At 43.5% G+C, this 57,671-nt stretch carries 44 protein-coding genes and 2 pseudogenes (1 of these 46 running past the window's edge); 8 read left to right on the top strand and 38 right to left on the bottom strand.

Annotated features, from left to right (window positions below):
• Positions 1-99 precede the first annotated feature (99 nt).
• The 4 genes and pseudogenes from MHN32_RS12365 to MHN32_RS12380 form a co-directional block, all read right to left on the bottom strand.
• Positions 100-1,269 (bottom strand): annotated as a pseudogene (locus tag MHN32_RS12365) (IS66 family transposase); the annotation flags it as partial.
• A 119-nt stretch (positions 1,270-1,388) separates the two neighbouring features.
• Positions 1,389-1,733 (bottom strand): IS66 family insertion sequence element accessory protein TnpB, encoded by a 345-nt coding sequence (gene tnpB / locus MHN32_RS12370; RefSeq protein ID WP_239421840.1) that lies wholly within the window; start codon positions 1,731-1,733, stop codon positions 1,389-1,391.
• Entirely contained in the window at positions 1,714-2,289 is a 576-nt protein-coding gene (locus MHN32_RS12375; protein ID WP_239421841.1) for a hypothetical protein, read from the bottom strand. Before MHN32_RS12375 ends, tnpB begins: the two co-directional genes overlap by 20 nt.
• A gap of 124 nt (positions 2,290-2,413) precedes the next feature.
• On the bottom strand, positions 2,414-3,022 hold the full coding sequence (locus MHN32_RS12380; RefSeq protein WP_239421842.1) for a hypothetical protein: 609 nt from the start codon (positions 3,020-3,022) through the stop codon (positions 2,414-2,416).
• A 317-nt stretch (positions 3,023-3,339) separates the two neighbouring features.
• Between MHN32_RS12380 and MHN32_RS12385 the strand changes: the two are divergent.
• Positions 3,340-3,579, top strand: a pseudogene (locus tag MHN32_RS12385) (site-specific integrase); the annotation flags it as partial.
• Between the two features lie 250 nt (positions 3,580-3,829).
• On the opposite strand, the gene MHN32_RS12390 reads toward MHN32_RS12385, so the two are convergent.
• From MHN32_RS12390 to MHN32_RS12430, 9 genes are all read right to left on the bottom strand, one after another.
• Positions 3,830-4,117, bottom strand: a complete 288-nt coding sequence (locus tag MHN32_RS12390) for a hypothetical protein (RefSeq protein ID WP_095727881.1) — start codon at positions 4,115-4,117, stop codon at positions 3,830-3,832.
• A gap of 215 nt (positions 4,118-4,332) precedes the next feature.
• Positions 4,333-5,511: a cystathionine beta-lyase gene (locus tag MHN32_RS12395; protein ID WP_239421843.1), complete on the bottom strand. Its 1,179-nt coding sequence runs from the start codon at positions 5,509-5,511 to the stop codon at positions 4,333-4,335.
• A 2-nt stretch (positions 5,512-5,513) separates the two neighbouring features.
• Complete coding sequence (gene nudC, locus MHN32_RS12400) at positions 5,514-6,416, bottom strand: NAD(+) diphosphatase (protein WP_239421864.1); 903 nt, start codon at positions 6,414-6,416, stop codon at positions 5,514-5,516.
• A 147-nt stretch (positions 6,417-6,563) separates the two neighbouring features.
• Positions 6,564-7,358 (bottom strand): glucosamine-6-phosphate deaminase, encoded by a 795-nt coding sequence (gene nagB / locus MHN32_RS12405; protein WP_010604062.1) that lies wholly within the window; start codon positions 7,356-7,358, stop codon positions 6,564-6,566.
• 262 nt (positions 7,359-7,620) lie between these two features.
• Positions 7,621-8,754, bottom strand: coding sequence for a DUF5009 domain-containing protein (locus MHN32_RS12410; protein WP_239421844.1), 1,134 nt, complete (start codon positions 8,752-8,754; stop codon positions 7,621-7,623).
• A 237-nt stretch (positions 8,755-8,991) separates the two neighbouring features.
• Positions 8,992-10,116, bottom strand: a complete 1,125-nt coding sequence (gene nagA, locus MHN32_RS12415; protein ID WP_239421845.1) for an N-acetylglucosamine-6-phosphate deacetylase — start codon at positions 10,114-10,116, stop codon at positions 8,992-8,994.
• Complete coding sequence (locus tag MHN32_RS12420; protein ID WP_010604059.1) at positions 10,116-11,027, bottom strand: BadF/BadG/BcrA/BcrD ATPase family protein; 912 nt, start codon at positions 11,025-11,027, stop codon at positions 10,116-10,118. The genes nagA and MHN32_RS12420 overlap by 1 nt, the downstream gene beginning before the upstream one ends.
• A gap of 310 nt (positions 11,028-11,337) precedes the next feature.
• Positions 11,338-12,180, bottom strand: a complete 843-nt coding sequence (locus MHN32_RS12425; protein ID WP_017219251.1) for a 2OG-Fe(II) oxygenase family protein — start codon at positions 12,178-12,180, stop codon at positions 11,338-11,340.
• Positions 12,181-12,566: 386 nt separating this feature from the next.
• The gene (locus MHN32_RS12430; protein ID WP_102056608.1) at positions 12,567-13,688 is read right to left on the bottom strand and encodes a hybrid sensor histidine kinase/response regulator; all 1,122 of its coding nucleotides are present in this window, start codon (positions 13,686-13,688) and stop codon (positions 12,567-12,569) included.
• 105 nt (positions 13,689-13,793) lie between these two features.
• Here MHN32_RS12430 and MHN32_RS12435 point away from each other — a divergent pair, with 105 nt between their 5' ends.
• Complete coding sequence (locus tag MHN32_RS12435) at positions 13,794-17,525, top strand: response regulator (RefSeq protein WP_239421846.1); 3,732 nt, start codon at positions 13,794-13,796, stop codon at positions 17,523-17,525.
• Positions 17,526-17,624: 99 nt separating this feature from the next.
• On the opposite strand, the gene MHN32_RS12440 is transcribed toward MHN32_RS12435, so the two are convergent.
• Entirely contained in the window at positions 17,625-18,299 is a 675-nt protein-coding gene (locus tag MHN32_RS12440) for a DUF3334 family protein (RefSeq protein ID WP_010378035.1), read from the bottom strand.
• 115 nt (positions 18,300-18,414) lie between these two features.
• Between MHN32_RS12440 and cmoA the strand changes: the two genes are divergently transcribed.
• From cmoA to MHN32_RS12455, 3 genes are all read left to right on the top strand, one after another.
• Positions 18,415-19,140, top strand: coding sequence for a carboxy-S-adenosyl-L-methionine synthase CmoA (gene cmoA, locus MHN32_RS12445; protein WP_102056606.1), 726 nt, complete (start codon positions 18,415-18,417; stop codon positions 19,138-19,140).
• Positions 19,141-19,148: 8 nt separating this feature from the next.
• Entirely contained in the window at positions 19,149-20,117 is a 969-nt protein-coding gene (gene cmoB, locus MHN32_RS12450; protein WP_102056605.1) for a tRNA 5-methoxyuridine(34)/uridine 5-oxyacetic acid(34) synthase CmoB, read from the top strand.
• Positions 20,118-20,300: 183 nt separating this feature from the next.
• The gene (locus MHN32_RS12455) at positions 20,301-20,774 is read left to right on the top strand and encodes a hypothetical protein (protein WP_174169049.1); all 474 of its coding nucleotides are present in this window, start codon (positions 20,301-20,303) and stop codon (positions 20,772-20,774) included.
• A gap of 76 nt (positions 20,775-20,850) precedes the next feature.
• Here the strand turns inward: MHN32_RS12455 and adk are convergent, their stop codons facing one another.
• The 6 genes from adk to glk form a co-directional block, all read right to left on the bottom strand.
• The gene (gene adk, locus MHN32_RS12460) at positions 20,851-21,495 is read right to left on the bottom strand and encodes an adenylate kinase (protein WP_010378026.1); all 645 of its coding nucleotides are present in this window, start codon (positions 21,493-21,495) and stop codon (positions 20,851-20,853) included.
• Between the two features lie 168 nt (positions 21,496-21,663).
• A complete protein-coding gene (gene gap / locus MHN32_RS12465; RefSeq protein WP_102056603.1) occupies positions 21,664-22,668 on the bottom strand; it encodes a type I glyceraldehyde-3-phosphate dehydrogenase in 1,005 nt (334 codons plus the stop codon).
• Between the two features lie 17 nt (positions 22,669-22,685).
• Positions 22,686-23,306: a bifunctional 4-hydroxy-2-oxoglutarate aldolase/2-dehydro-3-deoxy-phosphogluconate aldolase gene (locus tag MHN32_RS12470; protein WP_010378022.1), complete on the bottom strand. Its 621-nt coding sequence runs from the start codon at positions 23,304-23,306 to the stop codon at positions 22,686-22,688.
• Positions 23,307-23,329: 23 nt separating this feature from the next.
• A complete protein-coding gene (edd, locus tag MHN32_RS12475) occupies positions 23,330-25,183 on the bottom strand; it encodes a phosphogluconate dehydratase (protein WP_010604050.1) in 1,854 nt (617 codons plus the stop codon).
• Between the two features lie 553 nt (positions 25,184-25,736).
• Positions 25,737-26,756, bottom strand: coding sequence for a LacI family DNA-binding transcriptional regulator (locus tag MHN32_RS12480; RefSeq protein WP_010378018.1), 1,020 nt, complete (start codon positions 26,754-26,756; stop codon positions 25,737-25,739).
• Positions 26,757-26,766: 10 nt separating this feature from the next.
• Entirely contained in the window at positions 26,767-27,768 is a 1,002-nt protein-coding gene (gene glk / locus MHN32_RS12485; protein ID WP_239421848.1) for a glucokinase, read from the bottom strand.
• A gap of 318 nt (positions 27,769-28,086) precedes the next feature.
• Here glk and MHN32_RS12490 point away from each other — a divergent pair, with 318 nt between their 5' ends.
• Positions 28,087-29,106, top strand: a complete 1,020-nt coding sequence (locus MHN32_RS12490; protein ID WP_239421866.1) for a LacI family DNA-binding transcriptional regulator — start codon at positions 28,087-28,089, stop codon at positions 29,104-29,106.
• A gap of 135 nt (positions 29,107-29,241) precedes the next feature.
• Here the strand turns inward: MHN32_RS12490 and MHN32_RS12495 are convergent, their stop codons facing one another.
• The 5 genes from MHN32_RS12495 to MHN32_RS12515 form a co-directional block, all read right to left on the bottom strand.
• The gene (locus MHN32_RS12495; protein ID WP_239421849.1) at positions 29,242-31,638 is read right to left on the bottom strand and encodes a glycoside hydrolase family 15 protein; all 2,397 of its coding nucleotides are present in this window, start codon (positions 31,636-31,638) and stop codon (positions 29,242-29,244) included.
• A gap of 10 nt (positions 31,639-31,648) precedes the next feature.
• The gene (locus tag MHN32_RS12500; protein ID WP_239421850.1) at positions 31,649-33,148 is read right to left on the bottom strand and encodes an MFS transporter; all 1,500 of its coding nucleotides are present in this window, start codon (positions 33,146-33,148) and stop codon (positions 31,649-31,651) included.
• A 3-nt stretch (positions 33,149-33,151) separates the two neighbouring features.
• On the bottom strand, positions 33,152-35,026 hold the full coding sequence (locus tag MHN32_RS12505; protein WP_239421851.1) for an alpha-amylase family glycosyl hydrolase: 1,875 nt from the start codon (positions 35,024-35,026) through the stop codon (positions 33,152-33,154).
• A gap of 119 nt (positions 35,027-35,145) precedes the next feature.
• Positions 35,146-36,660: a tryptophan halogenase family protein gene (locus tag MHN32_RS12510; protein WP_239421852.1), complete on the bottom strand. Its 1,515-nt coding sequence runs from the start codon at positions 36,658-36,660 to the stop codon at positions 35,146-35,148.
• 158 nt (positions 36,661-36,818) lie between these two features.
• Positions 36,819-39,677, bottom strand: a complete 2,859-nt coding sequence (locus MHN32_RS12515) for a TonB-dependent receptor (RefSeq protein ID WP_206472703.1) — start codon at positions 39,675-39,677, stop codon at positions 36,819-36,821.
• 635 nt (positions 39,678-40,312) lie between these two features.
• On the opposite strand from MHN32_RS12515, the gene MHN32_RS12520 reads away from it, so the two are divergent.
• Positions 40,313-41,932 (top strand): alpha-glucosidase family protein, encoded by a 1,620-nt coding sequence (locus tag MHN32_RS12520; RefSeq protein ID WP_239421853.1) that lies wholly within the window; start codon positions 40,313-40,315, stop codon positions 41,930-41,932.
• Positions 41,933-41,972: 40 nt separating this feature from the next.
• Here MHN32_RS12520 and MHN32_RS12525 read toward each other — a convergent pair whose 3' ends face one another.
• The 7 genes from MHN32_RS12525 to MHN32_RS12555 all read right to left on the bottom strand — a co-directional run bounded on the left by MHN32_RS12525 (position 41,973) and on the right by MHN32_RS12555 (position 50,521).
• Entirely contained in the window at positions 41,973-43,583 is a 1,611-nt protein-coding gene (locus tag MHN32_RS12525; RefSeq protein ID WP_239421854.1) for an EAL domain-containing protein, read from the bottom strand.
• A 110-nt stretch (positions 43,584-43,693) separates the two neighbouring features.
• Complete coding sequence (ihfA, locus tag MHN32_RS12530) at positions 43,694-43,993, bottom strand: integration host factor subunit alpha (protein ID WP_010377997.1); 300 nt, start codon at positions 43,991-43,993, stop codon at positions 43,694-43,696.
• A 2-nt stretch (positions 43,994-43,995) separates the two neighbouring features.
• Positions 43,996-46,383 (bottom strand): phenylalanine--tRNA ligase subunit beta, encoded by a 2,388-nt coding sequence (pheT, locus tag MHN32_RS12535; protein ID WP_239421855.1) that lies wholly within the window; start codon positions 46,381-46,383, stop codon positions 43,996-43,998.
• A 13-nt stretch (positions 46,384-46,396) separates the two neighbouring features.
• The gene (gene pheS / locus MHN32_RS12540; RefSeq protein ID WP_010604038.1) at positions 46,397-47,377 is read right to left on the bottom strand and encodes a phenylalanine--tRNA ligase subunit alpha; all 981 of its coding nucleotides are present in this window, start codon (positions 47,375-47,377) and stop codon (positions 46,397-46,399) included.
• An 83-nt stretch (positions 47,378-47,460) separates the two neighbouring features.
• On the bottom strand, positions 47,461-48,165 hold the full coding sequence (gene hda, locus MHN32_RS12545) for a DnaA inactivator Hda (RefSeq protein ID WP_010604037.1): 705 nt from the start codon (positions 48,163-48,165) through the stop codon (positions 47,461-47,463).
• A gap of 1 nt (position 48,166) precedes the next feature.
• Positions 48,167-49,228 carry a DUF2066 domain-containing protein gene (locus MHN32_RS12550; protein ID WP_010604036.1) on the bottom strand — a complete coding sequence of 354 codons (1,062 nt, stop codon included), beginning with the start codon at positions 49,226-49,228 and terminating at the stop codon, positions 48,167-48,169.
• A 123-nt stretch (positions 49,229-49,351) separates the two neighbouring features.
• Positions 49,352-50,521, bottom strand: coding sequence for a sensor domain-containing diguanylate cyclase (locus MHN32_RS12555; protein ID WP_239421856.1), 1,170 nt, complete (start codon positions 50,519-50,521; stop codon positions 49,352-49,354).
• A gap of 182 nt (positions 50,522-50,703) precedes the next feature.
• Between MHN32_RS12555 and MHN32_RS12560 the strand changes: the two genes are divergently transcribed.
• Positions 50,704-51,144, top strand: a complete 441-nt coding sequence (locus MHN32_RS12560; RefSeq protein ID WP_010604034.1) for a VOC family protein — start codon at positions 50,704-50,706, stop codon at positions 51,142-51,144.
• A gap of 80 nt (positions 51,145-51,224) precedes the next feature.
• Here the strand turns inward: MHN32_RS12560 and MHN32_RS12565 are convergent, their stop codons facing one another.
• The 6 genes from MHN32_RS12565 to carB all read right to left on the bottom strand — a co-directional run.
• Positions 51,225-51,977 (bottom strand): transporter substrate-binding domain-containing protein, encoded by a 753-nt coding sequence (locus MHN32_RS12565; protein WP_235367566.1) that lies wholly within the window; start codon positions 51,975-51,977, stop codon positions 51,225-51,227.
• 226 nt (positions 51,978-52,203) lie between these two features.
• Entirely contained in the window at positions 52,204-55,002 is a 2,799-nt protein-coding gene (locus MHN32_RS12570; protein WP_239421857.1) for a collagenase, read from the bottom strand.
• Positions 55,003-55,253: 251 nt separating this feature from the next.
• Positions 55,254-55,529 (bottom strand): hypothetical protein, encoded by a 276-nt coding sequence (locus MHN32_RS12575; protein ID WP_010604031.1) that lies wholly within the window; start codon positions 55,527-55,529, stop codon positions 55,254-55,256.
• Between the two features lie 357 nt (positions 55,530-55,886).
• A complete protein-coding gene (locus tag MHN32_RS12580) occupies positions 55,887-56,483 on the bottom strand; it encodes a hypothetical protein (RefSeq protein ID WP_102056591.1) in 597 nt (198 codons plus the stop codon).
• Positions 56,484-56,639: 156 nt separating this feature from the next.
• Positions 56,640-57,116 carry a transcription elongation factor GreA gene (gene greA, locus MHN32_RS12585; RefSeq protein ID WP_010377973.1) on the bottom strand — a complete coding sequence of 159 codons (477 nt, stop codon included), beginning with the start codon at positions 57,114-57,116 and terminating at the stop codon, positions 56,640-56,642.
• A 46-nt stretch (positions 57,117-57,162) separates the two neighbouring features.
• Positions 57,163-57,671, bottom strand: partial view of a carbamoyl-phosphate synthase large subunit gene (carB, locus tag MHN32_RS12590; RefSeq protein ID WP_039495519.1) — the 3' end only. It continues 2,710 nt past the right edge of the window; 509 of the gene's 3,219 nt are visible here — the last part of the coding sequence; the start codon falls outside the window, past its right edge — the gene reads right to left on this strand; its stop codon occupies positions 57,163-57,165.

A 57,671-nucleotide genomic window follows, 5' to 3' on the forward strand; every position in this document is an offset into this window, starting at 1 on the left:
GAACACATGAGAGCCTTGGTAACTTGCCTCCGGCGATTTACCGCACTAAGTTGGAAAACTCCAGTTTAGAGGTGTGCCATTAAAGGGGAAGTGGACAGTAGCGCGCTCTGCCCGGTTGTTGTCTATCTTTAGATGTCCGTCATCGAGGTAGTGAATGAGTTTCGGCCACTGCCTTAGCGTATAGTGGACGGCCTCGCCCAGCTTCGATTTTGGTACCACCGTTTGTGCTGATTTATCTAACCAGGTTTTAAACTGGGCCAGCAGCGGTGCGCTTTGTTGTACCCGTGCAGCCTGCCGCTCCTCTGCGCTTGCTGTTTTGTTTGCAGTCTCAACTCGATATAACTTTTGAATATGGTTGAGCGCCCAGTTCGCTTTACCAGTTTTACCCTTGGCCTGCGCATCTGCGGCTTCTTTGAACTTGCGTCTTGCGTGCGCCCAGCAACCAACCAGTGTCGCCTGCGTTTGCTCATAGCCTGCATAACCGTCAACTTGCAGATAGCCGTTGTAGCCCTGTAAAAATGCCACAGGCGAGTCCGTGCCGCTGCAATACAGCCACATGTAACTGGTCTGTTTGTCTTCTTTCACCACCTTAACCGTAGTTTCATCGCCGTGCACCACCGGTTGCTGTAGCAACACTTCGTGCAGTCTGTCGTAGAGCGGTTTAAATAAACTGGCACAGCGGATCACCCAGTCCGCCATAGTCTGCCTGCTCAGCGCGATACCATATTGTTTGAACAGGCTTTCCTGTCGATACAGCGGTAAGCCATACTGATATTTACTGGTGATGATCTGGCTGAGCAAACTGGCCGTTGCTATGCCTTTAGGGACCGGGCTCGGTGGGACTGGGGCTTGTTTTATCTCAACCCGGGTTTGTGTTTTTTCACAGTGCCGGCAGCTGTATTTTGGTCTGACGAGTTCGATGACTTTGACCTGGGCCGGGATAAATTCCAGCTTTTCGCTCACATCCTCGCCCATTTTGTGCAGCTCACCGCCACAGCAGTCACACTGTTTATTGTCGATGTCATGCACAACACGTTCGCGGGGCAGATCTTTTGGCAGTGGCTGACGTGTCGGCTTTTTGCGCTGATATTCAATGGTTTCCACGTCTTGCTCAGGTGCTTCTTCAACCAGCGTTTCGGCTTCATTGAACAAGTCAGCTTGTGCAGGGTGCGACTCACTGCTGACCCCGAAGCGTTTTTGCTGGGCCAGTCTGAATTGTTCTTCGAGATAGTTATTACGCGCCTGAAGCTGAGCAATGATCTGCTTCAACTACTGAGGATCATCAGGCAGTTTATTCATTTCTTTCATGCAGTCTACTGTATCAACAGAGTAACTGTTTTTAAATTAATAGCTTAGATTAATTCGTGATCTAAAAACCCCTGTTATGATCATACGTTATAACCATAGCTGAGCGGCTTGTGGGCAATGACCGATAAGCCAGACAATAACCACTGCCATTGTTCGGCGCTGAGTGTAATGACGTCATCGTCTTCTTTGTCGGGCCATTTAAACTTGTCTTTTTCAAGGCGCTTGTACCACAAGGCAAAGCCGGTTTTATTCCAATATAACACCTTCAGCTTGTCCTTGTTTTTATTGCAAAACGCAAACACCTGACCGCTCATCGCGTGTGCTGCCATTTCTTGCTCAACAATCGCCGAGAGGCCATTGATGGATTTACGAAAGTCTACTGGCTGGCGGTGCAAGTAAACAGACTCATTGTGCCAGCAGATCAAGACAGCGCCCTGAGCAGTGCAGCCAACCACAGGGCGTCTGTGTTTGATGGCAACAACACCGTACTCTGACCATGCTTGAGCTGCAACAACTCAGGCAGAGATCTTCGCCAAAGATAGCTTCAGTCTCTTTCATCGCCATTTCTACAGTTAATTCGCCACGTTGAACTTTGACAAATAGACTTTCTATACGAGCAAGAGACTCACCTCTTTTTCGTAATTTGGGCTTAACTCTTGTGAGATCGAATGGAAAACTGGCTCTTTCTCCCAAGTAATCACCAACGGCTTTAACTTGGTTATGTATTGTCTGTAAACCTGAAATGAACGAACCATATTGGGCAATACCAAAATACAAAACACTTGCTGTTGCGAGTATTTTACCTTTAGCTTGGATCGACCCCTCTTCAACCTCTAGAACGAGGGAGTAGTCTTTTAAATCAAGGTTTTTTTCAACATAAGCTTCCCATTCATCGAATAGCTGTGTTGAATAATTTTCAAAGTCCTCACGAGGTAAACTTGGTACACCAATATAAAAATCAACCGTTCCTATATTTGCCATTCTTACTCCTTTCGCAAAACTCTAATTGCCCTAACGCCGCTTTTAAGTGGCGAGAAACAGTTTGCTAAAATGTGAAACGAAGTGGAACCGAGCAAACTGTTACGAGTCCGACTTTAAAACCTTGTTATGTATCGCTTCGCTCTGAGTTACGATAAATTTCCTGAGCAAGAGAGTCCATGTAAGATGATATTTTAGGAGATAGCCTTTCATAAACTTCGTCCAAGTTAGCAAACTCATCGCCTTGTACCCAACCTAGCCCCTGATGATTATTAGCCAATTTTTCAGAAACATGACCAACATGCTTGATTGCATTATTTAACTCTCTTAGTTCATCAAATGCTTCGAAATTATTAACTGACTCTAACTTGAATGGAAGCGCTGATTTTAATGAATTTATATTGAACAATTTTTTCGAGTCGATGGATGGAAGATGCCATTCGACAACTCTTTTTGTATGAATTTCTACGAGCTTAAACAACGCTGTGACAGCCAATTCATTCGCAAGATTCTTTACCTGTGCAGCTAGGTAATATTGATCATCGAGAACATTTCTGTACTCTTCAACATCTCTGGCATCTACAAAATTATCTGGTGACAATTCAGTCCATTCACGATCAACTTTACCCTCCCAGTCAGAAATTGATTTTCTTACCAACTCTCTGAATTCACCTATCGCCTCATCGTTAATTCTTCGGTGATGATTTTCTAACATTTTGCTGAAACTAATGCCCATAGCCTTCCTTAGATACATAACATTTTATTCATGCGCATGCGCGTTTACCTCGTTAGACCAGTGAAAACGCGCGCAGTTAACTATCAGTATGCAAAGAACTTATCAGCATTCTGCTAAATATACCATCTGGAAAAATGCGCATGCGCGTTTCCCAAACCTATTATTTCAAATCAAAAACAAATAACCTATTGATAAAAATAACATTTTTAATTTATTCATACGTAAACGCGCAAAATTTTTTTCATTATTTTCCTTGATATCCGAGAACTTCAGATAACACTGTATATGTACACAGCCACATAAGGTAAGCAGTTATCATGAGTCTAAAAAGCCCATTTCTGAAAGGTCTTCAGGAAGAAATGCGTATGCGTGGTTACAGCATTAGTACAGAAAAAACCTACCTATATTGGATTAAGGCATTCATTAACTTTCACCACAAGCGTCACCCTGAGACAATGGGAACGGAAGAGGTTACACAATTTTTAGTCTTCCTTGCCGACCAACGAAATGTGGCTATCAACACACAAAAAATTGCACTTAACGCGTTAGCCTATTTGAGAGGAAAATAAGTGACATATATGGACGTTCGCTCTGAAGGGAAAAAGGAAACGCAAACAACTTAAAAGCATTAAAATATCTATATTTTTTCAATGTATTAGAAAACAGTTGTAAAAAAGGAGATATCTGAAGGCTAGATACTTAATAAAAACGCAGCAACCCAAGGTGCTCGCACAAGTGGTTTTGAGGCGTTGCGCTATGTTCAAATACAAAACACGACGCAACAATTAAATAAGTTTGTAGTTAGTTTTAAGATTTGTTTTCGCATTTTATCGTCTCTTCCCCAAGACGATAGGCATTATTTGCCAGCACATAAGTTCCCGAAATAATAGCAGTAGTAGGAACGAGTATCGGCGTTAATATAATTCCACTCACGGAATAATACGTATTGGTTTCATCTGCAACATCGACTATCTTTAGGGTTTTTCTATCCGATGAAATCTCGCACTTGTTGGTGTGAGCAGTATCTTGCACAGGCATTACTACACAAGCGCTGAGTGAGATTATCGGTAACATAATCAGTCTGTTTAACTTCATCACCTTTCCTTGAATTCAGTTTGCAATACTTTCATGACGTAGCTCTTGGACATTACCTCCCTCTAAAGGTTCCCTGTGCTTTACGCTTAAACTGCGCCAAACTGGTATTGCTTTCTACAGTTTTCAGTCTTGATCCAACAGCGATTATGGCTCAATAAATCCGAGGTGCCTCGTTAAAAGTGAAGCACCCAATACTGATAAGTTGAGCCGAAGTTTTAAGATTTCGCGAGGTTTTGTTCGTAGACCTTAAGTGCGTGTTCTAAATCTTCTATCAAATCTTCTACATCTTCAAGACCGATGTGAAGGCGGATCACGGGGCCAAGTGTCCAACCTGTAGTTGATCGCAAATGCTCCATGGTTTTATTGGCTGTAACTAAACTTTCATAGCCGCCCCATGAGAAACCCATTTTAAAATGGGATAAGGCATCTAAGAAACGGTTAATCGCCTTTTGGCTACCTTCTTTCATTACGATTGAAAATAAGCCATTACTGCCATCAAAGTCTCGCTTGAAGAATTCATGGCCAGGGCAAGTCTCAAAAGCGGGATGTCTAACGTGATCCACGAGCGGATGCGCTTCGAGCCATTTCGCCACTGTCATTGCCGACTGCTCATGTTGTTTTAACCTCGCAGGCATAGTACGTAACCCACGTAGTGCTAAATAAGCATCATCTGCAGAGGTACATTGACCAAGTAAATACGAGTGCTCTCTAAGCTCAGGCCAATAGCGCTCATTTGCAACGGCAACCCCCATCATGACATCCGAATGCCCAACAATATACTTGGTTGCGGCTTGAATGCTGATATCAACACCATGATCGAGCGGACGAAACTGCCAGCCATTACCCCACGTATTATCAAGCATAGTGATAACGCCACGGCGCTTTGCAACTTCAACCATCGCTGGCACATCTTGAACTTCCATGGTGATTGAACCTGGAGACTCTAAGAACAACACTTTGGTATTGTCTTGAATTAACGCGTCAATACCAGCGCCAACCATAGGGTCATAATAAGTGGTTTCGATACCATAGCCTTTTAACAGCTTATCGCACAAATCTCTGGTTGGTTCATAGACAGTATCCACCATCAGCAAGTGATCGCCAGCTTTTAAAAATGACAGTAGTGACTGTGCGATAGCAGCAGCACCAGACGGATATAAGGCGCAACCCGCACCATTTTCAAGCTCTGTAATGGCATCTTGCAAGGCGAAATGGGTATTGGTGCCACGGCGGCCGTAAAACAAAGTGCGATGTCCACGTCCTTTTATCGCTTCTTGCATTTCGGCAACGCTCTCAAAAACTACGGTAGAGGCGCGCTGAACAACTGGGTTTACTACCCCTTTGGTATATTCTGCTTTTCTTCCAGCAGCAACGATTTTAGTATGCTTTTTCATAATTACTCTTCTGATTGTGCACGCCAGTATTCAACTAAATATCTGGAGATCGAGTCTTCTCTGGTGAGTTTATAGCCGGGCTTTGTATCGCCCCACTCTGAAAATGTATTAAGCTCCGCCCGTGAAAACCATTTAGCTTGCTCAAGCTCATCTTGCTCGACAAAAATCTCTGTGGTTTTCGCCTTCGCGATAAACCCAAGCATAAGTGAAGACGGAAACGGCCAAGGCTGTGAGGCAATATAAGTGGCGTCGTATGCTTCAACACCCGCCTCTTCCATCACTTCCCTTATCACGGCTTGCTCTAACGACTCGCCGGGGTCAACAAACCCAGCCAGCGTCGAAAATACGCCTTCTGGCCAAATTGCCTGACGGCCCAACAAGCAGCGTTCAACGCCATCAGGGAAAACATGAGTGACTAGCATGATAACGGCAGGATCTGTACGTGGAAACGTCATATGGCGGCATTCTGGGTTAACACAGCGTCTTGCGTGACCTGCTTCAACCATTTTATTGGGTTGCCCACAACGCCCGCAAAAACAATGGGTTTTATGCCAGTAACATAAGCCTCGTGCAAGCACGCCAATTGATCCTTGCTGCTTTGGTAAGTTACGACCCACTTGGCGCATATCGATGAATTCTGACTCGGAGTCAATAAAAGAAAGCTTGTCTCGTTGTTTAGAGACGTCAAGCGCAAAATAGCTGTGCGCTTCGTCACGACCTAAGAATATCGCGTCTTGAAGTGCTAAATCAGCGACTTCTGTGCGAGAAAGATAGTGTAATTCATTATCTCGGGCATGCACTAAATTAGCGTCGTCTTGAATTAATAACCAGCGACTATTGTCACCCATTTGAGATAATAACCAGTTTTGATCTTTTCTTTCGTTAGACGCTCTGTCTAACGTCATTTGAGTGTAATACAGCAAGCCCCTATTCCTTCGTGTTCTGGAACATTTTATCCACCTCGGCGAGACCTTAAAGCTACCATAGCACAAAGGTGCAGGCAAAAAAAAAGCCCATAAATGGGCTTTTGAAAACTACAGTGTGATTTCACACTACAGAGAGGCAAGATAGTCCAACAGCTTTTGATTTTCGTTTTCAATATGCTTATAGAATTCAATATCTTTTAGCTTAGATGCCGCAGCTTCATCGATGACGATTACAGCATCACGATGCATTTGTAGTGCCGAAGCCGGACACGCCGCAGTTAACGGGCCTTCCACCATAGCAACAACGGCATCAGCTTTGTTTTCACCAGTCGCTAATAACACGACTTTTTTAGCATCTAAAATCGTGCCAATACCCATTGTGATTGACAAATGAGGTTGGTACTCATCAGCTTTAAAAAAACGAGCATTATCATCAATCGTCGCTTTCGTTAGGGTTTTAACCCGAGTGCGTGACGTCAATCCAGAAGATGGCTCGTTAAAGCCAATATGGCCATTTCTGCCAATACCTAACAGTTGCACATCAATACCACCAGCAGATTTAATACGCGCTTCATATTCGCCGCACGCCGTAATTGGATTTTTTGCATCACCCGGCGGTACGTGCGTGTTACTTCTATCAATGTTGATATGGTCAAATAGCTGCTGCTGCATAAAGTAACGATAACTTTGTGGGTGCGAGCCATCTAAGCCTAAATATTCATCTAGATTAAAGCTGGTAACTTCCGCAAAACTGATTTCGTTTGCTTGGTTACGCTTAATTAATTCTTGATACAAAGCAACCGGTGTTGAACCCGTCGCTAATCCCAACACAGAGTTAGCTTTACGCTTTAATTGCGTTGTAAAAATGTCTGCACCATATGCTGCCACTTCGGCAGCGTCTTTTAAAATGACTACTTGCATACGATTAACCAAATGTTGAGATGATTAGAATAAAATGGGATCTGAGCCTTGCCTCGCGTGCAATCAAAGCAAGGTCAGATCGAACCTAATTGGGATATACAACATTAGGTTATTACCATTATGACAACGCTGTCATTATTATCAGAAATAATTCGCTTGTAAAGCAAAAGTGAAAAAAAATATGGATATTTTTTACTCTATGCAATCTAAAGGTGTTAAAAAGCCCACAACGGTGGGCTTTTTGAAAGGAGGCTTGTGAATATTATACACTTACAAAAATACGGCGTTTATACATCCAGTGCAGCACTAAAAGCTGTACCGCCAGTAGCGCAAAAACAGCAATTAATGGTTGCCACGCAGTTGGCACGGCGGCAATCACGCCACCAAATACGCTTTTACTAATAAAGGTCCAATTCACTAAGCTTGACGCTAAATAAATAATAATGGAGTTAGCCCCAATAATAACAAATGGATACACCCAACGTTGAAAGCTGAGTACATCTACTATCGCGTAAAATACCGCAAGTAGAATTGCACTCCAGCCAACGGTTACTAGCACAAATGAGCTTGTCCACAGTTCTTTATTAACTGGAAATTGCATGTCCCAAAGCCAACCTAGTGCTAAAACAAGTACACCAGAGCCTGCCAAAATACCAACGGTTTTCCACTCTCCCTGCGTTTGTGCATTGGCAATCGCACGACCAGCAAATACACCTGCGATAGCATTTACAATGGCAGGTAAGCTTGACAGCACACCTTCTGGGTCAACCGGACGATTTTGATAACTGATCCCTGGCAGTAAATACGTGTCAATGAACGCATTCCAACTACCAACACCATTTGCACTTAAGTCCCCCGCTTGCCCACCAGGAACCGGGATAAAGCAAAGCAATAACCAATAAAATATCAATATGCCTACACCCACATAGGCCAAGGTTCGCAAACTCGTATGCCAAACCAGCAAAGCACAAAAGAACCAAGCAAACGCAATGCGACCTAATACACTGGCGTAGCGAACACCGTCAGGATCCATTGGGATCCCAGTTCCCCAACCATGGTTGTATAACACGCCAAAAGCACACAGTAACAAAAGGCGCTTCAGTGCTTTGAGATAAAACGGTTTACGTTCATTAAAGGTCAGATGGTCGATACGTTTAGGCGACAAGCCCATCGCCACACCCGATAAAAAGATAAACAGTGGAAAGATAAGATCATAAAAAGTGAAGCCATGCCAAGGGCTGTGTAGCGTGTGCGCTTCAAACGCCTTCCACCCTTGCCATCCGGTCAATACAAACAGTGCCGCAAAAATAGACTGGCCACCTAAGATCCAGAACATATCCATGCCGCGTAAGGCATCTAAAGACGCAAGTCGCTTTGGCTTATTATTCGTTGTCATTGTTATTTATCCGCGTGAAAACATTAACTATGGATCGCTCAATCAAGCAAATCCATTTGCCTCAAGGTTTGGTTTGAGCATTACGCACATTACTGTAACTTTCTGAGTTGTCGATCCACCCATGCTTAGCCAAAAATATCGGCTAAGCTAAAAAAGCAAAGCCCCGCGGTACTGCTGCGAGGTTTAATCAGGGAAACTTAAGCGGCCGTTTCCGTCCACTCTTCAATTACAAATCAGTTATAACAACTGACCACCAATATAGGTTTGTTTCACAATCAAATCGCTGTCGAGCACCACGAAATCAGCATCAGCGCCCGATCTTAGATGCCCCTTTTGAGACAGGCCAAGATATTGTGCAGGGTACAGAGAAGCCATGCGTAAACTCTCCGCTAGGCTCACGTTAAGCGTATTGACGGTATTTCGCACCGCACTTGCCATATCCAATACACTACCAGCAAGCTCACCGGTTGTTGAATTTAACCGATCACCAGTACGAATAACTTTTCTGCCATCAAAAAAGTCAAACTCCGTATCACCTGTCCCAACCGGAGGCATCGCATCCGTCACTAGCATCACTTTGCCGCGCTGCTTAGTACGAATCGCAAGCTGCGCCGACAATGGATGAACGTGATGGCCATCAACAATCAAACCACACCAGCTATTGTCATTCCAAAGCGCGGCACCGACAACGCCCGGCTCACGGGAAGTAAACGCAGACATTGCATTAAATAGGTGAGTAAAGCCATCCACGCCAACATTGAGTGCAGCGTTAGCGGTGTCATAGTCCGCGTTTGAATGACCGATACACACTTTCACACCCAAAGAAATCAAGCGTTCGATATCGCTAAGTGGCACAGTTTCAGGTGCTAAAGTTACCATTTTGATGCCTAAATCTTGACGCGCGTATACCGAAAACTCTTGCTCTGAAATTGGTCTAATGAACTTTTCGCTATGCGTACCCTTTTTAGGATGAGATAAGTGTGGACCTTCAAAATGGATCCCAAGCACTCCAGGCTGATTAGTAGCAATAGCTTCTGCTGTTGCATCTGCCGCTTGTTGCATCACTTCAATCTTGTCAGTGATAAGGGTTGGCATTAATCCCGTGGAACCAAACTGGCCATGTGCTTTAACCATAGTCGCCAAGCATGTCGTGGATTGCTCGGCATTAAAAAATGCACCGCCACCACCATTAACTTGCACATCAATAAAACCTGGTGCAACTAGCCCTGATAGCTTAGATACATTGGTTACTAGCGACTCAGTTAGATAACGAATTTGGCCGTTGTTAACTTCGAAATAAACGTCTTTTCTAAAACTTTCACCATCAAAAAATTCTGGAGCAAAATAACATTGAGTCGTCATTAGTTCGCCTTTTTTAATTCTTGACCTGCACTTTGAATTGCAAAGTAAATTGCCCCCATTTCAGGAGGTTGTTTAGGTAATTGGACTTGCTTTGCAACTTCTGGGTCGAGCCAAGGTTGTAGCGGCTCTGATAATCCGCCGATCATAGAGAGTCTAGGTGGGTTTAGTTCAAGTAAGCGCTTCGCTAAACGACTAATATATTCCGCACCAGACTTTACGATAGAAAGGGCAATTTCATCATTTTGCTTAGCTTGCTCTAATACATAACGAGCCAGCTTTGCATAACCACTAGACGGCTGCCCAGCCATTTGTTCAGCAATACCCATCGCCCCTTTCGCACTGAAGTGCTCTAGTAATACTTGGCTCAATGATGTTTTTTCGCCAAGGCCATCAAGATCGAGTAACGCAGCTTTTACCGCCTCTAATCCCATCCAAGCGCCACTGCCCATGTCGCCTTGCGCAAAACCATGGCCACCATAGTTCACTGTTTTACCATCAACTAAGGCAAAACCACAGGAGCCGGTGCCCGTAATAATCACTGCACCATCGCTACCCTCATGAGCACCAATACACGCGGTGTGTAAATCTGTGGTAAGGAACATTTGTTTAAAGGGATGCTCCCATTGCATGATTTTGTCATAGAGCGCGGGTAAGTTAACACCTGCAAGGCCAAGGCCTGCATTTAGCTCATGTACTTGTTCAACACGAAGACCCGCGTCTTGTAACGCCATTTGTGTCGACACCATGATGGATTCAAGCGTGCGCTCTAAACCATGTAAGGGATTCGCAGGACCGCCTAGACCCGTACCCAAAACGCCATGTTGAAGAGAATAAATTGTAGCGCGGCATTTTGTTCCACCACCATCGACGCCGATGTATAGTTGGTCTTGGTTAACCTGTTTAGCCATCATGTAAAGACCCCTACTTTGTTCTGGATTAGACCGCGTTATTGTTTTCGTTGGACACGGTTTTTCATTCATGTTGAATTGATGTTACACAACAAATGACAGCGTTGTCATTAAATTTTTCAAGAAATTTCTTCATTTTGAAAAAAACTAATATTGCACAGATTGTGAGGATTGTCAGTGAAAAATTGCAATAATCGTCAAATTACAAGGACTAACAGAGATTAGGGATTGTTAGACACATAATAAAAAAGCGACTCAATATTACATCAAGTCGCTTTATCGATTTAACCTTATCGTTCAGGTTATTCGCAGATTACTTAACCCCAAGTTCTCTTAAACGCTCTTGCAAATAGCTATCTGCAGTGTAACGCTCTGACAACACAACATCCGGTCTTGGATGTAAGAATAGCGGCAATGAAATACGAGATTTCGTCGACGCTTTGCCCGTAGGGTTAATCACACGGTGAATTGTCGATGGGAAGTAATCACCCGATGCCTCTTGCAACATGTCACCAATGTTAATAATCAACGAACCAAAGTCGCATGGTACGTCTAACCAGCTGCCATCTTGTCTTTGCACTTGTAGGCCTGGCTCATTTGCCGCTGGCAATACAGTAAGTAAATTGATATCACCATGAGCTGCGGCGCGAATTGCACCTGGTTCTTCATCGCCTGTCATTGGTGGGTAATGAAGAATACGCAGTAATGTCTGCTCTGATTCTTTGATCATATCTTTAAGATCAATAGAGAATCTCGCTCTCACATCTGCAGGCGCTTCAGCTTGTACCCAGCTTAGCAATTCTTGAGCAAACTCGCTCGCTAAACGGTAATATTCACGAATCTCTGCTTCTAATTGAGCCGGTACGCGACCTTTTGGATAAACGTGAAAGTACTCTTTGATGTCTTTGACTGTAAAACCTTTCGCAACTTCAGAGACTTCTGGTGGGAAGTAACCATCTTGAGTTTCTTTATTGAAAAGGAATTCGTGTTTTTCTTCTGAATTAAAAAATTCTTGCCAATGTTTGTAGATTGATTCAACCAACTCTTGTGGAATTGGGTGATTTTTTAGTACACCGAAACCCGTGTTTCTTAAAGATTCTACAAATTCTTTCGCAGCATTTGGCGATTGATAGTCTACGGTAGGTAACTGTTGCATAATGGTTCCACCAAAATTATTAGTAATTCATGGTTATTTACTCAATTGCACATCGGGGTAAATAACGCACTTCCCGTGTCATCTCAACACTGCGTACCTAGTAGAAGGTAAGGCGTATGTTATCGGGTCTGTTAACCTAGGGGGTTGTTTTTAAGCAGTAAACTTGTATTTAACAAGCCTCACTCAAAACAGCAACAGCAAAGGCTAAAAAGCCCTTATACGATCGTGTTGTCGATAATTCTTCAAAAAGTGTAGCTAATTACATGGTCAGCAGAGTACTTTTTAAAGATTACGTTTTAACAGCGAGCGAGCTTATTGAATTAGGACAAATGATATAAGGACTTATGTCCGCTTTTATGTATAGGGCCTGAGACTTTTGATGCAGATCAAGCATTATCGGGGGTATCTATCGGTATTTGGATATCCCACTCCAATCCTTGCGGTGTATTTTTCACGCTAAACTCTCCATTGAGTGCCCCTGAAACCAAGTTGGCAGTTAAATTTGCGCTTAACCCAACATGGCCTGCATTACCTCTTTTTGTCGTCACAAATGGTTTTAATAACTCTTGTGTACTAATTCCTCTAAGCCCTATTCCATTGTCAGTATAATTAACATGTAAATTGTTACCTGAGCGCGTAAAGGTGATGGTGGCAAGGTGATCATGGTCAATCCAGGCATGCGCAATAGAGTTTTCAACTAAGTTGCTCAATACCTCAACCAGTGCTTGACCATCCACGTAAACTTCAGTTGTTGTGTTACCAACAAACTGAATTTGTACGTCTTGCTTTGAAAAATCTTTTTTCAGTCTTGTTTCTATTTCTTGTAATTTAACGTCAGCACAACTGCTATCTCGCTCAGACTGAGAGACCGATTTTAATAAACTGACAAACTTAGCCACTTTTTCTAGATTACGGCTGCACAGCGCACTACTGTCTTTGATCTGCTCAAACCCCGTTACCAGCTCATCCTGCGTAAGCGTACCTACGGTGAGTGCACTTTGTAGCTCCTGCATGACGCCTTCTAAAAAGGTGTTGGACGTAATACTGGTACCAAGCGGGGTATTAATTTCGTGTGCAATCCCCATCACCATTTGGTTTATAGCCTTAGATAGCTGCTGTTTTACCGCTAACTTTTGCGCTTCAATTAACTTAAATTGGGTGTTTACTCTGGCTATGATTTCAGCGGGTTTATAAGGTTTGGTGATGTAATCAACACCACCGACTTCGAATGCTTGTACCAAGCTCTCGCTGTCTTCATAAGCACTCACAAAAATAACCGGAATGGCCGCCGCCGAATTGTCGGACTTAAGCACTTTACATAGTTCAATCCCCGACATATTTGGCATTTTTATATCGGTAATAATTAACTCAGGCTGGTGCTTTTTAACAATACCTAAGGCAATATCCCCCCCCCGTGCTGCCAATACTTTATACCCTTCCTTTCTTAGTATGAGCTGCAATACTTGGAGGTTTTCCGGCATATCGTCAACAATTAAAATGTCTGACATGTAACGTTACTCAAGTCCTTAAGATAGACACTTTTTACAGCATAGCTTGAGATATTGTATATCGCGACTATGTTTATATATAAATTCACGCGTAAATAATAACTTATGTCCTCAAAAGCATTACTAAGTTGGATCGCACTTTTCGCCTTGATGGCTGCCCTAGGAAGCTCAACGCTTATCTACTACTCAACAACTACTCACAGCACTCTCGCGACCGACGTTAATACCGCTTACCACAACCACCTATCACTAGAGATGTATAGCAAAGATAAAAACGTCCAATGGCTAGGTGAAATCAAATCTGCACCAAGTCATCCATTACCACTTCCGTTACAACAAATCTATGAAACCCAAGCAAGACTAAAGTCTCAATTTTTAGCAGATACGGTTGAGCAGGCCGATTTGCCTCAAAGTTATCAAAACGCCATCTCACAATTGCCTCTCATTGCAAACGCTGAACTTGAAACAAGCACAAATCAACAACTCCTAATACTGTTGATTACCGGCCTTGCTTTCGCGGTATTAACACTATTTTTAAGCTTTTATGTTTGGTTTATGCGCACCAAACATTTCTCCCCGCTATATCGCATCGTCAATACGCTACGTGCACAAGCGTTAAATGGCGCCCCTCTTTCTGTGGTGCCTACAAACAGTGACGTCGATGTAAAACGGCTCACGCAAGCGATCCATGTTGCCACCACCTCTCAAAGCCAAAAGTTGGCGTCAGCCGCAATTATCGAAAACTATAATCGCGAACTAAAATCCATCACCGGCTCCGAGCCTATCGTGCGCCATGCACTAGAGTTTATTGCCAATGAGTTCAATGCACCGAGTGTTTGCCTCTATGCCAATTTAGAAGACGACGCCTTGTCGTTAGTGAAAAGCCATGGGGTGACACCAAGCCATTCAATTATTGCCTCCACTCTAGCGCATTGCGCAGCAAATAATGAACCACAAGTACAACAAGAACCGTTGTGGCTCAAAGAACAAGAAGTTGAAGTGAAGTTACAAGGCCGTTATTGCTTTCCACTAGCCATCGGTAATCATGTTGTCTATGTGCTGCTAGTCGGTAGTGCTCAGGTGTTGATAGACAGCCAATTTGAAGCGCTCGAGTATTTGTGTAAGGACTTAAGCCTCGCGCTTGCCATCAATGAAAATATCGAAAAGCAGCAAAAGGCAGAATCGGCCTTAAGCGAACAACTCGAACTTACTCACCATATTATCAATGCTATCCCAAACCCCACGTATTATCGTTCGACTGACGGTGTATTTATGGGGGTAAACAAGTCCTTTTTGGCACTGTTAGATCAATTCGAAGTAGATGTGATTGGCGCCAAGTTAGACGAGGTTTTTGATTTAGGAATAGCCAGTCTATTTGAGTCCAAGGCCCACGAAATTATCACCACAACCCAAGAGCAAACCTACGAAGTACTTTTGCTTGATGGCCAAGAACAGCCGCGGGAACTGATTGTATACGAAGCGCCATTTTTTAATGAAAATGGCGATGTAGCTGGTATTGTTGGCATGTACCTTGACGTTTCGGAGAGGAACCAACTACAACGTGAACTCATAGAAGCAAAAAACTTGGCCCAAAACTCGGCAAAAGCGAAAAGCGAATTCCTCGCCAACATGAGCCATGAAATTAGAACCCCAATGAACGCGATTATTGGTATGTCTCATCTCGCGCTCGCGACAGAATTGAATGCAAAACAGCACGACTACGTATCAAAAATAGATACAGCCGCAAAGCAATTACTGAGATTGATCAACGATATACTCGATTTTTCAAAAATTGAAGCTGGCAAAATCGAGTTAGAATATCAGGCCTTTTCAACAGAAAAACTACTCGACAATGTCGCCACCATCGTCAGTGTAAAAGCCCAAGAAAAACAACTAGAGTTAGTCTTTGATATCGACTCACAAGTGCCCTACTGCGTGATTGGCGATCAATTTAGAATAAGCCAAGTACTCATCAATTTAGCGGGTAACGCAGTTAAATTCACAGAAACCGGTGAGGTTGTTATTCGTGTCGCCCTTGTCAATGTCGAAAAAGGGTTAGCAAAAATTAAGTTTAGCGTAAAAGACTCTGGTATTGGCATGAATAAACGCCAGCAAAAAAACCTATTTCAATCTTTCTCGCAAGCAGACAATTCGATCACCCGAAAATATGGCGGTACAGGGCTTGGCCTCACGATTTCGCAACAATTGGTCAAGCTTATGGGGGGAGAAATATATGTTGAGAGCGAAGAAAACGTCGGTTCGGAATTTTATTTCACATTAGAAATGGAAGTCAGTGACGAGCTGAGTCAGGCGAAAATGGCCTCTACCCACTTATCAGAACTATCAGCAACAATTATTGACGATAACCAACACGCATTGGACGTGTTAAGCGGTATGCTAACAAACTTTGGTATGCAGGTTTGTTCTTATTTAGACCCTCATAAAGCGTTAAATCAATTCGTCCTGACACAAGAGTTACCCGATCTTATTTTCGTCGATTGGCATATGCCAAAATTAGATGGCATTGAGCTAATCACTAAGCTGCAATCGCAGGTCGATGTGTCGCAAAGTAAGTTTATTTTAGTCACCGCTTATGGTCGGGAGCTAAACCTGAACGACAGCCAAGCCAGTTTAGTTGATGGTGTACTTTTAAAGCCGATTAACCCGTCAAACCTTGTGGACGTTATTCAAAATGCCGTGTTTGACTCACCGGAAGTAAGAACCACTATCACCAAAAAAGAACAAACGATTAGTAAACAAGCACTAAATGGCATATCAATTTTGGTCGCGGAGGATCAGCCAGTCAATCAGGAGATAGCAGCGGAGATCTTATCTAGCTTCGGAGCGCAAGTAGCGGTCGCAGACAATGGACAAGAAGCCATTGATCAAGTTCATAGCAAACACATAGATATTGTTTTAATGGATATGCAAATGCCAGTGATGGACGGCATTACCGCGACGCAAAACCTTCGCATAGAGTTCGATAAAAATACACTCCCTATTCTAGCGATGACCGCCAATGCCATGGAAGAAGACATACAGACTTGCATCGATGCTGGTATGAATGACCACGTAACCAAACCCATCGACGTTGAACAACTCGTTAAAAGTATTTTGAAATACGTATGCACCGAAGCCGATGGCCTTTTAACAACGCCAGAAGTTAACCCACCAAAAGTCGTTGCAGAGATAGAGGAAATTGATGAGATCATTGAGTTTGAAGGTATTGATATTGCCGAGGGTATTGCTCGAGCAGCTGGCAACCAAAAGGTTTACTTCGATATCTTAGAAAAGTTCCTGTCCCAGCAGATTGAAGAGCTGATCAATTTAAAACAGGCTTTAGCCATTGAAAATTTTGAACTGGCACATAGCATGTTACATGCATTAAAAGGTGCTAGTGCTAACCTTTCGATTGTTAGGCTGACCGAGGAATTTAAGCACATTGAGGCTTCTCTCAATGTCCGCCCACCTAATGCAAGCGAAATTGACGAGCTGATTAAATACGTTAAATATGCACTGGAACAATGCCAAAAGCGTCGTAAAAAAGAAGCGTCTCATCAGGTAAAAAGTGTAACGAAAAACAACGAAGAAAAAGGTGGCAATAGTCAATTAGAGGAACTTATCCAGCTCGCATGTGCATTAAGAGATTATGATACTCAAGCCACAGAGCTAGTAGACTCAATTTCAGTAAGTAGCTATTTGACTGAACCAGAACTACAGAAATTAAAAACCGCCATCGCCCGCTTTGAGTTCAATGAAGCCTTTATGATGCTAACATCCATAAAGCATGTAGAAGAAGCACCGGAGCTCAATGCAGGAAAAGGCGCGCTGCATTAGTGCCATTACTATATATTTTATCCGAGGACGAAATGAAGATTTTTACCTAACAGAAAGGCCACAGATGTGGCCTTTCTGTTAGGTGCTCTAAATACGGTTTTACAGTCCTAACTGATCCATAAAGTCGTCATCTACAACATCTTCTTCCTGCGGCTTCGCTGGCTTTTTCTTCTCAGCCTGACTTGCAATAATGTCATCTGGGTCTACCGACTCTGCAATATCAAAGTCATGTAGCTTAATGAATTCAGTTTTATCCATTGCCAATTCAAGATAGAAAATATTCTGGCCTTGCGTGGTAAAGGTAACGCGTCTCGCCTGCGGGCGATCCATCGTTGTGTCTACCGAGATTTGCACCTGTTTGTTGATAGCCATCATCTTAGGCTGGTTTTGCGTGATAGAGGTATGTAGCTGCTCACGTACTTTGTTGGTGAAATCACCAACAATCTGATTCATCAACTCACCCAATACATTGGCAACGTCATCAGATAAATGACTATGCGCAATTTCTTCTTCAGGCATGCCCATGTTACGCATGTAGTCGGTATACACCTCCATCGCGGCTTGCGCGGTAAAATTAGTTACGACTAAACCGGTAAAGCCGCCATCAAACAATACGAAACAGCCGATGTCAGGCCTCATACAGGTACGAGTTATCTTTTGTACCATCGCGGAATAGTTAATTTGGTTGCCGCTTGCCGACGACAGAACTTCTGTTACTGAGTGGCATAGCGTTGAGAGGATGTCTTCTGTGCTAATCACTTTGCTTTTCGCCATTTTTGGTCTCATAGTTACTTCTTATTATTAATAGTAGCCAAGCTACTGAATTTATCACTGACTATCCAGCATAAAATGCTAAAATAGCGAGATTATTTTCAAAGAGAGATTAAATGTGACGGGCAAAGACAGTATTTATGCCACTGAGCAAGCAGTAAAAGATTTCACTTTCGACGCCAATGTCGTCGAAGTGTTTCCAGATATGATCCAGCGCTCAGTGCCGGGCTACGCGACAATAGTAAGCACAATGGGCAAACTTGCGGGTACTTACGCGCAAAGTAACTCAAACTTATATGACTTAGGCTGCTCTTTAGGCGCGGTCACGCTAAGCATGCGTAGAAATATAGATAAAGAAAACTGTCATATCATTGCCGTGGACAATTCACAGCCTATGGTAGAGCGCTGCCAACTGCATCTAAAAGGCTTTAAATCCGACGTCCCAGTCTCGGTCACTTTAGGTGATATCAATGAAATAGAGATTAGCAATGCATCTGTCGTTGCGATGAACTTCACCCTACAGTTTATTCCACCAGAAAACCGCAAAGCGGTTCTAGAAAAAATATATCAGGGTTTGAAACCTGGTGGTGTACTGCTATTAAGTGAAAAAATCCGCGGTGAAAACGATACTAAAGACAACTTACTTATCGACCTTCACCACGACTTTAAACGCCACAATGGCTACTCAGAATTAGAGATCAGCCAAAAACGCAACGCGATTGAAAACGTGATGCGCACGGACTTGTTAAGTACCCATATGACAAGATTAGAAGCTATTGGCTTTAATCAAACTCAAGTGTGGTATCAGTGCTTTAACTTCTGCTCAATGGTAGCAATAAAATAGAGGCAATTATGAATCATTGGTTTACCGACTTTTATGCAACCATTGCGAAAACCCCTTTGAGCCATTGGCTAGAAACGTTGCCTGCGCAGCTTAGCCATTGGCAAAAAGAAGCCCAACATGGCGACTGGCCGAAATGGGAAAAAGTCATTAAAAATCTACCAGAGATCTCAACCACCCATGTTGATATAAAAACCAAGGTTGAGATAGGTACTGGCGAAGACGTCAATGAAGGTCATCAAAAGCAGTTAACGCATTTACTAAAACGCATGATGCCATGGCGTAAGGGACCATTTCATTTACATGGCGTCCATATTGATACTGAGTGGCGCAGCGACTGGAAATGGGACCGACTGCTCCCCCATATCAGCGACCTTCACGGCCGTAATGTATTGGATATCGGCTGTGGCTCTGGTTATCACTTGTGGCGTATGCGCGGTGAAGGCGCAGAGCTTGTTGTTGGCATTGATCCCTCCGATCTATTTTTATGCCAATTCCAAACGATTAAACACTTTAACCCCGATCCAAACGTGCATTTACTACCACTAGGTGTAGAGCAACTGCCTGAGTTAAAAGCATTTGATACTGTGTTTTCAATGGGCGTGCTATATCACCGTCGTTCACCAATCGACTTTTTAGCGCAGCTAAAGTCTCAGTTAAGAAAAGATGGCGAATTAGTGCTAGAAACACTTGTCATTGAGGGCGATGTAAATACAGTATTGGTGCCGACCGATCGCTACGCCAAGATGCGCAATGTCTGGTTTATTCCAAGCTGCGACGCATTAACATTATGGCTTGAGCGCGTGGGCTTCAAAGATATCAAGGTAGTAAACAAAGACGTCACGTCGTTAGACGAACAGCGCCAAACTCCTTGGATGGAAACAGAGTCGCTTGCTGATTTCTTAGATCCAAATGACACCAGCAAAACCATTGAAGGCTACCCCGCTCCGCTCCGTGCTATATTTATCGCGAAAGCGTAAAACCGGTAAGGGGCACCAGCCCCTTACTCATAAGACCCATCAAATTAAAATCATAAACCTATGATTTAGTTGTATTATTTTACAAATCTAAGGTTGACCCAAACATTCTTCGTTCATTACAATCACGCCACTATGCAGTTGCACTGCGTAGCTTGAATTAGACTATACAATAAGGAATTGTTAATGAAAAAGATGTCTCTTACCGCCCTCTTCATTTCTTCACTCGCGCTTAGTGGTCAAGCAATTGCTGACGATTTTATGATCACGAAAGAAAAACAACCTAGTCGGATGCTAGTATTAAGCTCAGCAGGCGGTCTTTCGACTACAGAGTTTTCTGTATTAAACATCGATTTAAGTGATATCCCATATGGAAGCAAAACGGGTACTATCACTGGAGTTAGCTATACTTCAGCGGGTTACGCCGATCCTGGCAATGAAACGGTGGAGCTTTGTTTCAGTCGTGCATACAGCACGGCACCTTTCAAGTGCATTGAAATTAATCCTAACGATTCAGGGAATACAGCTACGTTTAATGGTGAGGCATTTAAAGCGGGTATTTCAGCCTCTATCGTTCATAGAGTAGAAGCCACAGGCAACTTCCATTATGCAGAACCAAGTCAAAAAGAAAGTATTACTTTCCACTACAGCACTTATTAAAACGATTTAGCTAGTTTAGAAATAATGTAGGAGTCCCATAGGACTCCTACACGTTAACCAAGCGAACGCTTAGTTATTAACCCAATAGTTCACCTAACTGCTTGCTTACCGCATCAACAGCTTGTGTACCATCTAGTTTGTGATATTGCGTGTTACCAGCATCCGCTTCCGCACTGTAGTAGTCTACCAGTGGTTTTGTTTGCTCATGGTAAATCGCCAGACGTTTACGTACTGTCTCTTCAGTGTCGTCATCACGAATGATTAGGTCTTCACCCGTTACGTCATCTTTGCCTTCTACTTTAGGCGGGTTGTAAACGATGTGGTAAACACGACCAGAACCTGGGTGTACACGACGACCGCTCATACGCTCAACGATGATCTCATCTGCCACGTCAAATTCGATAACATGGTCAACTTTGATGCCATTTTCTTTCATTGCATCTGCTTGTGGAATTGTACGTGGGAAGCCATCAAGCAAGAAGCCATTTGCACAATCTTCTTTTGCGATGCGCTCTTTTACCAAGCCGATAATGATTTCATCAGATACTAGTTGACCTGCATCCATGACTTTTTTCGCTTCAAGACCCAACGGAGTCCCTTCTTTGATAGCAGCACGTAACATGTCGCCTGTCGAGATCTGAGGGATCCCATATTTGTCCATTAGAAATTGAGCTTGAGTACCTTTACCTGCACCCGGCGCGCCTAGCAAGATGATGCGCATAATTGAATCCTCGTTTGGAGTTATTGGTGTTTGTGTGGTGAATTTTTCCATATACGGTGCCGATCCTCAAGGAACTTATACTAATTGATAAGGAAGAATGGCAATTTTTCCGTCAAAAACAAAAAAGCTCCGCGATCTGCAGAGCTTTTGGTCAGAAATTAATCCTGATTATAAAAATGCACCTAGTGCTTTAACTTGGTCTAGCATGCGGCAAGAGAAGCCCCATTCGTTATCATACCAAGCCATCACTTTTACCAGCTTTCCATCTACTTTGGTTTGTGTCGAGTCAAACACTGAAGAAGCTGGGTTGTGGTTGAAATCGATAGAAACCAAAGGTAATTCATTGTACTCAAGGATTGCACTCATCGCGCCCTCAGCAGCCGCTTTGATTGCTGCATTCACTTCTTCTTTTGAAGTGTCACGCTTAGCAACAAACGTTAAATCAACCAGTGATACGTTGATGGTTGGCACACGAACCGCCATACCGTCTAGTTTGCCAGCAAGTTCAGGAAGCACTAAGCCAACCGCCTTTGCCGCGCCCGTTTTCGTCGGGATCATTGACTGAGTAGCACTACGCGCACGATATAAATCCGGGTGGTAAACGTCTGATAGATTCTGATCGTTGGTGTAGGCATGAATGGTTGTCATGCTACCTTGCTCAATACCAATAGTATCATTCAATACTTTTGCAATAGGCGCAAGACAGTTTGTGGTACAAGATGCGTTAGAGATAATGGTTGATTCAGCATTTAGTACTTCGCTGTTAACGCCATGAACAACCGTTGCATCCATATCTGTGCCCGGCGCAGATACAATCACTTTTTTCGCACCAGCTTCAATGTGTTTAGCCGCAGCTTCACGAGAAGTGAACAACCCTGTACATTCAAGCACGATATCAACGTTTAGCGCTTGCCAAGGAAGATTTGCAGGGTCACGCTCTTGCGTTAGCGTGATTTCGTCACCACCGATAACGAGTGTGTTGTCGTTAAGAACAACCTGCTCTTGAAAGCGACCATGTACAGAGTCAAATTGAGTCAAATGCGCGTTTACGTTTGCAGGTGCGAGATCGTTGATGGCAACGACTTTGATGTCTTTATTCTGACCTGACTCGTACAGTGCACGAAGTACGTTACGACCGATACGTCCATAGCCATTAATTGCGATATTAATCATGATAACTGTCCCCTAATCTATTTTACTTCACTTGCTTGTTTCGCAAGCGCTTCAATGGCTTGCCAGTCTTTGTTTGCGATAAGTGCTTTATCAAGCATCCAAGTACCGCCCACACATACCACATTGTCGAGTGCAAGATACTTAGGTGCAGTTGCCAACGAAATACCACCCGTTGGACAGAATTTTACTTGTGGAATTGGTCCGCCAATGGATTTAAGCATTGGTGCACCACCTGCAGCTTCCGCTGGGAAAAACTTTAAGAATTCAAAACCGTGACTTGCAAGCTTCATCACTTCGCTTGGCGTTGCAGCACCTGGAAGAAATGGAATACTTGACGACTTAGCCAGTTCTAATAATTCGTCATTAACACCAGGACTTACCATGAAGTCAGCGCCGGCTTCTACAGAGGCATTAAAGGTTGCCTTATCCACTACCGTACCAGTACCGACATAGGCGTCTGGTAAAGCCGCTTTAATGTCTTTTACCGCTTGCGCTGCCACCGGTGTACGAAGTGTCACTTCAAGTGCTTTCAAGCCACCATTAAACAATGCCGTAGCAAGCGGCACCGCGTCTTCTAGGTTATCAATAACGATAACCGGAACCACTGGTGCTGCTGACAATATCTCTTTAATACTCATGCTCACCCTCATTCCCACTGTTATTATTCTTCGATGCCAAATGAGCATGCACCTTGATCTGCACTGCTCACTACGTGTCTAAATCCTGAGAATAGCTCTCGACCCGTACCAAATGTTTGAGATTGCGGTGAGAGCTGTAATTCGCGCTGTGCCATTTCTTCATCAGAAACATGTAGCACTAATTCGCCTTTTGGTGCATTTAAGGTGATCAAATCACCTTCGTGTACTTTTGCAATTGCACCACCTTCAACCGCTTCCGGCGCAAGGTGGATCGCCGCAGGTACTTTACCCGAAGCACCAGACATACGACCATCTGTCACAATCGCCACTTTAAAACCTTGGTCTTGTAATGTAGCCATGACAGGTGTCAGTTTATGTAACTCAGGCATACCTTTCGCTTTAGGGCCTTGCTCTTTGATCACGGCAATAAAGTCTTGGTTAAGCTTGCCAGCACTAAAGGCTTCTTGTAATTCGCTTTGAGAGCTGAATACTTTCGCCGGTGCAGTCACCGTTTGGTGCTGCTCTTGTACCGCAGACACTTTAATCACCGCTTTACCCAAATTACCATTAAGTAGTTGCAAGCCGCCTTGCTTGTTAAATGGATTTGCTACTGGGCGAAGTACTTCTTCATCCAGTGAATTCTCAGGTACTGGTACCCACTTCACTTTGGCAGGGCCTTGATTGTCGCTGATAATCACATTGCTGTTGATATCCAGTAGTGGCTCCATCGTGTAAGCATCAAGTCCTTCACCCACAATCGTCTTTACGTCATTGTGTAAGAAGCCGCCATCTCTTAATTCACGCATTAAGAAACCCATGCCACCAGCCGCTTGGAAGTGATTTACGTCGGCATGACCATTTGGATAGATACGTGTTAACAAAGGCACTACTTCAGACAAATCCGCCATGTCTTTCCAAGTGATTTGAACACCAGCCGCTTTTGCCATTGCGACTAAGTGAATGGCATGGTTGGTAGAGCCACCAGTAGACAACAGCCCGACCAAGCCATTAATCACGGTTTTTTCACTCACGATATCCGCAAGTGCATTGCCGCTTTTACCGTCAAGTAGCTGAGTTAGCATGGTCTCAACCGCACTCGCCGTTAAGCCATCTCTTAATTCTGTGTATGGATTGATAAACGAGCTACCAGGTAAATGAAGACCCATGATCTCCATTAGCATCTGATTCGAGTTTGCCGTACCGTAGAAAGTACAAGTACCTGCACTGTGATATGAAGCACTCTCAGCTTCAAGTAACTCTTCGCGGCTGACTAAGCCCTGTGCAAACTTTTGACGAATGCGCGCCTTTTCTTTGTTCGGGATCCCAGATTGCATCGGGCCTGCTGGTAAAAAGAAAATGGGCAAATGACCAAAAGACAAAGCACCGATTAATAGTCCTGGGACGATTTTGTCACATACACCAAGACAGAAAACCCCATCGAAGACATCGTGTGATAATGCCACCGCTGTTGACATGGCAATTACGTCACGAGAGAACAAAGACAGTTCCATGCCATCGCGACCTTGGGTAACCCCGTCACACATAGCAGGTACACCACCCGCTACTTGTGCAGTCGCGTCAAACTTGTTTGCCACTGCTTTAATTAAATCTGGATATTCTTTATAAGGTTCGTGCGCAGACAACATGTCATTGTACGAATTGATAATTGCTAGGTTCGGTTGCTCGTCTTCTTTTAGACGAGTCTTATCACTGCTTGAGCAAGCAGCCATTACGTGTGCTAGGTTTCCACAGCCCAGTCCTGCTCGTACGCGCGTTTGTTTTTTTGCTTGTTGGATTCGAGCTAAATAGGCTTGACGTGTTGCTTTGCTTCGCTCAATGACGCGTTCGGTGACTTCCTGAATTCGTGGATGCAACATATTACTGACTCTCTAGTGTTAGAGGAAAAAGGCTCTGCACGATTACCAGCATTCGTGGTAATCCTTGTACAGAGCTGCTTTGATTTACCCGTTCAAAGGTACGCTATCAGGTTGTCTCTCACCCCAACCTGACACCGGTGTCACTATATTTACGCATAAAGCTGACACCGGTGTCAACCCTTCTTATAAATTTAGTCTAACTTTTTAAAATGACCAAATTATAACCACTTAAAACTTTGCCGATATCTGTAGTCTTAAAATCATTACCTAACTGATTTTATTAGTAATTATTATGACAAAAAGAATAATATTAATGATTGAGCGAAATCATTATTTGATAGCGAAGTTATCAATGAGCCTTAACTTGGCAACATGAGCTTTAATCTATGGGTCAGCGAGCCTGATTATCGCGACATAAATCTGCGCATTTATCTAGTCCTAGCTTTACGTAGAATAATTTACAAAGGAACTGCAATATTCCCTAGTAGCTGCGAAAATAAAAAGCCCAACGGCTAAGCGTTGGGCTTTGGGGCAAGTATAAAAATTGAAAAAGTTATGAATTCGAGCGCGCTTTCGTCGACTCTCGAGTGATAAGTTTAGCTTCTAAAACTTGCTGAAACGGTGCTTCTTGCGGCTGAGATATATGCTTAATCAGCTCTTCTACCGCTATCCGAGTCATTTCTTCCACAGGCTGTGCTATTGTCGTCAGACCCGGCCAAATATGCCTTGCGATAGGTGCGTTATCAAACCCAGCAATAGATAACTGCTCGGGCACTTTGATCTCTCGCTGTGTAGCAAGTTTTAACACAGCCGCAGCCATGTAGTCGTTTGATGCAAATACAGCCGTTGGCCTTGGCTCTAGGTCCAATATGGCTTTTGCACTGTCTGCACCTGAGTGATAACTAAAGTTACCTTCTGCAACTAACCGCTCTCGATATTCAATACCATGCTTTGCCAGTGCTTTTTGGTAACCAGAAAAACGATTTTCTGTGGCACTGTGATCAGGGTGACCTTTAATAAAGGCAATTTCGGTATGACCTAAATTAATCAAGTGCTCAGTTAACTCAAAAGCGCCCTGCTCGTCATTACTGCGAATTGAAATCGAGTCATCGCCTTCAATGGCTGAAGCAACGCGTGCATAAGGAATATTGCGCTGCTTTAAAAAAGCAATAAGCTCGTTGGAGTCCGAAAATGGCGGAGTAAGCACAATACCGTCAAGTCTCGATGTGGTAAGCAGCTGATCAACATTGTCGATAAGGTCTTGGCCGCGCAGTTCACAAGGATGTATCAATAAATTGTAACTATGCTTCTGACACGCTTCCAGCGCACCACTTTGCACTCGCGTGATATAGCTTTTTGATGGGTTGTCGTATAAACAACCGATGATAAAGCTACGATTTTGTGCCAAACCGCGTGCAATAGGATTAGGCTTGTAATTCAGCTCTTCAAAGACCTTCAGGACTTTTTCCCGCGTTGCTGGACTAACATTTGGCTCGTTATTTAATACCCGAGATACTGTCTTTTTAGACACTCCGGCATATTCGGCAACGCTATTAATAGTTACTTTTTTCATCGATTTACCCTTAAGCCCGGCGTCGCTCATGAATACATGCTGCTGCGCCAATCAGTGGGATATTATCTTGTACCACCAAAGTAACTGGAATTTGGCTCGTGTACTGTGACATCATGCCTTTTTCGGTAAAGCGTTCAACAAAGCTACTTGCTTGTAATCGCGCTTTCATCCGCGGCAAGATCCCACCACCTATATAAACACCACCTAAGGCACCAAAAGTCAGTGCTAAATCGCCTGCTACGCTCCCCATCCAGTCACAGAAGTGACCCAATGTTGCGTCACAAACCTTGCACTCTTTCGCGAGCGCACTGATCTGCGCCGCATTAAGATCTTTAGCTTGCTCACCACGCACTTCTGCCATGGCTTTGTAGAGTCTCGCAATACCTGGGCCTGAAAACACCGTCTCGACTGAAACATGTTGAATACTCGCGCGCAGTACCGTTAACAGCTCTTTATCTAAGGCAGTAACCGGTGCAAGTGAGATATGTCCCGCTTCACAGCTCATCACCGCGCTGCCATTAATATCTCTAGCAAGACAAGCCGCACCAAATCCAGTGCCAGGACCCATTACACCGATATTTGCACCTAGCTCAGGCTGGCCTTGCTTAATCACTAGGTTTTTCTCTAGTGCTAAGTAGGGCGCCGCATAGGCAAAAGCGGCAAAGTCGTTGATCACGGCAAGTTCGGTAAAATCGAACTGGGCTTTGATGTCTTCGGAATTAAAATGCCAACCTAAATTAGTTAAATGAACTTGCTGAGATTTGATAGGACCGGCAACCGCGAGACAGGCTCGGCTTGGCTGCGCTACAGGTAGCTCAGTTAAATATTTTTGGATAGCGGATTCAAAAGACTGGAATTCAGCACTAGGAAAAGTGGCTTGATGCGTAATTACAAAATGGTTAGTTCGCGTATCAAAATCTGACACGATTGCAAATCTGGCGTTTGTTCCCCCGATGTCGGCAACGACAATCGGCTCAAACGGCACGGATGAATGGCTTGTTGTCTGGCTCATATTATTATCTCTTTATCACTGCGATTATGCTTGGGCTAACATCAGGGCTGCCAGCACACGTCCTGCAATTTATTGTCTCAACTAGCCAAAATTTGCACGCCTTGGCTTTTGCTCTTACCTGTTATTCTGTTAATTTGGTAAAAAAATGCTGCCCTTGGCATAGGGCAGCCAAATACGTTTTGACAACAAAATGATAAAACATCGACATTATGACACCGGTGTCAGACTGTATCAATAAAAATTTGCAAATTCAGTGAAATTGGTTGAAAAAAAAATTGAATGACTGACAATGTCACTGTCTTAAGCGTTGAGAAGAACATGAAAGGTAAAGCAACTTCATTTGATATCGCCCATTATGCTGGCGTTTCGCAATCTACGGTGTCGCGCGCCCTAAGAAATAGCCCTTTGGTTAACGAAGAAACTCGTCGTCGCGTTCATGAGATTGCTAAAAAGCTTAACTATAAGGTCGATAAAAACGCGAGTAATCTGCGCACTCAGCAAAGTAGTACATTAGCTTTGCTGTTATTTGAAGATCCCACAGAAGATGAGTCGCAAATTAATCCGTTCTTTTTAAGTATGCTTGGCAGTATTACCCGAGCGTGTGCAAAAGAAGGCTATGACCTTTTAGTATCGTTCCAATCGACGAGCAGTGATTGGCATGCCGATTACGAGGATAGTCACCGTGCTGACGGGTTAATTTTACTAGGCTATGGTGATTACATCGATTACCAGTCAAAGTTACAAACTCTACTCGATAACCACACAAAGTTTGTTTGTTGGGGGGCAACGGTTGATAACCGTCCAGACCTAACTGTGAGTTGCGACAATTACGGTGGTGGTGTATTGGCTGCAAAGCATTTAATTGACATGGTCAGAACAGATTGTGCGTTTATTGGCGATGCTTCGGATCACAGCCCAGAATTTTTTACGCGCTTTAAAGGCTTTAGAGACACCCTTAAAGCAAAAGGTATCGAGGTAAGCGACCGTAAGATGGCAAATGCGATTTCCACAGAAGACTCTGGGTATCATGCAACTCGCTCCTTAATCGCCAACAATGTTAAATTTAACGCGCTTTTCGCTGCTAGCGATCTTATTGCTATTGGCGCGATTAAGGCGCTTCAAGAAGCAGGCGTTCGCGTGCCTCATGATGTGCATGTCGTTGGCTTTGATAACATTGCTGCAGCGGGTTATGTTTCTCCCTCTTTAACTACGGTGCAGCAAAACACCACATTGGCAGGACAAATGCTGGTCGATAACCTACTTACACTTATCCGAGGTGAAGCCGTAGCCTCTACTCTCTTGCCGCCCAAACTTATTATTAGACAATCTTCGCGATAGCTTGGGCCTGTTTGACCTTTGCTGTTTGCTGCAAAAACAAACTTGAAAGATAAACAGGCCCTAGATCTTCAGCGGAATCGAATAAAAAATGCCGAACTCATCTTCGGCATTTTTTATGTGTTTACTTACTGTTTGTTATTTCAGTTTACTTTCTACGATTGGGTAGTGATCCCACACTTGTTTTTCATTAAGAGAGCGCACTAACTTTACGTATTCAGCATGTGTCCAAGCCAAAGGCGTCGCCGAGTTGGTTCCTTCGCCAAGTTGATAGCCAAAGGTATTTTTACCCACACCATCCCATACTTGCTCAGGTAACATCATGCCTTCATTGGCAAAGTGCTCCATCCCCTTCACATAAGTATTTTGTATTTTGCTCTGCTCATCCGCACTCAACTCACCATCGAGCAGCGCCAGCGCAATATCATAGTGACCACGCTCTCCGGTAAAGAAAGGCCACACTCGACCGCGTTGGCCATCGGTATTCTGACCATTTTCGGCATAATTAATACCGCGCTTCTCGTCTTCACCATAACCGTCGTTACCGTAACGGCGGTACCCCGGATAACTATTAACATCACCATCAAATTTAAAGCTATATTTTACTCTTAAGTTGTCAGCTATCGATTCATCATCGTATTCAGGCATGGTGGCCACGATGCTCGGGGCGTCAGCCCCTCTAACCCCGTAACGCACAAGTTCTAAAAAGCCACCGTCGATGATCTGCTTCTTATCCATTCCGCTGCGGCCATTGTTGGCATTTAAGGTCGTACTGGAATTAGGGTTTTCGTCTTGTCCAATACGGAAGAAATATTGACCGTCACTGTGTTTGCTTTGCAGACTCCCTTTGGTTGTGAACATGAATGACTCAACATCACGATTGTACTGCTGCGCCGTCGCAAGGAATTTCTCTTGTCCCGCTTCATCACCGGCCAATTTAGCAATGTCGCTCGCCGTCACCAGGCCTGCAATGATTGCCGCGGTAGTCGATGGTGAATAGCCATTTTGCTCTTCCCAACGCTCTTGTTGTGTCGCAGGCGGTGTGATTTGCGTGTCATTCCACAAGATTTTAGCCAGTCCTCCTTCAACTAAGAAATTAGCCGCAGGCTTTAACATCTTATTGTACCAATAAACCAGTCTATCATCGCTTAGCACACCCGCTTGCCACAGTTTCCATGCCAGCATGATTGGCATTGCCGTTTGGTCAAGCTGTACACCAACCCACTCAAGCTCGCCATCTACATGCGTTTTTTGTAAGAACCAGCCAGTATCACCATGGTTACCCGGTGTTTTATCCGTAACTTGCACTTTTTCTAGATACTCGAAAGCAGTGAGTGCTGTTTGTGTATCTCCCATCGCCAAAAATGCCATCGCTACTTGATAAAAATCACGCACCCATACTGCTTTATAACCGGTATGACCTTGCTCTGCTGGCACTGTGTCACCCCACGGATTTGACAACGATGCGATCAGCGCACCGGCATGGGTTTTATCTTCTTGCGCCTTAAGCACTAGTGCACTGGTGTAAAGTAGCTTGCCGTTGTCTGCGGTATTTGCCGTCATGGACTTTAGTGGCGCTAAACTGTCGAGATAATCTTGCCAGCCCGTCGCTTCGCCTTGACCATTATAATCAGCCAGTACCTTATCGTAACCTTTGGCTAATGTAGCTGCCCCCTCTGCAAAGCTCTGCTGCTGAGAATGACCAAAACTCAGGGTAAGGTCAAAGGTGCTGCTTCCCTTTACTTGCCCTAAGTTTGCCAACCAGTTAACGTTGCCACTCTCTTTACCTGTAGACGCATAAGCTTGGGCTATATGTCCTGTAGTCTCAAGTGCCGCTAAATTATCGCTGGTGCCAGTAAAACCAACAGATGCTTCAACAAAGCCAGTTTTGCTCTGCAAAGAGAGATAATTCTTACCTTCCCATGCTAACAAACCTTGCTCTGTCACTTTTGCAAAATCGTTTAAGCCATTGTTATTCACATATGGGTTAACGTTCACAAAAGCTTGTACATCTTTGAGAGCAGTGTCTACTTTTGCTCTAACAAACAAGGTTTGTCCGTCAGGATCGGTAAAAATATGCTTTTCAAGGGTAAAGCGGCCTTGTTTATCCTTGCTTAAAATTTTGTAAGCCAGCGATAACGGTCGTCCATTGGCATCTTTATAAAGATAGTCAATCGTGACATCTAGGGCGTCAGTATCAGATTCTTTCACTGCAAAGCCGTCACCCACGATGATGAATTGCATGTCTTTGATCTGCGCTTGGTGAATAAGTCCAAACATGGTCTCTGTGATCATCCCTTTTGCAACAGAAAACCATACCTTTGAAACTGCTTTAGTAGCCGTAGAATCACTGTACCTGCCGTCTTCGTACGCTTCGTACGACGTACCAATCCCCGTTTTTCCAGAGTATGACCAATAAGGTTTAACGCCAGGTTCACCTGGTGCCGTCAGGGTTTCATTGCCAGATTGCTGTGATCCGCAACCCATGAGGCCAGCACTTACCAGAGCAAGTGCAATTGTTGATAGTTTAATCATCTCGTTCTCCTTATTGAGCCTTTATCGTGACTCTTGAAACAGCTAATGCAGCGAGTAAAAATGACACGCCTCCGATGACGAGTGCAAATATCGGTTGGTTATCAAAACCATGACGTAGAATTAGACCTAGAATACTGGCGGCGAGTAATTGTGGGATCACGATAAAAAAGTTAAAGATCCCCATAAATACACCCATTTTGTTGCTTGGCAAAGCGTTACTTAACATCGCGTAAGGTAATGACAAAATAGATGCCCAAGCAAAGCCAATGCCCACCATTGGCAACCAAAGTAATGTGGGGTCACCAATAAATTTGAAGCTAATTAAAGACACAGCACCAAAAAACAAGTTAGCTGCATGTGCCCCTTTGAGACCAATGTGCTTAACCATGAATGGGATCACCATTGCAGCAATAGCAGCAAAGCCATTGTAAGCTGCAAATAACACCCCAACCCAATCAGCACCATCGTTATAAAGTTTGCTCGTTACATCTGACGTACCATAGTGATGGCTCGTCACCGCTGAGGTAGTGTAGATCCACATGGCGAATAGCGAAAACCAGCTAAAAAACTGCACCACAGCAAGCTGCTGCATGGTCTTTGGCATCGTAAATAAGTCAAAAATAACATGATAAAAACCATTACTTACACGCTGTTTTTGCTGCATCACATGCGCAATGACAAATACAATTGCAAAAGCGATGAGCAGCCCGCTAAGCAAATAAAGCTCTTTTTCAAGGCCAAGAAGTGCAACGGCAAGCAACACAATAACGCCAATGAAACCACTCACCGCACTGCCTTTTATAAAGTTCACAGGTAGGTCTGACAGTGTTGCGCTTTGCGTATTCGTTTGCGCTTGTTCAAAAGCAGCGAGTTGCTCAGGACTATATTCTTTCGTTTTTAAAATCGTCCATAATACGGAGATGAACAGGATAGCTCCCCCCCAGTAAAATGCGTATTTTACCGAGTCAGGGATTTGTCCAGCAGGTGCTGTATTACTCACCTCAAACCAATTGGTCATCATCCAAGGCAGCGCAGACGCGACCACGGCACCAACCCCAATGAAAAAGCTCTGCATCGCATAACCTGTAGCACGTTGCTTTTCATTCAGATTATCACCTACTAATGCTCTAAACGGCTCCATCGTGACGTTGATCGACGCATCCATGATCCACAGCATACCCGCCGCAATCCAAAGCGTTGGAGAATTGGGCATGATAAAAAGCGATAGCGTGGTGAGAATAGCCCCCCACAAGAAAAATGGTCTTCTACGGCCAAGTTTTCCCCATGTTCTATCACTCCAATAGCCAATAATTGGTTGCACGATTAAACCCGTTAAGGGCGCTGCAACCCACAATATAGGGATGTCATCGACCTTTGCACCAAGGGTTTGAAAAATACGGCTCACGTTGCCGTTTTGTAGTGCAAAACCAAATTGGATCCCAAGAAACCCAAAGCACATATTCCATATCTGCCAAAAACTGAGTTGTGGTTTTTGTTGTTCTTGTTGCATAGGTTACTTCTCTAATTGATAAACTGCGCTGGCAAGCGGCGCTAGCGTAATCGTTGCGTTGGCATGCTCGCCATCAGCTGTTGGTTGTAATTGTAAAGTCGGGTGTGACTCTAAAATATCGTTATAAGTACCCTGCCAGTCTTTAGGCAGATTGACGGTGACTGTTTGTTCTTGTTCTGCATTAAAGTTGCTCACGACCAACAGCTTTTGTTGACCTAATTTACGGCCAAATGCCATAACTGTTTCAGCATTGCTTGACATCTCAGCGCTCAGAACGACTTGCTGGTATTCACCAGCAGCAATCGCCGGCTGCTTTGCAAGGTTAAGTAATTTGACGTAGTAATTACGAAGCGCCTTTTGCTCATTTGACAGTAACGCGCCATCAAATTTTCCGTTATTCATCCATTTTTGATGTTCGGGTACACCAATATAGTCAAAGATACTGGTTCTGCTTGGACTGCCGAACCCTGCATGCTCAGAGCCATCTTCCCCTAATGTTTGTCCAAAATAGATCATCGATGGCGCTGTGCTTATCAGGTGACTAACCACCATAGCGGGTTTACCTTTTAGCGGATCGCCTACAAATTCAGGGCTTGCGATACGCTGCTCATCATGGTTTTCTAAAAAGTGCAACATATGTGGGGCAATATCGGCTACCGATAGATGACTATCCAATACGGCTTGGGCACTACCTTTGCCTTGCATTAACACCTTTAACGTGTCGTAGAAACCCACTTTGTCGTAGAGGTAATCCATCTTCCCTTGCTTGATATACGGGCGATATAAAGTGGGGTTATAGACTTCTGCAAGCAAGAAAGCTTCAGGATTTTTTGTTTTAATCGAAGAGTTTAGGAAGCTCCAAAACTCTACTGGCACCATTTCCGCCATATCGTAACGGAAACCGTCTACGCCCTTTTCTAACCAAAAGTGCGTAATGGCTTGAAATTTGTACCAACTATCTGGCAATTGCTTGTGTTGCCAAAATTCAAAATGTGCACGGTAATCCTGCTGAGCATAATCGTCAGGCAGGCGTTCGAAATCGTAGCTACCGTCAGGCTTCACCCCGTAATTCACTTTGACGGTTTCATACCAATCATTAATATCAGGCTTTGCCGCACGAGCACCGTTACCGGTCCACTTTGCTGGATTTTCTGCAAATTTGCCATCCGCCAATGGATGAGATCCACCACCTAACACCTGATAGCCTTCACTCGTTGGTACTGTAAATTCCTCACCAACCACGTAATAAAAGTTATTGTCCCTAGCATATGCAACTTGCGTGTCGTCATTCGCGCCAAAATCGACAGTTCCTTTAGGCGCACCGAGTGACTCATAGTTACGAGCGACATGGTTTGGCACAATATCGATGATCACTTTCAAGCCGGCGTCATGTGTACGTTCAATTAAGGCTTCAAATTCAGCCAGTCGCGCAGAAGGATCGTTCGCAAGATCAGGGTTAACGTTATAGTAATCTTTTATTGCATAAGGTGAACCCGCTCTGCCTTTTACAACATCAGGATCATCTTGGCTGATCCCATACTTACTATAATCCGTCACTACTGCGTGATGGAGCACGCCGGTATACCAAACATGGGTCACACCCATCGCCTTAATTTGTTGTAATGCGGTAGGAGTAAAATCAGAAAACTTGCCTACGCCGTTTTCCTCTATTGTTCCCCAAGGTTTGTTCACCGCTTTGGTGTTGCCAAAGAGCCTTGTGAATACTTGATAAACAACAGGTTTGCTCACTGGCGCCACTTCCGATTGCAATGTCATTTGTTCGGTTTTTTTATCAACTGGCTTGGGGCCACAGCCGCTTAAACTCACTGCACCACCCAAAAGCGCTGACACAGCCAATAGTAGAGATTTATTTTTCATAGTGTTGTCATAATGCTGTTTTAAAAGAGTCTACTTGCGTAAACGAACGTACTGAACCCATCACATATGTATTCAGAGAGACCCTTAATTAGATTTTATTTATAACGATTAATACCAAGTTACTTGTGAACATTTGCCGCAAAGCTTTCTAGCTCCATTCGGTGATCTTTAAAATTCAATCCACATCGTCTGATGAAGTCATTCACTTTTTCGATGCTATGTTGGTTTGCTAGGGCATTGCCTGACTTAAGCTGAGCTTGTTCTGGGTAGATACCATAACCTGCCAATAAACAATGCCAGCTGACTGAAGGGTAATATTGGTCAACGTTTTGGCGAACTAATTCATCCGATAAGTTGTTACCAGAAACCCAAGTCTGTATAATTTGATAGAGTGACCGCGATAAGTGGTTATTGTTGGCATTATCAAGCCAGTAGTTGGTGTCAGTACGACTATTCACACGATAATGAGCGACGATATAGTCTCGAATAGCCTGATACCGTTCGCTCAAAGCGCGGTTGTGTTTATCTCTGTTACCATCGGTAAAGCCCGCATCTTGGTAGCATTCAATAAAGCTCTGAACGGTTTCTTGGACTATATGCAAAGCGGTTGCTTCTAAAGGTTCTATGAATCCTTGAGATAAACCAATCGCTATACAGTTTTTACTCCAGTGCGCTTTAACTTGCCCGACTTTCATTTTTATATGTCGAGCTTCTACTTCTGAGTCCAACAAACCCAAAGCAGCCCTTAGCTCGGTTTCGGCTTGATCCGCATTACAGTAACGTTGACTATAAACATAACCGTTACCGATACGATTCGTTAATGGAATGTGCCAAGACCACCCAAATTGACGCGCAACAGATTGTGTTTCGGAGCGAATAGTGTCAAGTTGCTTGGTAGGTATAACGACCGCAGCGTCGTTAAATAAATTGGACTCGAATGACTCGAAACCCACGCCTAAAGTGTGTTGTAGCAGTAAACTTTTGAAGCCCGAGCAGTCAATAAAAATATCACCAGCGATTTCCGTACCATCCGACCTTATCAGTGCCGCAATATCACCATCAACGTGTTTTCGAACGTCGGTAATTGTGGCATCAATGTGTTTTACATTAAACTCAGCCGCTTTGCGAGCCAACAACTGGCCAAGCAAAGCTGAGTCAAAGTGATAACCATAATTAATTTCGAATGGGAAGCTTTCTGCAGCAATTGGGGATTTATTTAAATCAGCCAAGTGAGTTGCTAAAAAAAAGTGGTCTGGATGGCCCTCTACGTCAATCGCCTTACGCCGAACAAAGCTGTTATGAAAAAAAGCCGGTGCACTGTAGTCATCAGGTTGTGCAGGAAATGGGTGAAAATAGCTAGAAAACCCAGGTTTTGTCGACCAATCTATAAACCGAATGCCATTTTTATAGGTCGCATTACAAGCCGGCATCCACTCGGCTTCCGAGATACCTAAATAGTCCATAAATCCTTTGAACTGCGGAGTAGACCCTTCACCAACACCAATAGTTCCGATGCTAGAAGATTCAACCACAGTGATTTCTATCGCTTTATCTGCCCAGCTTTTTGCCATCATATTCGCGGCCATCCAACCTGCAGTTCCACCACCTAAAATCACTATTTTCTGATTTTTCATCGCCTTCGCACCTTAAACCTATTAAAAACCACGTATTGAAAGTGAAACAAACATATCAATTTAGATAATTGATGATAACCACTCATTACACAGTGAGCGACTATAAAAAAGCCACCAAAGCAGGTGTTACTTTGGTGGCCATGAATGCTTGCTAATAATTAGAAGCTATAGTTGAACCCTAAATAATACTGGCGACCAAACTCTTTGTACTCACCAGTGGCAAGTGCAGTACCATAATTAGTGGTATTTGGCTCATCAGTTAGGTTATTAACCTGTAAGACGGCTTCCAAACCATTCTCAAAGTTGTACGATGCCTGCCAATCAACAACAGTATATTCATCAGCCCAAGCTAGAGAAGAGCCTCCTGGTGAAGCCCCTTCATATACATACTCATCACGGTAACGGATATTCAGGTGTGTTGTGAACGAATCTATGTTCCAAAATACCGTAGCACTCCATACATTTTTTGAGAGACCAGGGAGTGGCAGTTGCTGATCAGGGAAGTTACCACCGCCATCTACCGTTGTTTCGCTCTCGGTATATGAATAGTTAGCGTTAAAACCTAAGCCCGAAAAGACACCCGGTAAATTATCAAACATCGTGGTATAAGCCAGCTCAATACCTCTTATGTATCCACCTTGATCATTGTTCTGAGTCGTTTGGTATTGACCTGCAACAAACCCATCTGGTACCTCTAGGCCAATATCAGCCCAGTCAACCTCACCTTCTTGATAAGTAATACTTTCAATCAAAGATTCAATATCTTTCCAGAATATCGCGGCAACAAAAGCACCACCATCTTCAAAGTAACGCTCATAAGATAAATCAATTTGAGTCGCTCTAAACGGGTCTAAATTTGGGTTACCTTTTGACCACACATTATAACGAGGACTAGTACCATCATTTGCGGTGTCAGCCCAAGACCCTGCACCACCTCTAAGCTGGTAGACAGGTGGACGGCCAATAACTTCTGCAGCTGCAAACCTAATTTGGTCCGTGTCACTCACTCTGAAATTGAGGTTTAGTGAAGGCAATGTGTCCGTATACTCAGGGCCGTAATTAACATGGCGATAATCGGTTCTTTCAACGCCATTATCATCGATGATTGAGTCACCAACTTCATCGCCTTGGATCTGTTGAATGCCTATTGATTTCGTATCAGTTCTTACTACTCGAACGCCAAAATTACCCGTCACTGGTATGTCGGCAATTTCGGTATCTATATTTGCCATAATATAACCGGCTAATACTTCTTCTCGAACAGCGCCACTTTCAATGAGCGTCCAATTGTGACCCCAAGTTTGCTGTGCCTCATAATTGCCCGGACCAAATACTTCGTTAGCGATACCTTCAAGGTCTAGTTCCAAGTATTGGAAACCTCGAGTATCTCTAACCGAAACATATCCCGTCAAATCGTGAGGAATACACGGGTGGTTCTGATCATTAAATTCACAGCCTTTGTTCGTGACGATGGTGCCATCCGGTAACTGGTAACCATTTTGGCCTTCGCGTGCGCCCCATCTAAATGTCGAGCGTTGATCCGTAAATTCACGGTCAGACCAACGCGCACCAACTTCAATCGAAGAAATAAAGCTGTTCTCAATAAAATACTTAAAATCAACCTTAACGCTATCTAACTCGTCTGTGTACTTGTGAGGAAATTGTTCCCAATCACCCAGTCGCATATTAGATAGGTCGGTATACCCATTGCCAAGTGTTAACAGCGGTGAGTCTTTCTCTCTTTGTTCGAAAGAAAAGGTTTGATTTCTTAATTCTTGCCAAGTGTTAACTAACGTTCCATCTTCCAGTGTAGAAGTACCGTATTCATATGCATGCATTGAAGCAATCATATCTCTACGCGTTTTTTCCCCTTCACTATGAGCCCAGTCGAACTTTAATTCCCACGAATCTGTCGTGTATTGCAAGTTTAAGCCAAAGCTGTCGGTGGTTGAATCCGTTGATTGGTCTTCAGAGCGCATCTCAACCCATGGGCCATTGGGATCAGTAATAGTCACATCCCCAGCAACTAGAAAACCGTCTTTAACAACTGCATTATCAACCGAATACAACGAGTTAATATCTTTTGAGAATCCTTCAATATTTAAGCCGCTCTTTTTATCTTCCGATTCAAACTTAGAATGGAAATAATCAAATTGGACTTTGAATGCGTCTGTTGGCTGATACACCAAAGTGCTTAACAGGCCAAGTCTTTCATCGCTGCCTTTGGCTGAACGATATTGAAAGCCATTGACCGAACGCTCTTCTGTACCATCACCATCAAAATCTTGAGAGCGTGTAGGAGCATGCGCTGAGATATCAATTGCGTTATTTGGTTGGTTTAGATACGCCCCACCAATAGCAAAACCAAGTGTCTCATTTAGGAATTTACCTCGGTATGAAAAACTAATACGTTCGCCTGTTGAATCCGCGCCCACATCTGATGCAGCATCATTGTAGGAATATCTTACCGAAGAATTAAAATTATGCTCTTTTTCAGCATCGAGAGGGTTTGCCGTTTTAAGTTCAACCGTAGCCGCAACACCGCCTTCAATCAGCGACGCTTTTGGTGATTTATACACTGCGGCTTGATTAATTAATTCTGACGGATATTGGTCGAATGAAATCCAGCGACTACCTGCAGTATATCCACTGGTACTCGCCTGCTCACGTCCGTTTAATGTGGTTTGAATAAAGTCGCCGTTCATCCCGCGAATATTAAGTTGCGAAGATTGCCCACTTGCTCTTACCGCGGTGATCCCAGGTAGACGGCTCAACGAGTCAGCGATTGATACGTCAGGTAAGGAAGCTAAGTCTCCAGCATCAACTACTTCTGCAATGGTGTCGCTAAATCTTTTTTTATCGATTGAGGCGATGATACTGCGCGAGATACCTCGAACTTCGATCACCTCAACGTTTTTTTCTTCATTATTAGCAGTGTTATCTTCAACAGGAGCAGCATGGCTCACACCTGCAGCAATCAGCGCAAGCGTTAGCATACTCGGTTTGAACTTAGACATAATGTTTTATCCCAATTAACCATATTATATTGTGCGATTTGTTCATCTGGCGTGCAAACTGATGGAAAAACAAACGAGCACAGTTGTTGTCAGTCAAATACTAGCGGCTGATTAAATTTGTAAACAACTTTATGCATACGTATTCAAAGCTAGTGCATTTCAACGAAATTTACAGGTTTTTTACAGGAATAAAACTCAACTTAATGATATATAAATAGTTTTATTGGGTAAGGTCAAAAGGCCGACCACATTTATTTACCAGCTTTAATTTCACTAAATCTTAACTTTCACGGGCTATTATTGTCGACTGAACACCAAAATATCCTCAACATGTAATCTATAGCTATACTTAAGTTAAATTGGTCTTACCAAAAATTCACTCTTACAAAGCTTTATTTGTCTGGTTATTCCCTTTTAAAGGTCAATATTGGTAAATTTATTTTATAAAATAAAATTATGTGAATGAGTTATCATAAATTCACCTCACAAAACCTGCATACGTATGCAGGTTTTTTACACCCCACCGAGCATGACGTATTCTTTGGCAAAATTAGTGGTGAAAGTGCCCAGCATAGTATTTACTTGATACTCAGCACTGCCACAGAATAAACACGCACATAGCCTGGAGAAAGTGCATGGCAAATAATGAATGGTGGAAAGGCGCGGTTATCTATCAAATATATCCGCGTAGCTTTCAAGACAGTAATGCAGACGGTATTGGCGACTTACAGGGTATTATTCAGCGACTAGACTACATTAAATCGCTTGGTGTTGATGCAGTATGGATTTCACCATTTTTTAAATCGCCAATGAAAGACTTTGGCTATGATATTAGCGACTATCGCGATATCGATCCTATGTTTGGTACACTCGACGATTTTGATACGCTTATTAGTGAAGCACATAAACGTGATATTAAGATCATTATTGATCAGGTACTTAGTCATACCTCAAATCAACATCCGTGGTTTGTCGAAAGTCGTGAAGACAACACAAATGATAAAGCAGATTGGTATGTATGGGCCGATGCCAATCCAGACGGCAGTCCACCAAACAATTGGCTATCCATTTTTGGTGGTGTTGCCTGGCAGTGGGAGCCTAGACGTTGCCAATATTACCTGCACAACTTTCTAACTGAGCAGCCGGATCTCAACTTTCATCACCCTGAAGTACGTAAAGCCGTACTAGATAACGTCGAATTTTGGCTTAAAAAAGGCGTTGATGGCTTTAGACTAGATGCCATCAACTTCTGTTTTCACGATAAGCAGCTTAGGGATAATCCAGCTAAACCCATTGAACTTCGTCAAGGTCGTGGCTTTAGCGAAGATAACCCTTACGCTTTCCAATACCATTATTATAATAATACGCAACCAGAAAACTTAGCGTTTATGGAAGAGATCCGTGCCTTATTAAATAGATATCCAGGTACCGTTAGCTTAGGTGAGATCAGTTCAGAAGACTCTTTGCAAACAATGGCAGAGTACACAGCCGATGGTAATAAACTTCATATGGGTTATAGCTTTGAGCTCCTTACTAATGACTATAGTGCAAAGTACATCAGAGAAACGGTTTCTCGCCTAGAGTCAGTCATGACCGAAGGTTGGCCATGTTGGGCGTTTGCAAATCACGATGTAGAACGGGTAGCAAGTCGCTGGAGTATAGATGGCAAGGTAAACGATGCACAGGTCAAAATGCTCACCGCCCTTCTCGGTTCATTGCGTGGTAGCGTCTGTATGTACCAAGGCGAAGAACTAGGGCTTGGCGAAGCCGTCGTTGCCTTCGAAGAGCTGCAGGACCCATATGGCATTACCTTTTGGCCAAACTTTAAAGGCCGTGATGGCTGTAGAACGCCGATCCCGTGGACACAGGCAAAAACTAATGCTGGCTTCTCAGAGTCTAAGCCTTGGTTACCAGTTTCTGAAGCGCATGCCCTACGAGCTGTAGACAAACAAGCAGTAGATAGCAATTCAACGCTCAGCTACTATCAAGCATTTTTACAGTGGCGAAATGCGCAACCTGCACTAAAAACAGGTGACATTGAGTTTATTGACACTCCAGAGCCAGTATTAGCTTTTTACCGTAGAACCCAAACCCAAACATTGCTGTGCGCATTCAACTTAGCAGCTACTCAACAAAGCGTGACACTTCCTGAAGTTGCATTAACGCAGTGCGACCTGAAGCACCTAAGCGGCACGGCGAGCGCAAATGCACTAATACTTGATGCATTTGGTTGCTACTTCGCTGAGGTTTTATAATAGTTAGGTCTTTTTCTGAGCTTTGGTTAAATAAGAGCGGTTAAGCCGCTCTTTTGTTATCTAACACTTTATCTATCTCACGCTGTAGTTGCGGCAGCTCTAGTGCTTTGAAATAAAGCCAACCTTGATGAATATTCACCCCTCTACTTTTGAGATAACTAGCTTGAGCTTGAGTCTCTACCCCTTCAGCAATCAGTTTCTTATCCAGCTTTTCCGCCATATCAATCACTGCCGATAAAACCGGGGATTGCAAAGTATCTAGGCCAATTGATGCTACAAAGCTCTGATCTATTTTCAACAAGTCGATCGGAAAACTTTGCAAGTACTGTAAACCACTATACCCCGTACCAAAATCATCAATCGCGATTTCTATTCCAGCACGTTTGAGCTCGGTTAGTACCGTTTTCGTTTGAGCCTGCGTCAGCACATCACGTTCAGTTAATTCAATAGTTAATGAAGATATTTGGTTTTTTGCAGCAAGTAAGGCATCGATATAGCGTTTAGAGCCCAAAAGTAAACCATTAACGTTAAAAGACACCTTAAAGTCTGGCTGAGCGACTAAGATGTCCGTCAAATCACGCACAGCGTTTTCGACTTGTGCTATCGAGATATCTAAAATAGTACCATCACGCTCAGCTTCAGGCACAAAGTAAGCGGGGCCGAGCACTCCTTCAAGTGGGTGACGCCAACGAATGAGTACTTCCACGCCCACTATCGATGGTATCTGTGCATTAACGAGAGGTTGATACACATTAAATAACTCATCATTTGCCAATGCTCTTAATATTTGTGTTTTACTGCTTAGCTGGCGCTTGTCATAACTGATTAATAACAACGTGAGGCCAACCCAAGAGGCACAATACAACACACTCCAAAGTACTAGCCACAACCACCCTAGACTCACTAGTTGCTCATCATTTTTTGCAATAATTAAGCTCATCTGCGGCAAACTTGGAATAGCTGCAACATACGCAAACTTTACCTTTGCATCATCAAAGAGCCCCTCTACTGCGCGGCTATTAGCCACTGGAAATAGTTTTTGGCGGATTGGCAAAGCGTATTTACCATTTAAAAAAACCGGCACACCCGTGCTATTGTCGACCAAAGCAGCAAAATCGGTATTATGATGAGCTGAGATATCAAGCATACTCTTTAGCCAATGATCCGGCATCAACACATTTACCTCATATCCATCGTCTCTCGTGCGCGCTAAAACAAAAGCAGGAAGTTCTAAATAGTCGGTAATGATTGGGCCATAGTATCTAAGCCCGGGCTTTTTTATTGGGGCACTGGTATTCACAGGTGGAGTGAGTTGCCCAAAAGAATTGCAGACCAATTTCCCTTTACCATCTACGATCCCTATCTCGCTCATGCCTGGGTTTTCAAAAACCAATCTACGCATGTAGTGTAGACCCTCAGGGTCGCAATTTGGAGAAAGATGGATAGCATGTTTTAAGGTATCGTCTACAACGACAAACTCTTTGTTGATGTCAGATACAATCCGACTCGCTACAGTGACAAGGTTGGATTTAGCGGTTTCTTTTTGATGCACATAGGTGAAGGCAGCCACGATTGAAAATACAAAGGTGCAAGACAACCAAGCAATAAAGATATTCTTAAACAACTTGCTTAAGGAGTGTGCTCCTCGCATAAGCTTCTCACTCCACGGAACGCAAACAGGCGCAGAGTGTAGCTCGAATATGTGACAAAACTATTTCAATATAAAAAAAGCCTTGGTTTCACCACCAAGGCTTTCTTATATTACAAGTTTTTGCTTGTGCCGACCTCAACACGGGTTTTTAACTTTTGGCCAGGCCTAAAAGTTACCACGCGTCGCGCAGAGATAGGAATATCTTCCCCAGTTTTTGGGTTCCTACCTGGGCGTTCCTTCTTGTCGCGAAGGTCAAAGTTACCAAACCCAGAGAGCTTTACTTGCTCGCCGTTTTCTAGCGCTGAGCGGATTTCTTCAAAAAACGCTTCAACTAAGTCTTTGGCATCTTTCTTATTGATCCCCAGTTTTTCAAATAGGTGTTCAGCTATGTCGGCTTTAGTAAGCGCCATATCTAGTCCCTCAACGATGCATTGAATTGTTTGGCCAGTTCGGCCACCACGTTTTCTACAACCGCGTTGATGTCTTTCTCTTCGAGCGTTCTATCAACCGCTTGCAATGTTAGAGCAATGGCTAAACTCTTATGATCAGGTTCAACCCCTTGCCCTTTGTACACATCGAATAAGTTTAGGTCAACTAATTGATTTCCGCCAACTTTCTCAATGCACTCTAAAATATCGCCTATTTTTACGTCATCTGCAACTAAAATAGCAATATCTCTTCTATTTGATGGGAATTTCGAGATACTAACCGCTTCTGGAAGCTGACGATTTTCTAAAGCAGCCATGTCGATTTCAAATACATATGGTGTATCTTTAAGCTCTAACGGCTTTAATAGCTGAGGATGAACTGCACCGATGAAACCAACCTTTTTACCGTCTGCATAAATTGCAGCTGATTGACCAGGGTGCAAACCATCGCTCACTTCCGCTTTAAAGCTAAAGCGTGCTTTATCGTTACAAAGCGCTAGTAATGCTTCTACATCGCCTTTCACATCAAAGAAATCCACTTTACGTGAAGGCACTGACCAATGTTCGTTATGCGTATTACCATACGCGATACCACCGATCACAGCGGTTTGACGTACGCCGTTTTCCGCGTTGTCGTCTTTGATGAACTTAAGGCCCGTTTCGAATAAGCGAATACGCGATTGTTGACGATTTTGATTATAAGAAACTGCATTGATCAAGCCTGTCATCAGGCTTACACGCATTGCAGACATTTCAACCGAAATTGGGTGCGGAAGAATTAATGCATCTGCTTCTGGGTGTAGCTGCTGTTGTGCTTTTGGATCAACGAAGCTATATGTGATGGCTTCTTGATAACCACGGCTTACTAACTCATCTCTAAAGCGCGCTACAGGCAAACGTGCTTCTTGATGATCTGTCATCTTTAACGCAGCAGTTGGTGCCACATTTGGAATATTGTTGTAACCGAATACGCGCGCAACTTCTTCAATTAAGTCTTCTTCGATACTAATGTCGAAGCGATAGCTTGGTACTTGAGCTTGCCACTGGCCGCCTGCAAATGTTACTGCTAAGCCCAGACGCGCCAAGATGTCTGATACTTTAGCATCTTCGATATGATAACCGATCACGCGGTCTAAACGCTCACGGCGTAAAGTCACTTGACGCTCTTTTGGTAAATCCGCTTCTGACACAGCTTCAACAATCGGTCCGGCTTCACCGCCAACGATTTCAAGTAGCAAGCCTGTTGCTCTTTCCATCGCATCACGCTGCAGTACCGGGTCTACACCACGCTCATAACGGTGCGATGCATCGGTATGCAAACCGTAGCTACGTGCCTGACCTGCAATCGCAAGCGGTGCAAAGAACGCGCTTTCTAACAAGATGTCTTTTGTCTCGTCACTAACACCTGACTGTTCACCACCGAAGATACCTGCCATCGCAAGTGCTTTATTATCATCAGCAATCAGAAGTGTTGATGGATTAAGCTTCGCCGTGTTGCCGTCTAACAATACTAGCTCTTCATTCTCAAAGGCATTACGTACTTTAATTCCACCTTCGATTTGGCTTAAATCGAACGCGTGCATAGGGTGACCTAGCTCAAGTAATACGTAGTTCGTAACATCAACAACTGGGTCAATTGAGCGTACACCGCAGCGGCGTAGTTTCTCTACCATCCAAAACGGGGTTTCTGCTTTAACATTAACACCCTTGATCACACGACCTAAGTAGCGTGGACATGCTTCACTGTTTACCAATTCAATAGAGATTTTATCATCAATCGTTGGCGTAACTGGCGTGATATCAACTTCTGTTACGTCGATGCTGTTTAGTACCCCAACTTCACGAGCAAGACCTTTGATCCCTAAACAATCGCTACGGTTAGCCGTTAAATCGACATCAATCGTTACATCGTTCAAGCCGAAGTATTCACGAATATCTTGACCGATTGGGGCATCCATAGGGAGTTCTAAAATACCGTCTGAACTTTCCGCCATGCCAAGCTCTTCAAACGCACACAGCATGCCATGAGACGGTTGACCGCGAAGTTTAGCTTTCTTAATTTTGAAATCGCCTGGAAGCGTTGCGCCCACTTTAGCAACCGCTACTTTTAAACCCGCACGGCAGTTAGCGGCACCACAGACAATATCTAGTAGTTCGTCTTCGCCTACGTTTACTTTTGTTACTCTAAGTTTGTCAGCATCTGGGTGTTGACCACATTCAACCACTTCACCGATAACCACACCTTGGAAGTCACCGGCAACTGGGTCTACACCATCAACTTCTAAACCCGCCATTGATAATTGCTCAGATAGCGCATCAGTATCAATTGCTGGATTGACCCACTCGCGTAACCACTTTTCACTGAATTTCATACTTTTGTCGCTCTTATCTGAATTGGTTTAGGAATTTTAAGTCGTTTTCGAAGAAAGCTCTTAAGTCAGTTACGCCATAACGTAACATCGTCAAACGCTCAACCCCCATACCAAAGGCGAAACCAGTGTATTTTTCAGGGTCAATGCCTACCGAGCGCAGTACGTTCGGGTGCACCATGCCGCAGCCTAGTACTTCAAGCCATTTACCATTTTTACCTTTTACGTCCACCTCTGCTGAAGGTTCTGTAAACGGGAAGTATGAAGGACGGAAGCGAATTTCCATATCTTCTTCAAAGAAGTTGCGTAGGAAATCGTGCAAAATTCCTTTAAGTTCTGTAAAGCTCACGTTAGTGTCGACCATCAAGCCTTCAACTTGGTGGAACATTGGCGTATGTGTTTGATCGTAATCGTTACGGTATACACGACCTGGCGAGATAATTCGCAAAGGCGGCTGCTCAGCTTCCATAGTACGGATCTGAACGCCACTGGTTTGTGTACGTAGTACCAATTTAGGATTGAAATAGAAAGTATCATGATCGGCACGCGCTGGGTGGTGCTCTGGAATATTTAGCGCGTCAAAGTTATGAAAGTCATCTTCAACCTCTGGGCCAGATTTAACAGCAAATCCTAGCTCACCAAAAAACTGCTCAATACGCTCAATGGTGCGAGTAACTGGGTGAAGGCCACCGGCTGGCATTGTACGACCCGGCAACGTCACATCAATCGTCTCAGCTGCTAGCTTCTGCTCAAGTGCTGCATTGGCTAACGCTTCACGTTTTACTGTAATCGCATCTTGTACTTGGGTCTTCGCTTGGTTAATCACCTGACCTGCGTCTTTACGCTCTTCTGGTGCGAGTTTGCCTAGCGTTTTAAGAAGACCTGTGATCTCACCTTTTTTACCAAGGTAGTTAACTCTAACTTCCTCAAGGTGCGCAATTTCGCTTGCCTGCTCAACGGCTTCAAGCGCTTGCGCTAAAATATTTTCTAAATTCATTGTCTACCTGATCTTTGCTGAGGTAATTTGCTGTTATTTAATCTCTTATGATAACTGAATTGCAAGGCGATATTCTAGCCCTGTTACAGCTTTAAAGTGGCTTTTATAAAAGGAATTGTTAACTTTCTTTGCGCAGCCATGGATGCGTGATCGAGTTTATCCAATACATCAAGTAAAGCGCGCATATCACGACTCAATCTCGTGAGCAAAAATCGTGCACATTCATCAGAGAGCTCAAGGCCTCGCATATGCGCTCTTTTTACTAGAGCTTCGGCTTTATCATCGTCACTCATCGAGCGGATCTGAAAAGTCGTCCCCCAGGTTAGGCGCGATTCTAAGTCTGGTAGTGACAAATTCAACATGTTGGGTAACAGATCGGCAGTGACCACTAGGCATTTGCCTTTTTCATTAAAACGATTGAAAAAGTTAAATAAGGCTTTTTCCCACGCTTCATCTCCTGCAACCAAATGCACATCGTCTATACAAACTACATCCAGTGCATCGAGCCCATCTAACACTAACGGGCCAAAATCCAACACTTCTCGCATTGACAATAGAATAGTCGAGAGTCCAAGTTCTTGCGCTTCAATGCACGTGGCATAAAGCAAGTGCGACTTGCCAGAATCTGCCAACCCACACAAGTAAGTGTACTGAAAACCGATTAAACGACGGGCAAGGCCATTTTTTAAGTGGCTTACTTCCAATGACGCTTCACCGCCAAAATAAGAGGCAAAGGTTTCGTCATCAGGCAGCGTCACTGGCAACGCCATTTGACGTGGCGATTCCATCCTATTTATCCACCCAATTGTATTTAAGGTTGTTATCGTCTGCGATTTGATAATAGGCTCTCGGGTCTTCGTACGCCTTAAAGCTTTGCTCCAATGCAATCGTTTTACGCAAGTCTGATACGCTAGAGGTATGTTCAATCGCAAACTTCACTGCTGTTTTCGCACGGTAGATCACATCGACATCCACTACAGTACTCATAGATAGCAAACGACGCTTCGCCATTTCTACATCCCTAAATGACCGTAATTGCTCAACCACAATTTCAGTTCGATGGGCTTCAAAAGTGAGATTAGGGTCAATAACATATTTCTGAGCTAAAGTGCTAGATAGCTGATTCACCATATCAATAATAACTTGCTGTTTGTCACCGACATATTGCTCAGGCTCAAAATATTCAGCGTCAGTGTAGCGCCAGTCTAGCTGCCAAGAATTTGTATGGGGAGGCTGAAACAAACGGGCGGTGATAACGCGCTCCGCCTCATAACGCAATGACGCATCTTCTACTTCGTTAGAAAAGTTTCCCCACACCTCTGCGATACTCACATTACTGCGATCTTCAAGATCCATCAGAGGAACAACGACCGGCACGCCCCACTCGTCCGCAGTGTCATAAATCAAGCGTTCGAGCTGAGGGTAACTTTCTTGCGTAACAAACTCTCGGCGGAAGTTATCTTCGATCACCATCCAAATCGCGACCATAGGACGGCGGTTGCCCCAAAGCGGTAAGCCGGCTTCTCTGACTAGATCTTCGACCTTACCAGGCTCAAACTCCACCTTTATTTTGGTTACGCCTTGTCGATCATAATATTCATATCTCAGCATGTAATCTGAGATGCGCTTAAGGCTCGCTTGGATAGAAGGGTGAGAAAAATCATCGGCTTTACCTGTGAGCTTTTGCAACACTTTTAATAATGCCTGTTGGCTCGCTTGCGCTCGCGTTGCGCGAGATTTGTCGCTAACACTCAGCGAGGCTTCATATAAATTTTGAACTTCTACTGCTTTTGCCGTCATGGCAAAACAAAACAGTGCAATAAGGATCAGCCTGATGATCATAATGTCCATGTTTTTCTGACTATAAAGCCTGATCCTAAATCAATCATCTGCTTAAAGCAAAGGACAACGAACAATATCATGAAATTTTATAAAAACATGATAAATAACAAAATATTAATCTTATATTCAGTGTTATTTGAAGCTAAATGAGACTTGATTCTTACCCTTTCCTTTCGACTCATAAAGCGCTTGATCAGCAACTTTTAATAACGATTCCGCACTGAATTCCACGCCCTCAGAAACCGCCATACCGATGCTGCATCCGACATTTACCAACTCACCATTGGTAAGCAAGATATCTTCATTTATCACGCTCAAAAGGCGATTTGCTAAGCTTTCAAGCAAGTCTTTGGCAATTTTTTCATTAATCACAAAGACAAACTCATCTCCACCAATACGACAAACAAAGTCATACTCTCGTAATGCTTCTTGTAGACGTCTTGCTACATGTACCAAAACCTCGTCACCACTATGATGGCCGTGATTATCATTAATCGGCTTGAAGTTATCTAAGTCAAGATACCCTAAATACAGATTTACTGGCTGTCGCATCGAGCGAGCAGACATTTTATTTAGCTCGTTAAATAGGTATTTTCGATTCGCCAATTGCGTAAGGTTATCGTGGTAGGCATCAAACTCTAGCTTTTCTTGAAGTGATTTGCGCTTTTCGACCTCTGTTCTTAATTCTTCTAAACTCGCACTAAGTTCATGGGTGCGTTTTTCTACCATTGCTTCCAATTCAAGCTCATGTGTTTTAAGCGCTGTATTCGCTTCAATGAGTGCTTGCTGGTTTGCAAATGCATCCATCGCAGAGGCAATAACATGACTGACGGTATACAACAAATCCACCATGGCTTCTGAATATTCATCGCTACGACGGTAGGATTGGATCACAAACGCGCCTAAATGCTTGTCGCGATTGATTAACGGAAAGCACAGCCATTGCTTGGGGAAACTGCCTAACATTTCAATAACCCCTTTCTCGGTCAGTGCCATCAAAGCATGCTCAGAATAGTTCTTTACACTGTCAGAGCGCAGCGCATAACTAGTAAGCGTTTTGTCTATTTCTGTGCTAGTTAGGCTATTTAATTCCTCGAGCGAAATACTGTCTTTGACATCATGGAAATAGGGAAACTCAAACTCGCCATCTTGTCTTTGCAAAACCACATAGAAATTGTCCGCGTAAGTAATTTTTTGCACAATACAGTGCACATTCAACAAGAAGTGCTCCAAAGATTCGCTGGTGTTTAAGCACGAAACGATATCTGTCATGCTATCTATTACTTCAGGAAGTTCTGCCATCGTTGAGCGCCCTTTTGAATCGTTAATTCTCAATCTCACAAAAGCTTAACTAGCAGTGCTAAAAATTACCAGAAATCAATTACTTTTTTATCCGCTCATCAGGATGCCTGAGGTCTGTTGACCTTTCAATCTGATGTGTAACACTTTAAAATTTGCTGACTAGAGTCTAAACGGAATACATAATGAAATACTTACATACTATGGTACGTGTACGCGATCTTGATGAATCCATGAAGTTTTATTGCGACCTCTTGGGTCTCGTTGAAGTGAAACGTTATGACAGTGAACAAGGCCGTTTTAGTTTAATTTATCTCGCCGCCCCTGATCAAGTTGAGCAGGCGCAGCAAAGCTTTTCTCCTACTATCGAACTTACCTATAACTGGGATCCGGAAGAATACACTGGTGGTCGTAATTTTGGCCACTTGGCCTTTGCCGTAGAAAACATTTATGCACTTTGCCAAAAGCTGCAAGATGCCGGTGTGGTGATCAACCGACCACCGCGCTGTGGTCACATGGCATTTGTTAAATCTCCAGATGGCATTTCGATCGAATTACTCCAACAAGGTGATGCATTGCCTCCAGCCGAGCCTTGGCAGTCAATGGAAAACACGGGTAGTTGGTAATAATTGCTGGTAATCGCTAAAGCACCGGAGCGATGTATCTAACCTGAAATCAGAATAACTACCGCTCCTTCCCCCTTACTTCAATAAGCAAGATGGTAGCTTTTAAGCAATTTCACCAGTTGCTTTTTGAAAGGCTTGGAATCTAACACCTGTTGTAGCGCCTCAAAATCCGATGCTGAATTTTTAGGCGCCAATATTGCTCTAAAATAAGTTTCATGAGGATTTTGAGAAAAGTGAAACACTCGCTTCCAACCATTTTTAGCAACAAGATATTCTGTCGTAGAGCGACTGACGATCGCAATACTCACCCGCCTTTTGAGGATCATCTCCAATAGAGCTTCTTCGGAATTTACGTTCACTCGCTGGATATTGGCTTGCTCTACTCCTTGATCTAAGTGGCGGTAGTAGTACCCAGCAATGGCGCCAACTTGATTACCGGACAATGAGCTAGGGTGATAATATTCAAACGGCTGCTCTACATGCGAGACAAATTCGTCCGTGTCATACATTAACGGGCCGCTCCACAAATACTTTTGTTTTTTGCGGTCATCAAACCAAGCTGGGTTTACCCCTAAAATAAAACCTTTGAGCGTTTGCTGTTCGAGCTGCTTATCTAAGCGTTTACGTGGTACAAAACGTACTTCTACCTGCAGCTCTTTTTGCACGGCATTAATCAGTTTGGCTAAATCAAAATAAAGACCTTTTTGCGCTTCTAGATCAATAATATAGGGCGGCTTATGATGATATACGTAAAGAATTTGGGTTTCAGCGGCTGTCACTGAAAAGGCTACCATTAACCAAGTGGAAATGGCAATAAAGTACTTTTTTAACACTGAGTGCCTCGTGTCTAACCTAAACTTTTAATACAGTCTAAAACTACAGCCTAGCTCCTTCTCGGCACATCAGTTAATTCCTTTTGCATGTTTTTAAATGAGCAAAGGGACCAAAGGCCCCTTATTTTACAAAAATATAACAAAAACAAATTATGAACAAGTAATAACTGTGATCTGTATCACCCGTTTAATTACTTTCCATTATTTCTGCCTTAGTATTAGGCAATTACTGACAACCATCTTTATTATAAGACACCTTCAGCGCTGCCCCCGTTGGTGCGCCTGACACTTTCAAGTATCCCCAATATTCAGATTGCGCACTTATCTCAATGCACTCTTGGTTACCTTGATTGAACGAGCTTGCGTCCACATTAGTGCCGTTTGGCCATCCTGCATTGCTGTATTCAAGCCCAAGATCACCACTACCATGGGCTGTTTTGATCACCACCGATTGTTGACCACTTACATTCTCAAGGCTAAACCACATCGGCTCTTGGCTTCCAAGGCAAATTGTTTCATCCGCTGCTAATCTACCATTAGAGACACTACCCTGCGACTGACATACGTCCTCTATTGTTGAATTTGTTACGATTTCCCCTAACAACTGCACACTTTCAAAGCGATTATAACCATGTAGCATAATGTAATAGGTGCCAGCGGTAGGTGTAGTGATTTCACATACCTCTTCGTTACCGGATTGATATGGTCTGCAATCATACTCGCTGAACGTTGGCGTCGAGCCTAACTTAACGTAAAGATCGGCATCACCTGTACCTCCAGACGTGCTGATGACTAATTTATCAGTGCCAGCAGCGACATCGATTGAAAATGCAACTTGTTCATCTTGCTCGCCCGCAACCGTGACAGGTACGCCAGACTGTAGTTTGTTTGAAGTCGTTGCGTTTACAGTAGCCACTGTATTACTAGTGTGATTCAAACCGCTAGAATCGCTCACCGTTAAGCTAATTTGATACTCGCCTGCTTGCACATAACTGTGCGTAGGATTGGCTTCATTACTTTGACTGCCATCACCAAAACGCCACAGGTAAGTGAGTGCATCACCATCAGGGTCGATACTACCTTGGCTTGAAAATAGTATCGCTTGATTAACGTCACCAGAGTATGGGCCATTAATCACTGAAGTTGGTGCGTTATTCTGACCACCAGCGGCAAGCTCGTTGCACCATTGAACAAACTCTGATTGATACTGTGATGCGAGGCGGTCCATACGGGCTTGGTACGCATTCCAATTTGCTTGTCGCGTTTCCTGTCGCATTGCGAGCACTTCATCAAAGTGTTTTTCATACAGGAATCTCACCCCTAAATAACCCCAACGGTAAATTCTATCTTGATCAAAACCGTCATACGTCGTGCTGAAGATTTCGGCTAGCGTATATACTGAGCCATCTTTGATTGTATCTATTGCGGCTTGATTATCATTGAGGTTTGCAATGTACTCAGCCACCCCTTCGCTCCACCAGACGATAGGCTTAGTCGGAGCATTAAAGTCACCATACAGGTCAAAACGCCCATCAAGATAATGTACGTATTCATGCTCTAAGTTCCAGATGTAATGATCCGGCTTTGCATAACTGGCCTCGTATGCAACAAAATTAGCAACGTTATTCACATCGCTAGGATCACCCTCTAAATACATACCACCGTTGTCGGTGCTGATTTTAAAAATGGCTTTGGCATATTTTTTATAGTCTGCACTGCTATTAAAGATATTCACTTGCAGAAAATCATTGTTATCATCGGCAACTGGTAAGCGGCCTGTTTCCAACATGGTGTGGAATCGCCCTTCTTCCGCTTCCATGGTTTGACACGCTGAAGTCAATTGCTGAGCGGTGAGTGCTTGTGCTCTAATCTTTATTGTATCGCTACAACTATGTTGTTGAGAAAGTACTTTGCTCTCAAGTTCTTTATCAAAATTACAAATACCAAACTGGCCACAATCAGCATAATAGGTCGCGACATCAGCCGCAGCTAACCAGACACCATCGCCAAAGCCATAACTGTTATAACGCGAGAATAAAGCGGTTAATTGCGTGTCGACTGACTCTTGAATAGCTGCACCATTGTATAATTTAAGTCGAGCCAATTCGCTCGCAGCATTGATGATTAGATATTCAGAGTCTGAATTTACCATCCAAGTTTGTGCGGTGAAGCTCCCTAGTAAACTCACCAATTGTTGATCGTTTTTAACCAAAGCGACAAAGTTATCATTCCACTGACCACGATATAAGATAGTGAAAATGCCGTTTACCGCACTGCGCATATTCCACTTCTGAGCGTAGCTTTCATTCCATTTAGATAGCCATGCTTTTACAACTGGCAGATAGTGCCCCTGTAGTTCCGATGAGTCCATTGTAGTAATAGCCTCACCGAGTACTTTACCATGAGCATCATTGTCGTCGTAGAAATGGCTATTACTAACAAAAGCATCCAATGCATCTTTCACCGCAGGCTTAACCCAAGTAGCGAAAGTCACCTGATCATTGTAAAACTCAACATAAAAGCCAGCGCGAATAAATAAATAAAGCGCTTCGAGGTCGGCACTGCCGTTGCCTGAATAGCTTTGCGAAAGCGACTTGGCATTTTGCGCCGCAGCGTACATTTTATCTGAAGTGAATACTTGTGTTTGGATGCTGCTGTCAGCGGAGAACAAAGCATTGATACAGCTCGTACCCTGTTGCTTTATTTCAGTAACAATTTGGCTACTGCTCGCACTTGCTAAGCTATTTAAATCACATGCAGCAATCGCTTCACTTTGGCCCACTGCCAGCGCTTGCAATAATGGCGTGTGTTTAGCAGATAATAGCGGCATACTCCTTGTTGGTGTATGTGCAACGGGTGCTCTATCATGCAAATCTTTGTGCTCATGGCCATGGGAAATGTTCGTTTCCACTTGAACCGATGCATCGAGCGGCTTAAAGAGTCGCTGTGATTCTTGATGTGCGTTGGCTGAATTTATCGCTGTAAGCGCAGATAACGCCAAAGTGAGTTTTGTAATTTTCATCATTTACCTTTCCTGTTGTGTATCCAAACCCGATTGGGTTATAGGTTTTTAACACTAAAATTACAATGTATACAATATATTTTATATAACTTTATGGAATAGTGGCTCGACGGAAAAGCCATCATAATCTTAAAAACGGATATACAAAGGGAAGGTCGTAGCTTATACATACACCCAATTGGTTGATCTTTATGATTAAAAGTCCAACCAATTGACGAAAAGAAGGAATAAAAATTTATAGTGAGTGGAATAAATTAGATCTTATCAATATGGGAAATAGCGCCAGAAGTGATTTTTACTCTCACTCGATAAGTGGATAGCGTGATTGAATAAACACCGTCATTTGGTTTTTGTGCTAATAAATGCTGTAACCCTAACAGCAACTCATCTGTATCGTTACCACAGCTGGTGTTTCTTGAATCTAGGTATTCTTTTCCCTGCTTCATGGCCTTATCCAATACCACTGAAGCGACTTGCTGAGTAGACTTATTTTTCAACGTCTTAAACAATGCGCTTTTTAATAAACTCATGGTTATTCTCCTGATAAAGATACCGGCTCATACGCACATATCATTTATGAACCGGTGCCTGATTGGTTTTGGGAACAATCCGAGTGTAACAAGCTCGCACTAAAAGTCTAAATCAAATTCGTTTCAAACTATGTCAGATGTGTATGACCCCTACGCTATCTCAGCTAAATAACCTGAGGTTTGATAAGGGATGAGCCAACTCATTGTTTTTTAACTACATCAAATTATTTCCTAATCTAGCCAGAGAGTTTTAGGGATAACCAGGCGAATTTACGCACCAATAGCTGGCTATTGGCAGTGAATTCAACGCAGTTAGCGCTAAAACTAGCTGCTAGAAAGGCATTAATTATTCGAAGCTCAGGTTAAATAATTTATTTGCTCGGCAAGCTGCTTACCAGAGAAAAGCTTCGGTACAAAGTGTAATAGGTTTAAGGAAAGCTGGTGCTCTGAGCGGGTGGTATTTACTAAGCTGGGTAAAGTGCCTAATTCGCTGCTTATATCGTGCCAAACGGGATTAGCCTCATTGAGCTTGTCATAAGCAATCGTATTGAACTCAAAATTTTCAAAATATTCATCAACTAAGAACAAGGGCTGAGTAAGCTTGAGCGAATCAAGTAACTCACGAGAGAGGTTTTGTCGAGCTTCAGAACTATTATTGGTAAAGAAGTGATCTGGTAGATTATAGCCAATGATTAAATCAGAACTTGCATATAAGCTATTGGTATACAACAAAGCAGTAAGAATAAGATAGGTATCGTACCTTGCTAAGCTCACACCTTGCAAAAGCTCACTCTGCTTACTAAGGTCAATCGCACAGCGACTACGCATGATACGCCAAAAACAATGTTGATTCAGGGAGAGGTCCCGCGCGCCAGCGCCTGCCAACTTAGATTTCCAACTCGATATAAACAATTCAAACCCTTCTGTTTTGAATTGATCGACTTCAAATGACATCCTTTTCTCCTCAAATTGTTTGTACCAAAAAATATACAGGCATCACACAAAGCTATAAGAATATAGAGAAATGGCAATTACACGACATTACAGCAGCAAAAGTAGAAATGATTGTTATAGTAAAAAGCCCGCGGGTGCGGGCTTTAAAAGAAAGGATTACTTGTATTCAACTTCGATGATTTCATATTCAACAGCGCCGTTCGGCGTTTGAATATTCACTGTATCATCTAGTTCTTTACCGATTAATCCACGCGCAATCGGTGAATTAACAGAAATCAAGTTGTTCTTAAGATCGGCCTCGTCGTCACCAACGATACGATAAGTTACTTCTTTGTCTGTATCTACATTAACAATAGTCACAGTACTACCAAAAATAACCTTGCCATTGTTCTGCATTTTAGTCACGTCGATGATCTGTGCTGTTGAAAGCTTAGCTTCAATTTCTTGAATTCGGCCTTCACAAAAACCTTGCTGCTCACGTGCAGCATGGTATTCAGCGTTTTCTTTTAAGTCACCGTGTTCACGCGCTTCTGCAATATCTGCAACGATTTTCGGGCGAACAACTTTTTTTAAATGATTCAGTTCATCACGAAGCAATTCTTCGCCTCGTACTGTCATCGGAATTGATTGCATAAGTATCTCACTCATTGCCAGAGCTGACGCTCTGGCTTTGTTCTTTTTAGTTCAAACGCTGGTGTAGTTCTTGAACAGAGTTTACAGAACTTCTGTCGTCAGCTTCATTCGCTGTACAGTTTGCAAACGCTGCATTTAGCGTAGTGGTGTAGTTAGTCTTATGCTGAAGTGCACCACGACGTAACACCTTCGAGTCCTCAATAGCTTGGCGACCTTCGGTAGTATTAACGATATAGCTGTACTCACCATTCTTGATACGGTCAAGAATATGAGGACGGCCTTCGAATACTTTGTTTACGCGACGTACTTCAATACCCGCTTCTTCAAGCGCTTTCGCCGTACCATTCGTTGCATCTAACTCAAAACCAATTGCTTTCATTGTCTTAGCTAGTTCAACTACGCGTGCCTTATCACCATTACGCACAGATAGTAGCGCGCGGCCGCCACGTGGTAAAGTGTTTGATGCACCTAATTGGGCTTTTGCGAATGCTTCGGCGAAGTTTTCACCAACCCCCATCACTTCACCCGTCGAGCGCATCTCTGGACCACGCATTG

It is taken from the genome of Pseudoalteromonas sp. Of11M-6 (assembly GCF_022347905.1).
In the GTDB taxonomy this organism is placed as follows: Bacteria; Pseudomonadota; Gammaproteobacteria; order Enterobacterales; family Alteromonadaceae; genus Pseudoalteromonas.

What these genes read in the sequence shown, in the direction of transcription:
- MHN32_RS12375 (WP_239421841.1), bottom strand. Translation starts at nt 2,289, where the DNA reads ATGGCAAATATAGGAACGGTTGATTTTTATATTGGTGTACCAAGTTTA.
- MHN32_RS12380 (WP_239421842.1), bottom strand. Translation starts at nt 3,022, where the DNA reads ATGGGCATTAGTTTCAGCAAAATGTTAGAAAATCATCACCGAAGAATT.
- MHN32_RS12390 (WP_095727881.1), bottom strand. Translation starts at nt 4,117, where the DNA reads ATGAAGTTAAACAGACTGATTATGTTACCGATAATCTCACTCAGCGCT.
- MHN32_RS12395 (WP_239421843.1), bottom strand. Translation starts at nt 5,511, where the DNA reads ATGAAAAAGCATACTAAAATCGTTGCTGCTGGAAGAAAAGCAGAATAT.
- nudC (WP_239421864.1), bottom strand. Translation starts at nt 6,416, where the DNA reads ATGACGTTAGACAGAGCGTCTAACGAAAGAAAAGATCAAAACTGGTTA.
- nagB (WP_010604062.1), bottom strand. Translation starts at nt 7,358, where the DNA reads ATGCAAGTAGTCATTTTAAAAGACGCTGCCGAAGTGGCAGCATATGGT.
- MHN32_RS12410 (WP_239421844.1), bottom strand. Translation starts at nt 8,754, where the DNA reads ATGACAACGAATAATAAGCCAAAGCGACTTGCGTCTTTAGATGCCTTA.
- nagA (WP_239421845.1), bottom strand. Translation starts at nt 10,116, where the DNA reads ATGACGACTCAATGTTATTTTGCTCCAGAATTTTTTGATGGTGAAAGT.
- MHN32_RS12420 (WP_010604059.1), bottom strand. Translation starts at nt 11,027, where the DNA reads ATGATGGCTAAACAGGTTAACCAAGACCAACTATACATCGGCGTCGAT.
- MHN32_RS12425 (WP_017219251.1), bottom strand. Translation starts at nt 12,180, where the DNA reads ATGCAACAGTTACCTACCGTAGACTATCAATCGCCAAATGCTGCGAAA.
- MHN32_RS12430 (WP_102056608.1), bottom strand. Translation starts at nt 13,688, where the DNA reads ATGTCAGACATTTTAATTGTTGACGATATGCCGGAAAACCTCCAAGTA.
- MHN32_RS12435 (WP_239421846.1), top strand. Translation starts at nt 13,794, where the DNA reads ATGTCCTCAAAAGCATTACTAAGTTGGATCGCACTTTTCGCCTTGATG.
- MHN32_RS12440 (WP_010378035.1), bottom strand. Translation starts at nt 18,299, where the DNA reads ATGGCGAAAAGCAAAGTGATTAGCACAGAAGACATCCTCTCAACGCTA.
- cmoB (WP_102056605.1), top strand. Translation starts at nt 19,149, where the DNA reads ATGAATCATTGGTTTACCGACTTTTATGCAACCATTGCGAAAACCCCT.
- MHN32_RS12455 (WP_174169049.1), top strand. Translation starts at nt 20,301, where the DNA reads ATGAAAAAGATGTCTCTTACCGCCCTCTTCATTTCTTCACTCGCGCTT.
- adk (WP_010378026.1), bottom strand. Translation starts at nt 21,495, where the DNA reads ATGCGCATCATCTTGCTAGGCGCGCCGGGTGCAGGTAAAGGTACTCAA.
- gap (WP_102056603.1), bottom strand. Translation starts at nt 22,668, where the DNA reads ATGATTAATATCGCAATTAATGGCTATGGACGTATCGGTCGTAACGTA.
- MHN32_RS12470 (WP_010378022.1), bottom strand. Translation starts at nt 23,306, where the DNA reads ATGAGTATTAAAGAGATATTGTCAGCAGCACCAGTGGTTCCGGTTATC.
- edd (WP_010604050.1), bottom strand. Translation starts at nt 25,183, where the DNA reads ATGTTGCATCCACGAATTCAGGAAGTCACCGAACGCGTCATTGAGCGA.
- MHN32_RS12480 (WP_010378018.1), bottom strand. Translation starts at nt 26,756, where the DNA reads ATGAAAAAAGTAACTATTAATAGCGTTGCCGAATATGCCGGAGTGTCT.
- glk (WP_239421848.1), bottom strand. Translation starts at nt 27,768, where the DNA reads ATGAGCCAGACAACAAGCCATTCATCCGTGCCGTTTGAGCCGATTGTC.
- MHN32_RS12490 (WP_239421866.1), top strand. Translation starts at nt 28,087, where the DNA reads ATGAAAGGTAAAGCAACTTCATTTGATATCGCCCATTATGCTGGCGTT.
- MHN32_RS12495 (WP_239421849.1), bottom strand. Translation starts at nt 31,638, where the DNA reads ATGATTAAACTATCAACAATTGCACTTGCTCTGGTAAGTGCTGGCCTC.
- MHN32_RS12500 (WP_239421850.1), bottom strand. Translation starts at nt 33,148, where the DNA reads ATGCAACAAGAACAACAAAAACCACAACTCAGTTTTTGGCAGATATGG.
- MHN32_RS12505 (WP_239421851.1), bottom strand. Translation starts at nt 35,026, where the DNA reads ATGAAAAATAAATCTCTACTATTGGCTGTGTCAGCGCTTTTGGGTGGT.
- MHN32_RS12510 (WP_239421852.1), bottom strand. Translation starts at nt 36,660, where the DNA reads ATGAAAAATCAGAAAATAGTGATTTTAGGTGGTGGAACTGCAGGTTGG.
- MHN32_RS12515 (WP_206472703.1), bottom strand. Translation starts at nt 39,677, where the DNA reads ATGTCTAAGTTCAAACCGAGTATGCTAACGCTTGCGCTGATTGCTGCA.
- MHN32_RS12520 (WP_239421853.1), top strand. Translation starts at nt 40,313, where the DNA reads ATGGCAAATAATGAATGGTGGAAAGGCGCGGTTATCTATCAAATATAT.
- MHN32_RS12525 (WP_239421854.1), bottom strand. Translation starts at nt 43,583, where the DNA reads ATGCGAGGAGCACACTCCTTAAGCAAGTTGTTTAAGAATATCTTTATT.
- ihfA (WP_010377997.1), bottom strand. Translation starts at nt 43,993, where the DNA reads ATGGCGCTTACTAAAGCCGACATAGCTGAACACCTATTTGAAAAACTG.
- pheT (WP_239421855.1), bottom strand. Translation starts at nt 46,383, where the DNA reads ATGAAATTCAGTGAAAAGTGGTTACGCGAGTGGGTCAATCCAGCAATT.
- pheS (WP_010604038.1), bottom strand. Translation starts at nt 47,377, where the DNA reads ATGAATTTAGAAAATATTTTAGCGCAAGCGCTTGAAGCCGTTGAGCAG.
- hda (WP_010604037.1), bottom strand. Translation starts at nt 48,165, where the DNA reads ATGGAATCGCCACGTCAAATGGCGTTGCCAGTGACGCTGCCTGATGAC.
- MHN32_RS12550 (WP_010604036.1), bottom strand. Translation starts at nt 49,228, where the DNA reads ATGGACATTATGATCATCAGGCTGATCCTTATTGCACTGTTTTGTTTT.
- MHN32_RS12555 (WP_239421856.1), bottom strand. Translation starts at nt 50,521, where the DNA reads ATGGCAGAACTTCCTGAAGTAATAGATAGCATGACAGATATCGTTTCG.
- MHN32_RS12560 (WP_010604034.1), top strand. Translation starts at nt 50,704, where the DNA reads ATGAAATACTTACATACTATGGTACGTGTACGCGATCTTGATGAATCC.
- MHN32_RS12570 (WP_239421857.1), bottom strand. Translation starts at nt 55,002, where the DNA reads ATGATGAAAATTACAAAACTCACTTTGGCGTTATCTGCGCTTACAGCG.
- MHN32_RS12575 (WP_010604031.1), bottom strand. Translation starts at nt 55,529, where the DNA reads ATGAGTTTATTAAAAAGCGCATTGTTTAAGACGTTGAAAAATAAGTCT.
- MHN32_RS12580 (WP_102056591.1), bottom strand. Translation starts at nt 56,483, where the DNA reads ATGTCATTTGAAGTCGATCAATTCAAAACAGAAGGGTTTGAATTGTTT.
- greA (WP_010377973.1), bottom strand. Translation starts at nt 57,116, where the DNA reads ATGCAATCAATTCCGATGACAGTACGAGGCGAAGAATTGCTTCGTGAT.